The 54,743-nt window shown below is 69.1% G+C and carries 57 protein-coding genes and 2 tRNA genes (1 of these 59 cut by a window edge); 32 read left to right on the plus strand and 27 right to left on the minus strand.

Going from position 1 to position 54,743, the window contains the following annotated elements:
- The first annotated feature begins 78 nt into the window (after positions 1 to 78).
- Together J7357_RS03755 and yccS are read left to right on the plus strand one after the other, a co-directional pair.
- Positions 79 to 756, plus strand: a complete 678-nt coding sequence (locus J7357_RS03755) for a uracil-DNA glycosylase family protein (RefSeq protein ID WP_209244941.1) — start codon at positions 79 to 81, stop codon at positions 754 to 756.
- A gap of 65 nt (positions 757 to 821) precedes the next feature.
- Positions 822 to 3,050 carry a YccS family putative transporter gene (gene yccS, locus J7357_RS03760; protein WP_209244942.1) on the plus strand — a complete coding sequence of 743 codons (2,229 nt, stop codon included), beginning with the start codon at positions 822 to 824 and terminating at the stop codon, positions 3,048 to 3,050.
- On the opposite strand, the gene J7357_RS03765 is transcribed toward yccS, so the two are convergent.
- Complete coding sequence (locus J7357_RS03765; protein ID WP_209244943.1) at positions 2,989 to 4,206, minus strand: MFS transporter; 1,218 nt, start codon at positions 4,204 to 4,206, stop codon at positions 2,989 to 2,991. The two genes, yccS and J7357_RS03765, sit on opposite strands and share 62 nt — an antisense overlap.
- 143 nt (positions 4,207 to 4,349) lie before the next feature.
- On the opposite strand from J7357_RS03765, the gene J7357_RS03770 reads away from it, so the two are divergent.
- The 8 genes from J7357_RS03770 to J7357_RS03800 all read left to right on the plus strand — a co-directional run bounded on the left by J7357_RS03770 (position 4,350) and on the right by J7357_RS03800 (position 11,277).
- Entirely contained in the window at positions 4,350 to 5,276 is a 927-nt protein-coding gene (locus J7357_RS03770; protein ID WP_209244944.1) for a hypothetical protein, read from the plus strand.
- An 88-nt stretch (positions 5,277 to 5,364) separates the two neighbouring features.
- Positions 5,365 to 6,309, plus strand: coding sequence for a LysR family transcriptional regulator (locus J7357_RS03775; RefSeq protein WP_209244945.1), 945 nt, complete (start codon positions 5,365 to 5,367; stop codon positions 6,307 to 6,309).
- 27 nt (positions 6,310 to 6,336) lie between these two features.
- Complete coding sequence (locus J7357_RS03780; protein WP_209244946.1) at positions 6,337 to 8,259, plus strand: MFS transporter; 1,923 nt, start codon at positions 6,337 to 6,339, stop codon at positions 8,257 to 8,259.
- An 83-nt stretch (positions 8,260 to 8,342) separates the two neighbouring features.
- The gene (locus J7357_RS03785; RefSeq protein ID WP_209244947.1) at positions 8,343 to 9,131 is read left to right on the plus strand and encodes a HEAT repeat domain-containing protein; all 789 of its coding nucleotides are present in this window, start codon (positions 8,343 to 8,345) and stop codon (positions 9,129 to 9,131) included.
- On the plus strand, positions 9,131 to 10,084 hold the full coding sequence (locus tag J7357_RS03790; protein ID WP_209244948.1) for a HEAT repeat domain-containing protein: 954 nt from the start codon (positions 9,131 to 9,133) through the stop codon (positions 10,082 to 10,084). The genes J7357_RS03785 and J7357_RS03790 overlap by 1 nt, the downstream gene beginning before the upstream one ends.
- Before the next feature lie 70 nt (positions 10,085 to 10,154).
- Positions 10,155 to 10,277 (plus strand): hypothetical protein, encoded by a 123-nt coding sequence (locus J7357_RS21490; RefSeq protein ID WP_280515323.1) that lies wholly within the window; start codon positions 10,155 to 10,157, stop codon positions 10,275 to 10,277.
- Between the two features lie 224 nt (positions 10,278 to 10,501).
- Positions 10,502 to 10,864: a CD225/dispanin family protein gene (locus tag J7357_RS03795; protein ID WP_244667251.1), complete on the plus strand. Its 363-nt coding sequence runs from the start codon at positions 10,502 to 10,504 to the stop codon at positions 10,862 to 10,864.
- Positions 10,865 to 10,869: 5 nt separating this feature from the next.
- The gene (locus tag J7357_RS03800; protein WP_010341436.1) at positions 10,870 to 11,277 is read left to right on the plus strand and encodes a DUF2752 domain-containing protein; all 408 of its coding nucleotides are present in this window, start codon (positions 10,870 to 10,872) and stop codon (positions 11,275 to 11,277) included.
- 219 nt (positions 11,278 to 11,496) lie between these two features.
- Here the strand turns inward: J7357_RS03800 and J7357_RS03805 are convergent, their stop codons facing one another.
- Genes J7357_RS03805 through J7357_RS03825 form a run of 5 tightly spaced genes read right to left on the minus strand, consistent with a single transcriptional unit; the run spans position 11,497 to position 15,033 of the window.
- Positions 11,497 to 12,393 carry a hypothetical protein gene (locus J7357_RS03805; RefSeq protein ID WP_209244949.1) on the minus strand — a complete coding sequence of 299 codons (897 nt, stop codon included), beginning with the start codon at positions 12,391 to 12,393 and terminating at the stop codon, positions 11,497 to 11,499.
- Positions 12,394 to 12,445: 52 nt separating this feature from the next.
- Positions 12,446 to 13,375, minus strand: a complete 930-nt coding sequence (gene nudC / locus J7357_RS03810) for an NAD(+) diphosphatase (protein ID WP_209244950.1) — start codon at positions 13,373 to 13,375, stop codon at positions 12,446 to 12,448.
- Positions 13,376 to 13,423: 48 nt separating this feature from the next.
- Positions 13,424 to 13,810, minus strand: coding sequence for an iron-sulfur cluster insertion protein ErpA (gene erpA / locus J7357_RS03815; protein ID WP_017908990.1), 387 nt, complete (start codon positions 13,808 to 13,810; stop codon positions 13,424 to 13,426).
- A 31-nt stretch (positions 13,811 to 13,841) separates the two neighbouring features.
- Positions 13,842 to 14,291, minus strand: coding sequence for a polymer-forming cytoskeletal protein (locus J7357_RS03820; RefSeq protein WP_010341431.1), 450 nt, complete (start codon positions 14,289 to 14,291; stop codon positions 13,842 to 13,844).
- 7 nt (positions 14,292 to 14,298) lie between these two features.
- The gene (locus J7357_RS03825) at positions 14,299 to 15,033 is read right to left on the minus strand and encodes a DUF6776 family protein (protein WP_160946137.1); all 735 of its coding nucleotides are present in this window, start codon (positions 15,031 to 15,033) and stop codon (positions 14,299 to 14,301) included.
- Positions 15,034 to 15,225: 192 nt separating this feature from the next.
- Between J7357_RS03825 and J7357_RS03830 the strand changes: the two genes are divergently transcribed.
- From J7357_RS03830 to J7357_RS03840, 3 genes are read left to right on the plus strand one after another with little or no spacing between them, the layout of a single operon-like run.
- On the plus strand, positions 15,226 to 15,852 hold the full coding sequence (locus J7357_RS03830) for a DUF4126 domain-containing protein (protein WP_209244951.1): 627 nt from the start codon (positions 15,226 to 15,228) through the stop codon (positions 15,850 to 15,852).
- A gap of 35 nt (positions 15,853 to 15,887) precedes the next feature.
- Positions 15,888 to 17,822: an EAL domain-containing response regulator gene (locus J7357_RS03835; RefSeq protein ID WP_209244952.1), complete on the plus strand. Its 1,935-nt coding sequence runs from the start codon at positions 15,888 to 15,890 to the stop codon at positions 17,820 to 17,822.
- A 2-nt stretch (positions 17,823 to 17,824) separates the two neighbouring features.
- On the plus strand, positions 17,825 to 20,548 hold the full coding sequence (locus J7357_RS03840; RefSeq protein ID WP_244667252.1) for a hybrid sensor histidine kinase/response regulator: 2,724 nt from the start codon (positions 17,825 to 17,827) through the stop codon (positions 20,546 to 20,548).
- Positions 20,549 to 21,022: 474 nt separating this feature from the next.
- On the opposite strand, the gene bfr is transcribed toward J7357_RS03840, so the two are convergent.
- The 3 genes from bfr to J7357_RS03855 form a co-directional block, all read right to left on the minus strand.
- Complete coding sequence (gene bfr, locus J7357_RS03845) at positions 21,023 to 21,493, minus strand: bacterioferritin (protein ID WP_017910327.1); 471 nt, start codon at positions 21,491 to 21,493, stop codon at positions 21,023 to 21,025.
- 104 nt (positions 21,494 to 21,597) lie between these two features.
- Positions 21,598 to 21,810, minus strand: a complete 213-nt coding sequence (locus tag J7357_RS03850; protein ID WP_209244953.1) for a (2Fe-2S)-binding protein — start codon at positions 21,808 to 21,810, stop codon at positions 21,598 to 21,600.
- 79 nt (positions 21,811 to 21,889) lie between these two features.
- Positions 21,890 to 22,501 carry an RNA pyrophosphohydrolase gene (locus J7357_RS03855; RefSeq protein WP_048489306.1) on the minus strand — a complete coding sequence of 204 codons (612 nt, stop codon included), beginning with the start codon at positions 22,499 to 22,501 and terminating at the stop codon, positions 21,890 to 21,892.
- Between the two features lie 120 nt (positions 22,502 to 22,621).
- Here J7357_RS03855 and J7357_RS03860 point away from each other — a divergent pair.
- Both J7357_RS03860 and J7357_RS03865 read left to right on the plus strand, forming a co-directional pair.
- Positions 22,622 to 22,698, plus strand: a tRNA-Met gene (locus J7357_RS03860).
- 41 nt (positions 22,699 to 22,739) lie between these two features.
- Positions 22,740 to 22,814: transfer RNA gene (locus J7357_RS03865), tRNA-Gln, on the plus strand.
- A gap of 493 nt (positions 22,815 to 23,307) precedes the next feature.
- Here J7357_RS03865 and rpsI read toward each other — a convergent pair.
- A complete protein-coding gene (gene rpsI, locus J7357_RS03870; RefSeq protein ID WP_010341421.1) occupies positions 23,308 to 23,700 on the minus strand; it encodes a 30S ribosomal protein S9 in 393 nt (130 codons plus the stop codon).
- A gap of 2 nt (positions 23,701 to 23,702) precedes the next feature.
- Complete coding sequence (gene rplM / locus J7357_RS03875) at positions 23,703 to 24,131, minus strand: 50S ribosomal protein L13 (RefSeq protein WP_010341420.1); 429 nt, start codon at positions 24,129 to 24,131, stop codon at positions 23,703 to 23,705.
- A 215-nt stretch (positions 24,132 to 24,346) separates the two neighbouring features.
- Here rplM and coq7 point away from each other — a divergent pair, with 215 nt between their 5' ends.
- Together coq7 and J7357_RS03885 are read left to right on the plus strand one after the other, a co-directional pair.
- A complete protein-coding gene (gene coq7, locus J7357_RS03880) occupies positions 24,347 to 24,991 on the plus strand; it encodes a 2-polyprenyl-3-methyl-6-methoxy-1,4-benzoquinone monooxygenase (protein WP_010341419.1) in 645 nt (214 codons plus the stop codon).
- Between the two features lie 183 nt (positions 24,992 to 25,174).
- Entirely contained in the window at positions 25,175 to 25,684 is a 510-nt protein-coding gene (locus J7357_RS03885) for a hypothetical protein (RefSeq protein WP_234006518.1), read from the plus strand.
- A 17-nt stretch (positions 25,685 to 25,701) separates the two neighbouring features.
- Here J7357_RS03885 and sugE read toward each other — a convergent pair whose 3' ends face one another.
- Positions 25,702 to 26,019, minus strand: coding sequence for a quaternary ammonium compound efflux SMR transporter SugE (sugE, locus tag J7357_RS03890; protein ID WP_019799697.1), 318 nt, complete (start codon positions 26,017 to 26,019; stop codon positions 25,702 to 25,704).
- Positions 26,020 to 26,137: 118 nt separating this feature from the next.
- Positions 26,138 to 26,932 carry an adenosylmethionine decarboxylase gene (gene speD, locus J7357_RS03895; RefSeq protein WP_017910332.1) on the minus strand — a complete coding sequence of 265 codons (795 nt, stop codon included), beginning with the start codon at positions 26,930 to 26,932 and terminating at the stop codon, positions 26,138 to 26,140.
- A 144-nt stretch (positions 26,933 to 27,076) separates the two neighbouring features.
- On the opposite strand from speD, the gene crp reads away from it, so the two are divergent.
- The 3 genes from crp (at position 27,077) to J7357_RS03910 (ending at position 29,760) form a co-directional block, all read left to right on the plus strand.
- Positions 27,077 to 27,766 carry a cAMP-activated global transcriptional regulator CRP gene (gene crp / locus J7357_RS03900; RefSeq protein WP_010341415.1) on the plus strand — a complete coding sequence of 230 codons (690 nt, stop codon included), beginning with the start codon at positions 27,077 to 27,079 and terminating at the stop codon, positions 27,764 to 27,766.
- Positions 27,767 to 27,796: 30 nt separating this feature from the next.
- The gene (locus tag J7357_RS03905) at positions 27,797 to 28,552 is read left to right on the plus strand and encodes a sulfite exporter TauE/SafE family protein (protein ID WP_209244954.1); all 756 of its coding nucleotides are present in this window, start codon (positions 27,797 to 27,799) and stop codon (positions 28,550 to 28,552) included.
- Between the two features lie 194 nt (positions 28,553 to 28,746).
- Positions 28,747 to 29,760, plus strand: a complete 1,014-nt coding sequence (locus tag J7357_RS03910; protein WP_244667253.1) for a glycoside hydrolase family 5 protein — start codon at positions 28,747 to 28,749, stop codon at positions 29,758 to 29,760.
- Positions 29,761 to 29,788: 28 nt separating this feature from the next.
- Here J7357_RS03910 and J7357_RS03915 read toward each other — a convergent pair whose 3' ends face one another.
- The 12 genes from J7357_RS03915 to J7357_RS03970 form a co-directional block, all read right to left on the minus strand.
- Entirely contained in the window at positions 29,789 to 30,526 is a 738-nt protein-coding gene (locus J7357_RS03915) for a haloacid dehalogenase-like hydrolase (protein ID WP_209244956.1), read from the minus strand.
- Positions 30,523 to 31,320, minus strand: a complete 798-nt coding sequence (trpC, locus tag J7357_RS03920; protein WP_010341411.1) for an indole-3-glycerol phosphate synthase TrpC — start codon at positions 31,318 to 31,320, stop codon at positions 30,523 to 30,525. The genes J7357_RS03915 and trpC overlap by 4 nt, the downstream gene beginning before the upstream one ends.
- 87 nt (positions 31,321 to 31,407) lie before the next feature.
- A complete protein-coding gene (trpD, locus tag J7357_RS03925; RefSeq protein ID WP_209244957.1) occupies positions 31,408 to 32,445 on the minus strand; it encodes an anthranilate phosphoribosyltransferase in 1,038 nt (345 codons plus the stop codon).
- 48 nt (positions 32,446 to 32,493) lie between these two features.
- Entirely contained in the window at positions 32,494 to 33,132 is a 639-nt protein-coding gene (locus J7357_RS03930) for a flavin reductase family protein (RefSeq protein ID WP_209244958.1), read from the minus strand.
- Positions 33,133 to 33,181: 49 nt separating this feature from the next.
- Positions 33,182 to 33,760, minus strand: coding sequence for an aminodeoxychorismate/anthranilate synthase component II (locus J7357_RS03935; RefSeq protein ID WP_209244959.1), 579 nt, complete (start codon positions 33,758 to 33,760; stop codon positions 33,182 to 33,184).
- Between the two features lie 10 nt (positions 33,761 to 33,770).
- Positions 33,771 to 34,550: an SIMPL domain-containing protein gene (locus tag J7357_RS03940; protein ID WP_244667254.1), complete on the minus strand. Its 780-nt coding sequence runs from the start codon at positions 34,548 to 34,550 to the stop codon at positions 33,771 to 33,773.
- Between the two features lie 21 nt (positions 34,551 to 34,571).
- Positions 34,572 to 35,642 (minus strand): aminotransferase class I/II-fold pyridoxal phosphate-dependent enzyme, encoded by a 1,071-nt coding sequence (locus J7357_RS03945; protein WP_209244960.1) that lies wholly within the window; start codon positions 35,640 to 35,642, stop codon positions 34,572 to 34,574.
- Positions 35,639 to 37,114 carry an anthranilate synthase component I gene (trpE, locus tag J7357_RS03950; protein WP_209244961.1) on the minus strand — a complete coding sequence of 492 codons (1,476 nt, stop codon included), beginning with the start codon at positions 37,112 to 37,114 and terminating at the stop codon, positions 35,639 to 35,641. The genes J7357_RS03945 and trpE overlap by 4 nt, the downstream gene beginning before the upstream one ends.
- Before the next feature lie 469 nt (positions 37,115 to 37,583).
- On the minus strand, positions 37,584 to 38,516 hold the full coding sequence (gene yegS, locus J7357_RS03955; protein ID WP_209244962.1) for a lipid kinase YegS: 933 nt from the start codon (positions 38,514 to 38,516) through the stop codon (positions 37,584 to 37,586).
- A 217-nt stretch (positions 38,517 to 38,733) separates the two neighbouring features.
- Complete coding sequence (locus J7357_RS03960) at positions 38,734 to 39,216, minus strand: GNAT family N-acetyltransferase (protein ID WP_010341399.1); 483 nt, start codon at positions 39,214 to 39,216, stop codon at positions 38,734 to 38,736.
- A gap of 1 nt (position 39,217) precedes the next feature.
- Positions 39,218 to 39,886, minus strand: a complete 669-nt coding sequence (gene rpe, locus J7357_RS03965) for a ribulose-phosphate 3-epimerase (protein ID WP_010341397.1) — start codon at positions 39,884 to 39,886, stop codon at positions 39,218 to 39,220.
- 9 nt (positions 39,887 to 39,895) lie between these two features.
- On the minus strand, positions 39,896 to 40,228 hold the full coding sequence (locus tag J7357_RS03970) for a DnaJ domain-containing protein (RefSeq protein WP_010341396.1): 333 nt from the start codon (positions 40,226 to 40,228) through the stop codon (positions 39,896 to 39,898).
- A gap of 142 nt (positions 40,229 to 40,370) precedes the next feature.
- On the opposite strand from J7357_RS03970, the gene J7357_RS03975 reads away from it, so the two are divergent.
- The 5 genes from J7357_RS03975 (at position 40,371) to J7357_RS03995 (ending at position 45,647) form a co-directional block, all read left to right on the plus strand.
- Positions 40,371 to 41,297, plus strand: a complete 927-nt coding sequence (locus tag J7357_RS03975) for a phosphoribosylaminoimidazolesuccinocarboxamide synthase (protein WP_019801108.1) — start codon at positions 40,371 to 40,373, stop codon at positions 41,295 to 41,297.
- 333 nt (positions 41,298 to 41,630) lie between these two features.
- On the plus strand, positions 41,631 to 42,089 hold the full coding sequence (locus tag J7357_RS03980; RefSeq protein WP_209245022.1) for a hypothetical protein: 459 nt from the start codon (positions 41,631 to 41,633) through the stop codon (positions 42,087 to 42,089).
- A gap of 110 nt (positions 42,090 to 42,199) precedes the next feature.
- The gene (locus tag J7357_RS03985; RefSeq protein WP_244667256.1) at positions 42,200 to 42,886 is read left to right on the plus strand and encodes a hypothetical protein; all 687 of its coding nucleotides are present in this window, start codon (positions 42,200 to 42,202) and stop codon (positions 42,884 to 42,886) included.
- A 50-nt stretch (positions 42,887 to 42,936) separates the two neighbouring features.
- The gene (locus tag J7357_RS03990; protein WP_209244963.1) at positions 42,937 to 44,814 is read left to right on the plus strand and encodes a peptidoglycan-binding protein; all 1,878 of its coding nucleotides are present in this window, start codon (positions 42,937 to 42,939) and stop codon (positions 44,812 to 44,814) included.
- A 350-nt stretch (positions 44,815 to 45,164) separates the two neighbouring features.
- Positions 45,165 to 45,647 (plus strand): Mpo1-like protein, encoded by a 483-nt coding sequence (locus J7357_RS03995; protein WP_010341389.1) that lies wholly within the window; start codon positions 45,165 to 45,167, stop codon positions 45,645 to 45,647.
- A gap of 88 nt (positions 45,648 to 45,735) precedes the next feature.
- Here the strand turns inward: J7357_RS03995 and J7357_RS04000 are convergent, their stop codons facing one another.
- Positions 45,736 to 46,680, minus strand: coding sequence for an NAD-dependent epimerase/dehydratase family protein (locus J7357_RS04000; RefSeq protein ID WP_209244964.1), 945 nt, complete (start codon positions 46,678 to 46,680; stop codon positions 45,736 to 45,738).
- A gap of 424 nt (positions 46,681 to 47,104) precedes the next feature.
- Here J7357_RS04000 and J7357_RS04005 point away from each other — a divergent pair, with 424 nt between their 5' ends.
- Genes J7357_RS04005 through J7357_RS04030 form a run of 6 tightly spaced genes read left to right on the plus strand, consistent with a single transcriptional unit; the run spans position 47,105 to position 53,014 of the window.
- Positions 47,105 to 49,936, plus strand: coding sequence for a monovalent cation/H+ antiporter subunit A (locus J7357_RS04005; RefSeq protein ID WP_209244965.1), 2,832 nt, complete (start codon positions 47,105 to 47,107; stop codon positions 49,934 to 49,936).
- Entirely contained in the window at positions 49,936 to 50,301 is a 366-nt protein-coding gene (locus tag J7357_RS04010) for a Na+/H+ antiporter subunit C (RefSeq protein WP_209244966.1), read from the plus strand. The genes J7357_RS04005 and J7357_RS04010 overlap by 1 nt, the downstream gene beginning before the upstream one ends.
- Positions 50,298 to 51,860 (plus strand): monovalent cation/H+ antiporter subunit D, encoded by a 1,563-nt coding sequence (locus J7357_RS04015; protein WP_209244967.1) that lies wholly within the window; start codon positions 50,298 to 50,300, stop codon positions 51,858 to 51,860. Before J7357_RS04010 ends, J7357_RS04015 begins: the two co-directional genes overlap by 4 nt.
- Position 51,861: 1 nt before the next feature.
- On the plus strand, positions 51,862 to 52,365 hold the full coding sequence (locus tag J7357_RS04020; protein WP_209030206.1) for a Na+/H+ antiporter subunit E: 504 nt from the start codon (positions 51,862 to 51,864) through the stop codon (positions 52,363 to 52,365).
- Positions 52,362 to 52,646: a K+/H+ antiporter subunit F gene (locus J7357_RS04025; protein ID WP_017908201.1), complete on the plus strand. Its 285-nt coding sequence runs from the start codon at positions 52,362 to 52,364 to the stop codon at positions 52,644 to 52,646. Before J7357_RS04020 ends, J7357_RS04025 begins: the two co-directional genes overlap by 4 nt.
- Positions 52,643 to 53,014, plus strand: a complete 372-nt coding sequence (locus J7357_RS04030) for a Na+/H+ antiporter subunit G (protein WP_017908202.1) — start codon at positions 52,643 to 52,645, stop codon at positions 53,012 to 53,014. The genes J7357_RS04025 and J7357_RS04030 overlap by 4 nt, the downstream gene beginning before the upstream one ends.
- 71 nt (positions 53,015 to 53,085) lie before the next feature.
- Here J7357_RS04030 and J7357_RS04035 read toward each other — a convergent pair whose 3' ends face one another.
- Positions 53,086 to 54,036, minus strand: coding sequence for a calcium/sodium antiporter (locus tag J7357_RS04035; RefSeq protein ID WP_209244968.1), 951 nt, complete (start codon positions 54,034 to 54,036; stop codon positions 53,086 to 53,088).
- 208 nt (positions 54,037 to 54,244) lie between these two features.
- Between J7357_RS04035 and J7357_RS04040 the strand changes: the two genes are divergently transcribed.
- A protein-coding gene (locus J7357_RS04040) for a catalase family peroxidase (RefSeq protein WP_209244969.1) crosses the window boundary here: on the plus strand, positions 54,245 to 54,743 show its 5' portion. It continues 599 nt past the right edge of the window; 499 of the gene's 1,098 nt are visible here — the first part of the coding sequence; the start codon lies at positions 54,245 to 54,247; its stop codon lies off the right edge, out of view.

Here is a 54,743-nt window from a genome sequence, read left to right on the forward strand (position 1 = left end):
CCGCTCCTACGAATGGGCCCACGCAATCTCCATCGCCCCTGCGCTAGCTTTGATCCTCTACCGGTTCGCGCACGCCCAATGGCCCTCTCTCCCGCCCTCCGCACCCACTTTCGCGCGCTCGCCGCGCAGACCGACGGCATCGACACCGCGGCCTATGCCGCCTGCGGCAAGGATCCGCTCGATCCCATCATCGGCCTGGGCCGCCGCGATGCGAAGGTGTGCATCCTCGGTCGCGACCCGGGCCGCAGCGAGGTGGAACATGGCGAGCCCTTCGTCGGCAGCGGCGGCCAACTGGTGCGCAAGGCGCTGTACCGGCACCTGCACCACGGCGAGGAGATGCCCGACTTCGCCGCCGGGCTCAAGGCCGGCCGCGTCGCCTTCTGGCTCAACACCGTGCCGTACAAGCCGGTGGGCAACAAGGCCTGGTCGATGACGGTGAAGCGCCGCTTCCACCCGCTGATGCGGCGCCTGCTGCTCGAGCAGTGGCGCGGCGATGCCATCCTCACCCTCGGCCGCGAGGCCTTCCTGTGGTTCGGCATCGACCAGCCGCGCGAGGTGCGCGCGGCGCTGGAGGCATTCTGGGCGCGCGAGGACCGCTTCCAGGCGCAGACCGAGGTGGAGCTGCGCAGCGAGGACGGCCGCCGCACCCGCCGCGTGGCGCTGTACCCGCTGCCGCATCCCTCGCCGCTCAACCAGACCTGGTACAAACGCTTCCCGGCGCTGCTGGACGCCCGCCTGCGGCAACTTGGCGTCTGAGCGCCCGCGTGCAGCGCCCCTCTCGAGAAGAATCGCATACAGCGACGGTGCGCTATCGTGTCGCCGTGCCGACCCCCTCGATCGAAACCCGCCTGAGCCGCCTGTGGGCCCACGAAAAGGCCAGCTACGGGCTGCGCGTGTTCATCGCGCTGGCGGTGGCGATGGGCGTGTGCTGGCATCTGCAGCAACTGGAGGCGGTGCCGGCGATCTTCCTGGGCACCATCGCCAGCGCCATCGCCGAGACCGACGACAACTGGCTGGGCCGGATCAAGTCGGTGCTGCTGTCGCTGCTGTGCTTCGCCGCCGCCGCCGCCGCGGTGGTGCTGCTGTTCCCGTATCCGTGGCCGTTCGCCGCCGGGCTGGCGCTGTCCACCTTCGCCCTGACCCTGCTCGGCGCGCTGGGCGAGCGCTACGCCTCGATCGCCCAGGCCACGGTGGCGCTGGCGATCTACGCGATGATCGGCCTGGACCACGGCAACCAGAACGGCCATGTCGGCGGCGACGCCTGGCATGGCGTGGCGCTGCTGTTGCTCGGCGCCAGTTGGTACGGCGTGCTGTCGGTGCTGTGGACGGTGCTGTTCGCCAACCGGCCGGTACGCGAGCGGCTGTCGCGGCTGTACCTGGAACTGGGCCGCTACCTGCGGTGCAAGGCGGCCCTGTTCGAGCCGGTGCGGCAGAGCGACCTGCACGCGCGGCGGCTGGCGCTGGCCGAGCAGAACGTGCGGGTGGTGGCGGCGCTGAACGCGGCCAAGACCGCGATCATCAGCCGCTTCGGCCGCTCCGGCCGGCCCGGCGTGCAGTCGGGCCTGTATTTCCGCCTGTACTACATGGCGCAGGACTTCCACGAGCGCGCCAGTTCCTCGCACTACCCGTACGAGGCGCTGACCGACGCGTTCTTCCACAGCGACGTGCTGTACCGCTGCCAGCGCCTGCTGGCCCTGCAGGGCAAGGCCTGTGCGGCGCTGGGCGAGGCGATCCGGTTGCGGCAGCCGTTCGACTACGGCGAACAGACCCAGCAGGCCACCACCGACCTGCGCCAGTCGCTGGATTTCCTGCACGCCCGCGCCGATCCGCGGCAGGCGCGCCTGCTCGGCTCGCTGGAACTGCTGGTGACCAATCTGCACAGCATCGAGCGGCGCCTGGCCGAGGCCGCGCAATCGGATACCACCAGCGACACCCTAGATACCCGCCTGCGCGACTCCTCGCCGCACACTCTGCGCGAGATGCTGCGGCGCCTCGGCCAGCAGCTGACGCCCGGATCGGTGCTGTTCCGGCACGGCCTGCGCATGGCCATCGCGCTGGTGGTGGGCTACGTGGTCATGCAGTCGATCCATGCCAGCAACGGCTACTGGATCCTGCTGACCACCGCCTTCGTGTGCCGCCCCAACTACGGCGCCACCCGCCTGCGCCTGGTCCAGCGCATGGCCGGCACCCTGATCGGCCTGGGCGCGGCGTGGGCGTTGATGCAGTTGTTCCCCGGCACCGAACTGCAGTTGCTGTTCGCCCTGCTCGGCACCCTGGTGTTCTTCGTCACCCGCACTGACCGCTACATGCTCGCCACCGCGGCGATCACGGTGATGGCGCTGTTCTGCTTCAACCTGATCGGCGACGGCTTCATGCTGATCTGGCCGCGCCTGCTCGACACCCTGATCGGCTGCGCGATCGCCGCCGCCGCCTCGTTCCTGATCCTGCCGGACTGGCAGGGCCGGCGCCTCCACCAGGTGCTGGCGACGGTGCTGTCCAGCAGCGCGCGCTACCTGGCGCAGGTGCTGGAGCAGTACCGCAGCGGCATGCGCGACGACCTGCCCTACCGCATCGCCCGCCGCGACATGCACAACGCCGACGCCGCGCTGTCGGTGGCGCTGTCGAACATGCTGCGCGAACCCGGCCGCTACCGCCGCAACCTGGATGCCGGCTTCCGCTTCCTGGCCCTGTCCAACACCCTGCTCGGCTACCTGTCGGCGCTGGGCGCGCACCGCGCCGCGCTGGCCGGCGAGACCGATCCGGACATCGCCCGCGCTGGCGACTACCTGCCGCAGGCGCTGGGCGCACTGGCCGACGCACTGGCCGAGCGACAGGCGCTACCGCCCGCCGACGAACCCGCCGAGATCGCACTGGCCGAGGCGCTGGAGCGCGAGGAGGGCATCGACGAGGCCAAGCGCCGGCTGGTGCGCAACCAGCTCGCGCTGACCCTGCGCCTGCTGCCCAAGCTGCGCGCCGCCGCGCAGGCGGTCAGCGCCGCGCCGGTGCCGCCGGCGCCGGCGCCGGCGCTTGCCGCGCCGGCTGCGCGCTGATGCCCATCCACAGCAGCGCCAACACCGCCAGCGCCGCCCCGCCGAGCGCCACGCCACGCCAGCCGGCGTAGGCATAGGCCGCGGTGCCGAGGCTGGACCCGATCGCACCGCCGATGAAGTAGCAGGTGACGTAGGCCGAGGTGATGCGGTTGCGCGCGGCCGGATCCAGTTGGTAGATCACGCTCTGGTTGCCGATGTGCACGCCCTGCACCGCCACGTCCAGCAGCACCACCCCGGCGATCAGCAGCCACAGCGAGTGCGGCGCGCCGAGCAGCAGCAGCCACGACAGCAGCAGCATGACCAGGCCGCCCCAGCCGACCAGATGGCCGGCACCGCGGTCGGACAGCTTGCCGGACAGGTTGGCGGCGAACGCGCCGGCCGCGCCGATCAGCCCGAACAAACCGATGGTCGCGGTGCCGTAGCCGTAGTCCGGGCCGGACAGCAGGAACGCCAGCGTGGTCCAGAACATGCTGAAACCGGCGAACAGCAGCCCGCCCAGCACCGAGCGCGCGCGCAGCACCGGCTCGTCGCGCAGCAGCGCCAGCACCGAGCCGATCAGGTGCGGATAGGACAGCTGCGGATTGCCCGGATGCCGCGGCAGGCCGCGCCACAGCAGGCCCGACACCACCAGGATCAGCGCCGCCGCCACCCAGTACACGGTGTGCCAGCCGCCGATCCCGGCCAGCAGGCCGGAGGCCGTGCGCGCCAGCAAAATGCCCAGCAGCAGCCCGCTCATCACCGTCCCGATCACCCGGCCGCGCTCGTGCGGCGCGGCCAGGGTCGCGGCGAACGGCACCAGGATTTGCGCCGCCACCGAACTCAGGCCGGTGATCAGGGTGCCGAGCAGCAGCAGCGCGAAGCTGTGCGCCATCGCGCTGACCAGCAGGCCGACCGCGCTGAGCGCGTACAGGCCAACGATCAGGCTTCGCCGCTCGAAGCGGTCGCCCAGCGGCACCAGGAACAGCAGGCCGGCCGCGTAGGCCAGCTGCGCGGTGGTGACCACCGCGCCGGCGCGGCGCACGTCGATGGCGAAAGTCTGCGCCAGTACTTCCAGCAATGGCTGCGCGTAATAGTTGCTGGCCACCGCCAGGCCGGTGGCGGTGGCCATCAGCAGCACCAGGCCGCGGCGCATCGGCGGATGCGAGGTCGTTTCCATGGACGGGAACCGGATCGTGGGGAGGGGCGCAGTCTGTGGCGGCGACAGCGATCTTTCAAACGCATTTTTTTCACCACTGCCATCTGGTTTTGAGATAGCGTGGGTGCGGCCCGCGGCACCACAGCTTCCGAGGAACCCGCCCCATGCCCAGCACCGACATCGCCGAGGCACTGCACCGGCACGGCTACGCCGTGGTTCGCGGCTTTCTGGGCGACGGCGACATTCCCGACGGCCTGCTGCGCTTCCTCGAAGGCGCCGAGAAGTTCCACGATGGCGTGATCGGCGATCTGCCGGCGGCGGACATGCGGCGGATCCAGGCGCGCATCGCCGCCACCGTGCCGGCGGTGGCCACGGCCATGGGCCTGGCGATCGCCGCCGACCGCTTCGGCTACTGCGCCATCCGCATCCGCGAAAGCCATGCCGCGCCGAGCCTGCGCCTGCCGTTCGACCAGCACCGCGATCCGAAGACCGCGCCGGGCGGCGCGCTCAACTGGCACCTGGATCACTTCAGCTATTTCCTGCACGCCGACCACCGCAACTACCTGATCTGCTACATGCCGGTGTTCAAGCCCGACGCCGGCCTGGCCAATGTGGCGATCGTCGCCGACGACGTGGTCGCGCGCCTGGATCCGCACCTGCACCGGCGCATCCAGGGGCGTGGCGCGCTGCGCTTCCGCTGCGTGGAGGCCGACACGCTGGACTGGTTCCGGCTGCGCTTTCCGGGCGAGGCCATCGCCATCGGCGACTGGTATGCGATCGAGGACCTGCACGACGCCAGCCCCGGCTGGAAGATCGGCTTCGATCTGGAAGCGCACAAGGTGGTGCCGCAACTCGCCGTCGGCGACCTGCTGATCATGCGCGCCGACGTCATCCACCGCACCCACGACGCCGGCTGCGACCGCATCTCGGTGCGCTGCGACGCCCTGCCCGCACATGCGCCGCGGGTGGACACGCTGCGCGGCCTGCTCGGCATGACCCTGCGCTACCCGTTCATGAGCCGCAAGCGTCGCTACAACATCCGCCTGTGGCTGCGCCAGCAATGGCGAAAGCGGCTGGGGCGCCCGGCATGACGCGCGCGCCTCGACCACGGGCGACGCACGCCTGCGGCAGCCGTGCCGATCGACTGCCACATCGGCGCGGCGCACGCCGGGAACCATCATGCTGACCCTGCGCCAGCTCGAATTCGCCGTCGCCGTGGCCGAGGAAGGCAGCTTCACCGCCGCCGCACGCCGCTGCCACACCGTGCAGTCGGCGCTGAGCCACCAGATCGCCAAGATCGAGCAGGCGCTGGGCGCGCGGCTGTTCGAGCGCGGTGCGCGGCAGGTGCGCGCCACCGCCGCCGGCGAGGTGTTCCTGCACAACGCCCGCGCCACCCTGCGCGCCGCCGAGCGCCTGCACGAGGAAATGGCGCAGACCCTGGGCACGGTGCGCGGCCGCCTGCAGATCGGCCAGATCTCCTCGTTGAACGCGGTGCAGGTGCCGGCGGTGCTGCGCCAGTTCCGCGAGGCGCACAGCGCGGTGGACGTGCACCTGCGCACCGGCATGAGCGATGCGCTGCTGCTGGACCTGGGCGAAGGCCGGCTCGACGTGGCCCTGGTCGGGGTCGGCCCGCACGTGGCGCTGCCGCCGCAGCACCTGCTGCTGCACGAGGAGCCGCTGGCGCTGATCGCCGCGCCCGGCAACCGCTTCGCTGCGCGCCGCGAGGTGTCGCTGCGCGAACTGGAGGACGCACCGATGGCCGGGCTGACCCCCGGCGCCGGCGTGCGCGGCATCATCGACCGCGCCTTCGCCGCCGCCGGCCTGCGCCAGCGCCTGCAGTACGAGGTCACCCACGCCGACTTGCAGCGGCAACTGGTGGCCGAGGACCTGGGCCTGGCGGTGGTGCCGCAGACCATGGCCGCCGGCATGCACGGCGTGGCCACAGTGGCGCTGCGCGAGCGCTTCCGCTTCCTCACCTATGCGGTGTGGCGTCCCGATCCCACTCCGGCCGCACGCGCCTTCATCGCCCTGCTGCACGCGCGGCGCGACGCCAGCCAGGCGGCGGCCGGCAGCGCCGGGGCGGGCCGCCGCGCGCCGCGCCTGCGCGCGCGGCGAACCTGCTAGGCTGCGCGCGTTCGCAAAGGAGCCTGCATGTCCGCCCACAGCCAGTTCGCCCTGCTGCGGCAACGCCGCTTTCTGCCGTTCTTCGTGGTCCAGTCGCTGGGCGCGTTCAACGACAACGTGTACCGGCAGGCGATCATCGGCCTGCTGTTCTACCTGGGCGTGACCCCGGAGCAGCGCACGCTGTACACCAACCTGGCGCCGGCGCTGTTCATCCTGCCGTACTTCCTGTTCTCCTCGCTGGCCGGGCAGATCGCCGAGAAGCTGGAGAAGTCGCGGCTGGTGGTCATCACCACCACGATGGAGATCGGCATCATGTCGCTGGCCGCGGTCGGCTTCCTGACCGAGAACATGGCGGTGCTGCTGGTGGCGCTGTTCTGCACCGGCCTGCAGTCCACCCTGTTCGGCCCGGTGAAGTATTCGATCCTGCCGTCGGTGCTCAAGCCGGAGGAACTGACCGGCGGCAACGGCCTGGTCGAGATGGGCACCTCGATCTCGATCCTGTGCGGCATGATCCTCGGCGGGCTGATCTTCCAGATCGCCGGCAGCCACGGGCCAGTGGCCGCGGCCACCGCGGTGGTGGCGCTGGCGGTCACCGGCAACCTGATGGCGCGCTGCATCCCCAAGGTCGACGCCGGCGCGCCCGAGCTGAAGATCAACTGGAACCCGCTGCCGGAATCGCTGGCGATCATGCGCCTGACCCGGCGCCAGCTGGCGGTGCGCAACGCCGTGCTCGGCGTGTCCTGGTTCTGGTTCGTCGGCACCGTGCTCACCGCGCAGTTGCCGACCTACGCCGAACTCAACCTGGGCGGCGCGCAGGACCTGTACATCTTCGCCCTGGCGCTGTTCTCGATCGGCACCGGCACCGGCTCGCTGCTGTGCGAGAAGCTGTCCGGGCGCACCGTGGAAATCGGCCTGGTGCCGCTGGGCGCGTTCGGCATCAGCGCCTTCATGCTCGACCTGTATTTCGCCCGGCCCGGCGCCGCGCTGCAGACCGGCCTGGGCATCGGCCAGTTCGTCCACCAGGCCGGCAGCGGGCGGATCATGCTCGACCTGGTCGGCATCGGCCTGTGCACCGGCCTGTTCGTGGTGCCGCTGTTCGCGCTGATCCAGAGCCGCACGCCGAAGGCGGAGCTGTCGCGCGTCATCGCCGGGCTCAACATCCAGAACTCGTTGTTCATCGTGCTGGCGGCGATGATCGGCATCGTCCTGCAGATGCAGGAACTGCACCTGTTCGGCATGCGCATCCCGCTGCCCGGGCTGAGCATCCCGCAGGTGTTCCTGGCGCTGGCCATCGCCAACGCGGTGGTGGCGATCTGGATCTTCAGCATCGTCCCCGAATTCCTGATGCGCTTCCTCAGTTGGGTGATGGTGCGCACCCTGTACCGGCTGCGCCTGCACGGCATCGAGCGGCATGTGCCCGAGGAGGGCGCGGCGCTGATCGTGTGCAACCACGTCAGCTACATGGACGCGCTGGTGCTGGCCGCGGCGATCCCGCGACCGGTGCGCTTCGTCATGTACTACCGCATCTTCAACATTCCGGTGATGCGCTGGATCTTCCGCACCGCCAAGGCGATCCCGATCGCCGGCGCGCGCGAGGAGCCCGAGCTGATGCAGCGCGCGTTCGACGCCATCGACGCCGCGCTGGCCGAGGGCGAACTGGTGTGCATCTTCCCCGAGGGCGCGCTGACCAAGGACGGCGAGATCGCCGCGTTCAAGTCCGGCGTGGAGAAGATCCTGGCCCGGCGCGCGGTGCCGGTGGTGCCGATGGCCTTGCGCAACATGTGGACCAGCATGTGGAGCAAGCGCGACTCGCGATTGCGGCGCATGCGCGTGCCGCGGCGCTTTCGCGCGCATGTCGAGGTGATCGCCGACGCACCGGTTCCCGGCGCGCAGGCCAGCGCCGAGAGCCTGGAAGCGCAGGTGCGGCGACTGCGCGGGGGCGATGCATGAGCCACGGAGTTGCATAAGCCAAGAAAAGAAGGGTAGGCTTTTTGGAATGCGCCTGCTTTAGGCGTCGGTTGCAAGGAAGATTGATGACTTTATCTATTGATAGTTTTGCGACCGCAATTGAGACGCATCTGTGTCAGCCAAACGCCAAGCTTGCTGATTGCGCAGATCTTTTCGCAGAAGCAGACCTAGCCCACTGGACACGCCAGCGCCTTACCGATGAACTCGAAAAAGATGGCCGATCAAGCCAGGAAGCTTTCTCGGTAGTTCTCGCACAAGGCTCCTTGTGGCAACTGAAAGTCACGCAACACTCCGTAAATACCAAATTTCTATACACGCAACCTTTTGAAATCCTTATTGCTCCCATAAATGGCCAGCTAGAAATTGACGAATACCAGCTGACGCCAAACCATACCCTTCCTATTGGCGTAGGGACTGGATTTACACGCACATTCCGACACGCCATTGAAGCAGGCAACACTCTATTGTGCGGCACAGATACGATTCATGACATCCAGATCAGCCATCCGATCTTAGTGGCGAAGCTCATCGGCCCAATTCGTGAGTCATTACAATGGATGGTGGATCGACCTTCATTGAAGGTAGTGCAGGCTATTTCCTCAAGCCCAGTACATTCTGAACTGGAGATAATGGCCCGGGCGCTTGGCGCCATGCGGAACGGCGGGACTAATGCACTGGAAAAGTTGGTAGCTCATGACATTCACTTCGTGCGCTGGGCCGCAATCCAGGCGATGGGAAGAATATCTCCAGCCCGCGCCATGGAGTTATTAGAAAAAGCGACAACTGATGAACATCCGCATATTCGCCAAAGTGCCGCGAATTTTCTTTCCCGTACTGTTGGCAGTAAGCACTAATGGCCATCACACCCAAAATTTCTGCACAACCGAACCCAATTTCTCTGGATGATTTCCTAGAAAAAGCGCGCAGAACCATTAATGTACGAGAACCAGAATCGGCCCTGGCGCTGTCGGACGATCTAGCTAGCTTGGCCATGAATGAAACACTTGTGCCTGACGCTATTGAGGCACAGGTCAATGGCTTCCTAAATGGCATTAGGCATGTCAGCTACACACCGCAGTCTATTATCTTGGGCGGCGGGGATGGATTCTACGTTCGTGCCAATATCTGGACTCCACCACGCCTGTGCAGTGCCATTAGGGAGCAAGAAGAACGAATTTTTTCCTACAATCTTGCGCACGACCACAACTTTGCATTCCTCACAGCCGGCTACTTCGGAGCTGGCTATCGCACCGAAATATTCGATTACGACCCTAAACAAGTAGTTGGCTATATCGGCGAGAAGGTAGACATAACCCCATTGGAACAAACCTCCCTCCCCAAGGGCAAGGTCATGTTCTACCGCATGCGGCGCGATATTCATATTCAACATCCTCCCGAAGAATTATCAATATCGTTAAACCTAATGATGATTTCACCTGAAAGCGAGCATACGGAACAGTACTTCTTCGATACAGAGGCGGGAATCATCTCCGGCATTCCAGAAGCGGCTTACGTATATAGGCGCGCATCGTTAGCCACGCTTTTGGGAGAAGTAGGGGATGAAGCATCGCTTCCACTGCTGCATAGCCTCTTAGAAGAGCAGCCAAATCGGCGAATTCGAATATCAGCACTACAGTCCATTTACCGGTTACACGAACGTCTCAATCAAAGTACCACAGTAGCCAGCGGCTTTATTGATGACCAAGACCCTCTTGTGGCAGAAGCTGCTAGACGATTGCGTGATGGTCAGCGACTCGGCGCCGATCTCGACTTAGCTTCGGCTGCTGATTTATATAAGCGAGACTGAGAACAGCCGCCCTCTCGACGGCTGGTGTTTCATTCGATCGAGAGAACCCTAACTTGAGGATGTGAATCGCATGAATAACGAAACACTGCTAGAAATTGACGATCTGCCGGCACTTGTTGCACCAACTGGCGTATCTGATGGCGTGCTCGGTCTGTTCCAGATTCTGCTGCTATGGCCAACTCCCGCCAAGTGAATGATTTTGTTCATGAGAAAGGGGCAATCTTGCCCCTTTCTCATTTTCAAAAATCTCAACCGCGAGAATGACTGCGCCTTCACTCGCCATAGGTGCCGCGTCTGAGCGATGGTCAGTACAGCTGGCTTTGCGATCTCGCGCTCCGACCCGTAATCACGCTGGCTCTTCTAGGCTTTGCGCAGGCACTCGTTTAAACTGGGCCTGAACCGAACCAAGGAAAGAAGATGAGCACCGTCAGCCCCGTCACGCCTCCGCCTCCGCCTCCGCCCGCGCCTGCCTCCGGCATCCCCGGCCCGATCCCCAATCACCTGGCCTGGGCGATCATCTCGACCGTGCTCGGCTTCTGCCTGTGCTGCCCGGCGCTGATCACCGGCATCGTCGCCATCGTGTTCTCCAGCAAGGTCAATGGCCTGCTCAACCAGGGCGACCTGGAGGGAGCGCGCCGCGCCTCCAACACCGCCAAGACCTGGTGCTGGGTGACCAGCGCGCTGGCCGTCATCGGCCTGCTGATCAATGCCGGCATGGTCGCCACCGGCGGCATGCAGAGCTACATGCAGTACATCCAGCAGATGCAGCACGCGAGCTGATCGGCATGCGCGCCTGGCAACAACGGGCGTGCCTGGGCGCCGCCGCCGCGTTCGCGGCCGGCGGCGCCACGCTGCTGTACCGTTTCGATCCCAATGCCGCGAACAACCCGTTCGCGCCGTGCATGTTCCATGCGCTCACCGGCTATTACTGCCCGGGCTGCGGCATGACCCGCGCCCTGCATGCGCTGGTGCACCTGGACCCGGTCGGGGCGTTCGCGATGAATCCCGGCGCGATGCTGGGCCTGGCCCTGCTGCCGGGCCTGATCGCCTGGAAGGCCGGCTGGCGCGCGGCCTGGTTCGCGCCGGTGGTCGGCGTGGTGTCGCGGCCGAACTTCTGGCTGATCGCGCTGCCGGGCTACTGGATCGCACGCAATCTGCCGTGGTTCCCCTTCACCTTGCTGGCGCCGCACTAGCCGGCCTGCCGCATCCGCCTCGTCGTGTCCGGTAGCAGGCTCGCACCTCCCAGCCCAGTTGATGGGCACATCTCATCACGTCGGCACGCGTCCCGTAGGAGCGGCTTCAGCCGCGACAGGCGTTCCCGACAAATCCGACGCGGCTGAAGCCGCTCCTACGCGACAACGTCATGCGTGGCGAAGCAGGTTGTCAGAGGTGCCCCGATGTCGAGAGCGGCCTCAGCTGACCCAGCCGGCGATCACCAGCAGCGCCAGCAGCACCAGCCACAGCAGCAGCACCCGCCAGACCTGGCTCATCGCATCGCGCAGTTCGGGCAGGCGCCGCAGCGCCGGCACCACCATGCCCGCGTCGCTGTAGTCGTGCGCCTCGGCATCGAGTTCGCCGCGCACGCTGGCGCAGGCCACCGGCCCGAGAAAGCCGGTGTCCAACTGCCAGCGCTTGCCGCCGGCGGCGCGCCAGGCGCCGAACACCGCCTCGAAATTGCCGACCAGGGCCAGCGAGAAGGTCATCAGGTGCGCCACCGGCCATTCCAGCGCCGCCAGCAGCAGGCGCGCGCCGGCGGCGGTGGCCGGCGGCAGCCGTGACGCATACGGACCGACCGCGGCCAGCGCCAGCAGCCGGTAGCCCAGCGCGCCGAACGGCCCCAGCAGCAGGAACCAGAACAGCACCGCGAACCAGCGCCGCAGCGCGCTGACCGCCACCGCCTCGACCAACCCGGCCGGATCGGCGCGCAGCGGCCCGCCATCGTCCTGCAACCGCGCCACCGCCAGTTGCCGCGCCGCGGCGTCGTCGGCATCGATGATCGCCTCCACGTCGGTGTCCAGGTCGCGCGGTCCCCAGCTGAAGGCCAGCACCGCGATCCCGAACAGCAGGGTCAGCAGGCCCAGATGCGGCGCGGCCAGCAGCCACTGCAGCAGGCCGACCAGCAGCAGCGGCGGCAGCAGCGCCAGCGCGGTGCCGTAGCGGCCGCGCCAGGCACTGCCCTCGCCGGCATGCGTGTCCAGCCAGCTGAGCCAGTCGCCGAAGGCGTCGAAGCGGCGCAACGAGGCCACCATGCCGGGGGCGACATGGCCCAGCACCAGGGCGACGATCACAGCGACGAGGGTCGTGAACATGCAGGTCCTCCGGGACCGTTCTGAAACGGATGCGCGCAACGCGCCGGCGCGGTCAGGCCGGCGCGCCGTGCCGGTACCAGTCCTCGATCAGCGCGCGGGCGATGGAGATGCGCGGCGGCAGGCGCAGGCCGTGGCCGTCGTCGGCGCTGTCGCCGTGCGCGGCCAGCCGCGCCAGCGCGGCGCCGACCTCCTCGCGCTCGAACCAGCGCGCGTCTTCCAGCTCGCCATCCACCTGCGGCGTGTCCGCTTCTGCCTGCGCGGTAAAACCGAGCATCAGCGCGCCCGGAAACGGCCACGGCTGCGCGCCGAAGTAGCGGCAACTGCCGGGCCGTACCCGCACCTGGGTCTCTTCGGCCACCTCGCGCGCCACCGTCTGCTCCAGCGATTCGCCCGGCTCGACGAAGCCGGCGATCACCGAGTAGCGCCGCGCCGGCCAGCTCGCCTGGCGCCCCAGCAGCAGGCGCCGGCCGTCGCTGACCGCGACGATCACCGCCGGATCCACCCGCGGATAGTGCTCGCTGGCGCACTGCGTGCAGACGCCGAGGAAGCCGCCACGCTGCAAGGCGATGGTGCCGCCGCACACACCGCAGAAGCGCGTCCGCGACTGCCAATGCAGCATCGCGCGGGCGTAGGCGAACAGGCCCCCCTCCAGCGCCGGCCACTCGGCCGCGGCGCGGCGCAGGTCGATGCGCTGCGGTGGCGGCGCCAGCTGCGGCACTGCGTCGGCGGCCAGCGCGAACCAGGCCTGGCCATGGTCCAGGCCGAGGAAGAGCGCGTGCTCGGCCAGCGCGCCCAGTGCAGCACTGCCGACGATCAGCGGGCGCGCGTCGGCATCGGCATGCGCGTGGCCATCGGCGTCCAGCACCAGCACCCGCGCCTGTTCCCAGGCCTGGCGCAATGCCGCTGGATCGTTGCGCACGGCATCGGCACGGTCGATCGCGGGACCGGCGAAGGCGAAGGAGTCGGGCGTCGGATCGGACATGCGCCGCAGGGTGCAGGCAAACCGTGCGTCCCGCAAGCCGCAGCGTGTCTACACGCTGAAGCTGCTGCCGCACCCGCAGGTGGTCTTGGCGTTGGGATTGCGGATCACGAACTGCGCCCCATGCAGGCCCTCGCTGTAGTCCACTTCCGCGCCCATCAGATACTGCAGGCTGAGCGGGTCGACCAGAAGGGTGACCTGGTCGGTCTGCACCGCCAGGTCGTCCTCGGCGCGGTTCTCGTCGAACTCGAACCCGTACTGGAAGCCGGAACAGCCGCCGCCCTGGATGTACACGCGCAGCGCCAGCGCATCGTTGCCTTCCTCGCGGATCAGCTCGCGCACCTTGGCCGCGGCGGCCGCGGTGAAGTTCAACGGCCGATCCAGCGACTGGTAGTCGGGCGTGGGCGCGGCGCCCGGCAGGGAAACGAGAGTGCTCATGGCGCCAGGATGGGGACGGCCGGCGCCCGAATCAAGCCTCGGCGGTCAGCGCGCGCGGCGGCTCGGCGTCGCCGGCGGCCTCGCGATGCGCTTCCGGCGGCGCCAGCGCGGCCAGGCTGCCGGCGTGGATCAGGCGCCCGGTCAGCTGCGCGCCGGCGTTCATCTCCACCACCTGGTAGTGCACGTTGCCCTGCACCCGCGCCTTGGACGCCAGTTCCACGCGCTCGGCGGCATGCACGTCGCCGATCAGTTGGCCGTTGATGATGACCACCGGCGCGCGCACCTCACCCTCGATGCTGCCGTGCTCGGACAGGGTCAGCGTGGCCGGCGCGCCGTCTTCGGCGATGACCTTGCCGAGGATGCGCCCTTCCACGTAGAGCCCGCCGCTGAACACCAGGTCGCCGCGGATCACCACCTGCGCGCCGATCAGCGTGTCGACCACGGTCTGGCCGCTGCTGCGGCTGTTCTTGTTCCCAAACATAGGCTGATTATTCCCCTTTGCCGTTACCGGCCAATGTCCAATCGAAGGTCTGGCTGACCGGCGCCCCCCCGCCGCTCAATACCACCCGCACCCGTTGCGGAGTGAAGCCCTTGGGCAGGATCACGCTGCCATCCAGTTGCTGGAAGTAGCGGAACGAGTAGTCCTGCCCGGGCACACCGGTCTTCTGGTGCAGTTCGTCCCAGCCCACGCTGGTCAGCTTGCCGCCGCGCACGCCTTCCACGGTCAGGCGCAACTGGCCCTGGCTGATCGCGCCGCGGTTGAGGTTCTGGGTCAGCACCACGTTGTAGCGCCAGGTGCCGCCGGCCTCGGCGGAAAACTCCACCGAATGCACGCTCAGGCCCTTGCGCTGGCTGGTCGCACCGACCAGGCGCTCGTAGAACGCCACGTCCGCGCGCAGCCCGGCGATCTCCTCGTCGCGCTCGGCCAGCGAACTCTGCACCTCGTTGTTGGCGGCGCGGCTGATCTGGTCGGAGCGGGCCAGGGTGGCCTGGCGCTGGTTGAGCGTCTCGATCTGCCGCTGCTGCGCCTGGAGATTGCGTTCGGCCTCGCGCAACTGCGCGCTGACCGCACTCAGCCGCGGCGCGGCCTGGCGGCTGGCCAGCCACCAGGTCAGCGCCAGCGACAGCAGCCACAGCCCGGCCAGCAGCAGCCACAGCCCGCGGCCGCGGCGGGGCGCGGCGCCATTGGGCACGATCTGGAAACGGGGAACGGGTCGGTTCATGCGCACTGCCACGCCACCGAGGCGGCGCCGGCGTCGATCCTCGCGGGTCGGCCTGCTGGGCCACCTAGTGTAAGCCACCCTCCTGAGCGGCGCCGGACTGCACCGCATCCCACGCCCCGCCCCGCGGGCTGGCCTTCGCGGCAGGCATGGCCGATAGTGGCCGACACCCGTGCAGTTGCAGGAGCGCCTGCCATGACCGACGCCCATCTCTTCGTAATCGGCATCCTGCTGGCCTGGCTGGCCGGCATCCGGGTGTACCTGACCGTGTTCGGCATCGGCCTGGCCGGCCTGCTCGGCTGGCTGGAGCTGCCGCCGGCGCTGCAGGCGACGCAGTCGTGGTGGGTGCTGGGCACCTCCGGCGCGCTGGCGCTGGCGGAATTCTTCGCCGACAAGATCCCCGGCGTGGACTCGGTCTGGGACCTGCTGCAGACCCTGACCCGGATCCCGGCCGGTGCGTTCCTGGCCGCGGCCACGCTCTCGCCCGACGGCCAACTCGGCGCCGGCGCGCTGGCCACCGGCGCGGGCGTGGCGCTGACCAGCCATGCGCTCAAGGCCGGCACCCGCGCCCTGCTCAACACCTCCCCGGAGCCGGCCAGCAACTGGATCGCCTCGCTGGCCGAGGACTCGGTGGTGATCGCCGCGCTGGCCCTGGCCCTGGCGCACCCGTGGCTGGCGCTGGCGGTGGTGCTGGCGGCGAGCGCACTCGGCGCGCTGCTGGTGTGGTGGTCCTGGCGCCTGCTGTGGCGCGGCATGCGCCGCCTGCTGGCGCCAGCGGCGCCGTCTGCCGCGCCGCAAGGCACGCAGCCTTCGCGAACTTGATCGCATAATTGGACGCGCACCAGGAACCAGACGCGATGCCCGCCAACGACGCTGCTCCGCTTTCCCATCGCGAGGACCCGCGCGCGCGCCATGTCCGCGCCGAGACCCCGCCGCCGCATTACTGGCGCCGCTGGGTCGGCGACGCGGCGCGCGCGGCGCCCAGCGATGTCGCCTCCGATGAGCGCGCGGCCGATCTTGCGCCCGCCGACTCCGCTGCGACCGCCACGCCGCTGGCCGGCACCGACCACGACGACGGCCCGGCCGACGCCAGCGCGGCCGCCTTCGTCGTCGCCGACGCCACCGCCGATTCCACCGCACAGGCGGCGGCCGCGCCGTACCGCGTGCTGATCGTCGAGGACGACCGCGCGCAGGCGCTGTTCGCGCAGAGCGTGCTGCATGGCGCCGGCATGCATGCGCAGGTGCAGATGCAGGCCGAAGGCGTGCAGCAGGCCATCGCCGACTACCGGCCGGACCTGATCCTGATGGACCTGCACATGCCGGGCCTGGACGGCATGCGCCTGACCGCGCTGATCCGCCAGCAGCCGCAGCACCAGTTGCTGCCGATCGTGTTCCTGTCCGGCGACGCGGATCCGGAGCTGGAATACGAAGTGCTCGACAGTGGCGCCGACGACTTCCTGACCAAGCCGATTCGGCCGCGGCACCTGATCGCCGCGGTGTCCAACCGCATCCGCCGCGCCCGCCAGCAGGCCCAGCACGGCCACGCCGAGGCGGCGCCGCTGAACAATCCCGAGACCGGCCTGCCGACCCGCGCCCATGTGCTGCAGTTGCTGGACACGACGCTGCGCGCCCACCGCCCCGGCAGCCTGTACTTCATCGAGATCGCCAGTGCGCTCGGCCTGCGCGAACGCTACGGCTACGCCGCGTTCGAGCGGCTGATGGTGCAGGCCGGGCGCCGCCTGGCCGGCGTCACCGCCCCGCAGCCGCTGGCGCGGCTCAACGACAACAGCTTCCTGCTGCTGGCCGACGACGCCGATGCCGACGCGCAGTTGCAGTGCGCGCAGCGCCTGCGCGACGCGCTGTCCGGCCATGCCTTCCCGCTGCGCGAGGACGAGGCGCTGCACCTGCGCTGCGCGATCGGCTACGCCGACTTCGGCCATGGCTTCGAGGACGCCGGCAGCGCGCTGGAAGCGGTCGAACGCAGCGCACTGCAGGCGCGGCTGCAGCCGCAGGGCATCGCCGCCTACGTGCCGCCGCGCGCGGACGAGGACCTGCAGCGCATCGCCATGCTGGAAGGACAGCTGGAACCGGCCTACCAGCCAATCGTCGCCGTTGCCGGCGGCGACATCGCCCAGTACCAGGTGCTGCTGCGCCTGCGCCAGCGCGACGGCAGCCTGCTCTCGGCCGGCCAGGTGCTGCCGGCCGCCGAAGCCGGCGGCCGCATCGCCGACCTCGACCAGCAGGTGCTCGATCACGCGCTGGGCCTGCTGCACCTGTACCAGCACGCCACGCCGCCGCTGCGCCTGTTCGTCTCGCAGTCCTCGCGCACGCTGGCGCGTACCGCCTTCGCCGAATGGCTGATCGACACCATCGGCCGCCGCGGCGTCACCGGCACCTCGCTGGTGATCGACCTGCGCCTGGACGATGCCTTGGTCCACACCGCCACGCTGCAGCAGTTCTGCGCGCGGCTGATGCCGCTGGGCGTGCAGTTCTGCGTCAGCCAGTTCGAACCGGGCGCGGAGGCCGAGGCGCTGCTCGCGCACCTGCCGCTGGGCTATCTGCGCCTGTCGGCGCGCTTCGCCGGCGCGCATGCCGATCCCGATCTGCGCGACCAGTTGCGCGCCACCATCGATCTGGCGCACCGCGCCGGCCTGCTGATCATCGGCCAGCAGATCGAGCAGGCGCAGGCCGCGGCGGCGATGTGGATGGGCGGGGTCGACTTCATCCAGGGCAACCTGGTGCAATCGGTCGGCGACCAGTTGAACTTCGACTTCCAGAACGCGGTGCTCTAGCCATGTCCGTCCGTCGACGTCGGCCCGTCCCACGGCCGGCGGCCTTCGCCGCGGTGCTCGCCGTCGCCGGCACCCTGCTGGCGCTGCCGCCGCTGGCGCTGCCCTTGCCGGCGCCGTGGCACTGGCTGGCACCGGGCTGCATGGCCGCCGCCGCGGCCCTGGCCACCCTCGCCGGCTGCCGCGCGCGCCAGCAGATCGAACGCCTGGATGCGGCGCTGGCGCGTGCCGCGCTGGCCGAGTCCGAACGCAATGCCCTGCAGCACGACGTACATGCGCGCGAGCGGCTGGAACAGGAACTGCTGCAGGCCAAGCAGGCCGCCGAGGCGGCCACCCGGGCGGCTGAAGCGGCAGTGCTGGCCAAGGGCGAGTTCCTGGCGACGATGAGCCACGAGATCCGCACCCCGCTCAACGGCATCATCCCGATGCTGGAGCTGATCGGGCGCGGCCCGCTCGGCCTGGACCAGCGCGAGATGCTGCGCGCGGCCAGCACCTCCTCGCTGCAACTGCTGCGCATCGTCGACGACATCCTGGATTACTCCAAGCTGGAAGCGAACCGGCTGGAGCTGGAGATCACCACCTTCAACCTGCGCGAGCTGCTCGACGGCGTGCTGGAGCTGATGCAGCGCGCGGCCGAGGCCAAGGGCCTGCGCATGACGCTGCAGCTGGACCCGGCGGTGCGCCTGCCGGTGCGCGGCGATCCGGTGCGCCTGCGCCAGGTGCTGAGCAACCTGCTCGGCAACGCGGTCAAGTTCACCGCGCGCGGCGGCATCGACCTGGGCGTGCGCCGGCTCGGCGAGACCCCGGCGCAGCACCTGCTGCGCTTCGAGGTGCGCGACACCGGCATCGGCATCAGCGCCGATCGCCAGGAGCACCTGTTCCAGGCCTTCACCCAGGCCGATGCTTCCACCACGCGCCTGTACGGCGGCACCGGCCTGGGCCTGACCATCTGCAAGCGCATCGTCGAACTGATGGGCGGGCGCATCGGCGTGACGTCGCGGCAGGGCCAGGGCGCCACGTTCTGGTTCGAGATCCCGTTGCTGAAGGTGATCGGCGACCTGGCGCAGCACCCGGGCGGCCTGCCGCGGCTGCAGGCGTTGCTGGTCGGCGCCGACCAGCGCCTGCAGCAGCGCCTGAGCGTGCTGTTGCCGAACTGGGGCGTGCAGGTCAGCAAGGTCGATTCGACCCAGGAGGCGCTGGAGCGGCTGCGCGGCAACGGCAGCGGCAGCGTCGCGCGTCCGGCCTACGACCTGGTGATCGGCGACCTGGATGGCCTGCGGCAGAGCGCGCGCGCCCTGCAGCGCGCGGTGGCGCGGCTGCCGGCACCGCAGACCACGCGGCTGGTCTGGCTGTACGGCGAGGCCGACATTCCCGAGGAGATCCGCGCGCACGGCGCGCTGCTGTCGCGGCAGGCCCCCGACATCGATCTGCGCAGCATGTTGGCGCTGGCGCCGGCGACGCCGCACCTGGCCAACGAGACGGTTGGCGCCAGCGACGACGACGCGGATACGTTCTACCACGACGCCTTCGCGCAGAACGCCGCGGACAGCCCCACGCCCCCTCCCGCCGCGGGCGCGGCGCGCGCGATCGCCGACGCCCCGCCGCCGCGCAGCGGCTACCGGCTGCTGCTGGTCGAGGACAATCCGGTCAATCTGATGGTGGCGCGGCGACTGTTGGAATCGCTGGGCCATCACGCCGACAGCGTCGAGGACGGCGCTGCCGCGCTGGCGCAGTTGGCGCGGCAGCCGTACGACCTGGTGCTGATGGACTGCCAGATGCCGGTGCTGGACGGCTACGCCGCCACCCGCCAATGGCGCCAGCGCGAGGCCGAGGCGGCGCGCCCGCGCCTGCCGATCGTGGCGATGACCGCCAACGCGATGGCCGGCGACAGGCAGCGCTGTCTCGATGCCGGCATGGACGACTACCTGTCCAAGCCGATCGACCGCGCGCGGCTGGAAACCTGCCTGCAGCGCTGGCTGCCGCTGCAGCCGGCGACCTTGCCGGCCGGCGCGGCGTTCGCGCCGGAGCCGGAGGCAGGCCCGGCAACGGCCGCGGCCATCGCGAGCAGACCGACGGCGGAAGCGCTCGCCAACGCGATGCACGTCGAACCGCAGCAGGCCGGCCACGCCGACATGCCCACGGCGGACGCCGCGGCGGCCACGCCTGCTACGGCATCCAGCGCTACCGCCCCGTCGACCGCGCCGATGCCATCGCCCGATCACGACACGCGCGACGTCCCCCCGGCAGCGCCTGTGCCGGAACAGGACCTGGCGTCGCGCGGCGCCACCGCAGCGTCGACGCCGCCGCCCGCCTCGCCGGAGGCCGACGATCTGGAACTGCCATCGGCGGTACCGGCGCCGGTGCTGGACATCGCGGTGCTGGACGAGCTGCGCGAGGTCATCGGCGGCGCCAGCGTGAGCCAGATCGTCGAGCTGTTCCTGGCCGATGCGCCGCTGCTGATCCAGCGCCTGGAGCAGGCGGCGGCGACGGCGCAGAGCGACGCGCTGCGCGAAGCCGCGCACACGCTGAAATCCTCGGCCGCCAACCTCGGCGCGCTCGCGCTGTCGGCGGCGGCGCTGCGTATCGAGTCGGGCGTGCGCACCGGCACGCTGGAGCGACCGGTGGTCGCAGTCGCCCTGGTGATCGCCGAGTTCGCGCGCGCACGCCTGGCGCTGAGCGGCTACCGCGCCAGCGTGCGCGATGCCGTCGAGGACAGCGCCGCGCCCTGAGGCATCCGGAGATCTGAGGACGCCCCATGCGTTTCGCCGTCCACGCCCTCAGAGGATGACGGCCAGGTGGAGCGAAGCGCACGACCTGACGCATGCAGGTTGCCCGCGTGGCGAACGGCGCTTGTCGCTTTCCGGATCCGCCGCGGCTTCTGATTGCCACGCGTCGCGGCTGAAGCCGCTCCTACGGCACAAGAGCGACGCGGTGATGACATGGGCGTCGCGATGCGCCTTCCCGACCTGTCCCTTCTCGCACAATCGGGGTCTGTGATCGCACATAGCTGAGGCAGCGCAATTCAGCCGCTTGTTCGATTCTGTAGGGGCGGCTTCAACCGCGACGCTTCACTGACACCGCATCGCGGCTGAAGCCGTTCCCGCTCGTGTACGGCGGGGCCCACGCAGTCCCTGCCTGCAGCAGCGAACACGCTCGATCGCGGCGAGGCCCAGGCCGGCGCTGCGCTGTCATGCACCGACGATTCAGTCGTCGAGCTTGGTCAGCAGGTAGTTCGGCTCGCCGATGCGATCGATCAGGTCGAGCTGGGTTTCCAGCCAGTCGATGTGCTCTTCTTCCGACTCCAGGATGTCGGCCAGCAGTTGGCGGCTGACGTAGTCCTGGATAGATTCGGCGTAGGCGATGCCCTCGCGCAGCGTGACCGTGCCGTCCTGCTCCAGCGCCAGGTCGCACTCGAGGATTTCCTTGGGGTTCTCGCCGATGCGCAGCTTGCCCAGCGCCTGGAAGTTGGGGAGCCCCTCGAGGAACAGGATGCGGTCCGCCAGCTTGTCGGCGTGCTTCATCTCGTCGATGGATTCCTTGTACTCGTGCTCGGCCAGTTCCTTCAGGCCCCAGTTCTTCAGCATCTTGGCGTGCAAGAAGTACTGGTTGATCGCGGTCAGCTCGTTGTAGAGGACCTTGTTGAGGAACTCGATGACTTTGCTGTCGCCCTTCATGATGTCGCTCGCGTAGATCCGGAAAGCGCAGACTCTAGCGAATCGCGCCGCGACGTGAAGGAACGCGAATCGTGATCATCCCGCGCCGCAGCGCGGCGATGGACTCAGGCGGCGCGGGCGAGGCCGCCAACAAGCACAGGCAACGGCAGTTCGCGGCTCAGTGCGCGCTCGAGCACATCGCTGGCCATGTCCAGGCAGGAGCCGCAGGTGGCGCCGCAGCCCGTGCGCATGGTCAGTTCGGAAACGCTGCGGCAGCCGGCTTCGGCGGCTTCGCGGATCTGTCGATCGGTGACCCCATTGCAGATGCAGACGTACACGGCGGGCTTGGCGGCGGACGGCGCGGACTGCGCCTGCCGCCATTCAAACCAAAGTGAGAATGGTTGTCAATTCCGCCCGTTAATCGTTATTAATCCGCGCCGCCCAGGGCCCGCCGCGCTTGCGTGGACGCTTGCGCGGCCGGTCGTGGCCGGCGGTATTGCCCGGCAGCCAGGCCTCCTGGGCCAGGGTCGGCATGGCGCGGATGCCGGCGCCGGCGATGGTCTGCGCCAGCGGCGCCAGATGGCGCAGCGCCCGCGCGTAGACGCCGCGCTTGAACAGCACGACATGCTCCACCGGGTACCAGAAATCGACCCAGCGCCAGTGGTCGAACTCCGGCGTCTCGGTCAGTTCCAGGTTCAGCTGGCTCTCGTCGCACTGCATCCGCAGCAGGAACCAGACCTGCTTCTGGCCGATGCAGACCTGGCGCTCGTTGCGGCGGATGGCCCGGCTGGGCAGGCGATAGCGCAGCCAACCGGGGGTGGCGCCGAGCACTTCCACATGCTCGGGCAACAGCCCGGTTTCTTCGCGCAACTCGCGGTACATGGCCTCCACCGGGGTCTCGTCGGTGTTCATGCCGCCTTGCGGGAACTGCCAGCCGTCCCGGCGCACACGGCGTGCCCAGAACACCTGACCATCCGGCCGCATCAGCACGATGCCTACGTTCGGTCGATAGCCGTCCGGATCGATCACGATGCGGACTCCTGAAAAATCTACTGGCTCCGACTCTGCCATGGCTGCGGCCGGGCCACAAGCAGCGCAGAAACCCGTTGACAGCCGCCCGCTTCTCCATAAGAATTGGCGGTTCACCAGGGCTATGTAGCTCAGCCGGTTAGAGCACAGCACTCATAATGCTGGGGTCGGTGGTTCGAGTCCACCCATAGCCACCATGGTGTGTACGCCCAAGGCGTGCGATACTTGCAGTCCACATTGCCCCGTCGCCAAGCGGTAAGGCACCTGACTCTGACTCAGGCATTCGGTGGTTCGAATCCATCCGGGGCAGCCAAACAAAAAAAGAAGGCCGATCGAAAGATCGGCCTTCTTTTTTGTTTGGCGCGGGGTTTGCGCAGGCGCTTCGCGCCTACGCCCCACATCTTGCTGCGCAAGATGTGGGCCCCAGCCCTTCCGCTTCCACATCCCCGCGCCTGTCGGCGCGCCCCCTTGGACTCCAAGGGGGCTACTCCACCAGATGGAATTCGATCCACCGAAGCGGGCGCTGACGAAACGAACTCATTCACCCCATGCCGACGAGACACACGCGGCCCTGGCTCTGCAGACCTGTAGCTCTGCAGACATGAATCTTTTGCGGCGACGCCGAGTCCCCAAGCCAGACGGAGACGGGCAATCGCCCGAATACTGTTCGCGCCAAACCCGCGGCGGCACACACATGCTGCCAGCCAACACAAACCACGGACCCAGAACGACAAAAGCCCGGCCGAAGCCGGGCTTTTGCTTGGTCCCAGCGGGTTCCCGAGGGAACCCACGCCAGGCGCGATGGATCAGCGCTTGGAGAACTGGGTGGCGCGACGGGCCTTGTGCAGACCGACCTTCTTACGCTCGACTTCGCGGGCGTCGCGGGTCATGAAGCCGGCCTTGCGCAGCTCGGTCTTCAGGGTTTCGTCGTACTCGACCAGCGCACGGGCGATGCCCAGACGGATCGCACCGGCCTGGCCGGTGGTGCCGCCGCCGGTGGCGGTGACCAGGATGTCGAAGCTTTCGGTGTTCTTGGTCAGCTCCAGCGGCTGGCGCACGATCATGCGCGCGGTCTCGCGGCCGAAGAACTCGTCCAGCGGACGGCCGTTGACGGAGATGTTGCCGGTGCCCTTGCGCAGGAACACGCGGGCGGTGGAGGACTTGCGGCGGCCAGTGCCGTAGTTTTGCGAAATCGCCATGATTAGATATCCAGAACCTGCGGCTGCTGAGCGGCGTGCGGATGCTCCGCACCGGAATAGACCTTGAGCTTGCGGTACATCGCGCGGCCCAGCGGGCCCTTGGGCAGCATGCCCTTGACCGCGATCTCGATCACGCGCTCCGGGTGGCGCTCCAGCGCCTGCTCCAGGCTCTCGGTCTTCAGGTTGCCGATGTAGCCGGTGAAGCGGTGATACTTCTTGTCCTTGAGCTTGTTGCCGGTGACGACGATCTTCTCGGCGTTGATCACCACCAGGTAATCGCCGGTATCGACGTGCGGGGTGTAGACCGGCTTGTGCTTGCCGCGCAGGCGGCGGGCCAGTTCGGTGGAAAGCCGGCCCAGCGTTTTGCCGGCGGCGTCGACGAGATACCAGTCGCGCTGGACGGTCTCGGACTTAGCAGTGAAGGTGCTCATGATCAGACTCGGTTGGTCGGGCGGATTCCTGCAGCGAACGGCCGGAACTTTGCCACGCGTTGTGAATTGCAAAAACGCAAGAGGCGAAATTCTACGCGGCCCGGCCGCCCCGCGCAAGTCCACCCATGACCGGCGCAGATCGGGCGGGCGGCGCGCTTGGCAGTGCGTCGGCCGGGGGCGAAAATCGGGATCCCCACCGCTTCCGGGCTTCCCCCATGACGACCAGCCGCCAGCATTCCCCGCTCGATCGCGCCCTGGTCGAGGCCCAGCGCGCGCTGGAGACCGTGTTCGGAGACCCGCCGGCGCAGCGCCCCTACCCGGCCGCGGCCACCGCCGATGTGGTGCTGGCGCCGGACGAGCGCCGCCATGCCGCGGGCCTGATGCGCATCAACCACGTCGGCGAGGTCTGCGCCCAGGGCCTGTATTTCGGCCAGGCCGCGGTCGCGCGCGATCCGGCCACCCGTGCGCACCTGCTGGAGGCGGCGCAGGAAGAGACCGACCACCTGGCCTGGTGCGCGGCGCGGCTGCGCGAACTGGACAGCCGCCCCAGCCTGTTCAATCCGCTGTGGTACGCCGGCAGCTACGCGATCGGCACCCTGGCCGGACTGCGTGGCGACGGCTGGAACCTGGGCTTCGTGGTCGAGACCGAGCGCCAGGTCGAGGCGCACCTGGACGAACACCTGCAGACCCTGCCGCCGGCCGACCTGCGCAGCCGCGACGTGCTGAAAGTGATGAAGGCCGACGAGGCCCGCCACGCCGAGCATGCCGAACAGGCCGGCGCACGGCGCCTGCCGCCGCCGATCCCCACGGTGATGGCCGCCGCCTCGCGGCTGATGAAGGCCGTCGCCTATCGGCTGTAGCCGCCCGCCGGTCGGGCCGGCGATGGGCCGACTGGCATTGCCGGCCCGATGGGGGTAAAGTGAACGAACGCTGACTGATTCCACGTCGGCGCACGCCGTTCCGGCCGCAGCACCGCCATGTGCCGCAGCCACCGATGTACCCGTGCCGAGCCGCGCCCGCGTGCGCTCCGCCTGCCGACTGCCATGCCCGCATCCACGCTCCACCTGCCATCGCCACGCACCCGCTGGTTGTCGCGCCTGCTGTTCGCGACCCTGTTCGCGATCGGCGGCGGCACCTTGTTGCACCACCTGCTTGGCGATTACCGCCAGGCCAGCGCGATCCTGCGCGACCATTCGGTGGCGACCGTGCCGGTGATCGCCGATGGCGCCTTCGGCGTGCAGACCGAGCCGCTGGTGCGCTACCGCTTCCACTATGTGTTCGAGAGCAGGGGCCGGCTGCACAGTGGCGCCTTCGAGGCCAGCGGCGCCGAGGCCGCGCCGCTGCTGCTGGACGGCGCCACCGTCGAGATCGCCTACGCCAACGCCGACCCCGCGCGCTTCGGGCGGCTGGACCAGTTGCAGCATGCCGGCAACCTCGGCAGCGTGTTCACCCGCGCGATGATCGCGCTGTCGATCGCCGCCCTGCTGGCGGTGGTGGCGCACCGGCTGCTGATCGGCCGGGTGCTGACCCGACGCCGCATCGCCGCCGCCTGAGTTCCTGCGCGCACTGCTCAGTGCGCGACCAGCTTCAGGCCGATCACCCCGGCCACGATCAGGCCGATGCAGGCCAGCCGCGCCGGCGAGGCGCTGTCGCCGAACAGGACCACGCCGAGCACGGCCGTGCCCAGCGCACCGATGCCGGTCCAGATCGCATAGGCGGTGCCCAGCGGGATGTGCTTGAGCGCCTGGGTCAGCAGCCACAGGCTGAGGCCGGCACCGGCCATGGTCCCCAGGGACGGCCACAGCCGGGTGAAGCCTTCGCTGTACTTGAGGCCGAGGGCGAAGCCGATCTCGAACAGGCCGGCCAGCAACAGGTAGATCCAGGGCATTGTCTTTCTCCGTAGACAAATGAAAACGAAAACGGCCCGATGTCTGCACATCGGGCCGCCGTCGGCAGGGGTCGCAGCGCAGGCTGCGGGCGGGTCGTCCCGCCGGTGTGGAGGCTGCTTACTCGGACAGATTGCGCCCGTGGAACAGCTCCTCGATCTCGCGCTTGAGCAGCGCCTCGATGCGCATGCGCTCCTTGAACGAGAGGTTCTTGGCCTTCTCCTCGAACAGGTACTGGTCCAGGTCGAAGTCCTTCAGGTGCATCTTGGTGTGGAAGATGTTCTCCTGATAGACGTTGACGTCGAACATCTCGTAGCGCGACTTGACGTTCTTGGCCAGGAAGTTCTGGATCGAGTTGATCTTGTGGTCGATGTAGTGCTTCTTGCCCTTCACGTCGCGGGTGAAGCCGCGCACGCGGTAATCCATGATCACGATGTCCGATTCCAGGCTCTCGATCAGGTAATTAAGGGCCTTCAGCGGCGAAATGACGCCGCAGGTGGCGACGTCGATGTCGGCGCGGAACGTGGCGATACCGTGCTGCGGATGGGTTTCCGGGTAGGTATGGACGGTGATGTGGCTCTTGTCCATGTGCGCGACCACGGCATCGGAAATGATCTCCTTGCCGGCGGCCTTCTTGTCGATGACCGGCTCTTCGGAGATCAGGATCGTCACCGAGGCGCCCTGCGGATCGTAGTCCTGGCGCGCGATGTTGAGGATGTTGGCGCCGATGATCTCGGCCACATCGGTGAGGATCTGGGTCAGGCGGTCGGCGTCGTACTGCTCGTCGATGTACTCGATGTAGCGCTGGCGCTCCTCTTCGGAGATCGCGTAGCAGACGTCGTAGATGTTGAAGCTCAACGCCTTGGTGAGGTTGTTGAAACCTTGCAGCCTCAGGCGAGGCAACGGCTTGACCACGGCGTGGATCCTCTGGAAGTGGGTGGGGAAAGACACTCAATTATGAGCCAAATGGCTCCGCTGCGAAACGTGGCGTCCGTCTCTTGTTTGCCGCCGCGAACGCGTCCCGTTAAGCTTCGGGAATTACGCCGTAGCGAAGCCGCCATGAGCCCCGGAAACACATCCACTGCAGCACCTGTGCGCATCGCTCCAAGTCCTCTGACGTTGGACACCGCCACCATCGACCGCTTCCTGGCCCACAGCCACCGTCGCCGCTATCCGGCGCGGACGGATGTGTTCAGGCCTGGCGACCCGGCCGGCACCCTCTACTACGTCGTCAGCGGCTCGGTCAGCATCATCGCCGAGGAAGATGACGACCGCGAGTTGGTGCTGGGCTATTTCGGCAGCGGCGAGTTCGTCGGCGAGATGGGCCTGTTCATCGAGTCCGACCAGCGCGAGGTGATCCTGCGCACCCGCACGCCCTGCGAACTGGCCGAGATCAGCTACGAGCGCCTGCACCAGCTGTTCCTGGGCTCGCTGTCGTCCGATGCGCCGCGGGTGCTGTACGCGATCGGCGTGCAGCTGTCCAAGCGCCTGCTGGACACCTCGCGCAAGGCCAGCCGCCTGGCGTTCCTGGACGTCACCGACCGCATCGTGCGCACCCTGCACGACCTGGCCCAGGAGCCGGAGGCGATGAGCCATCCGCAGGGCATGCAGTTGCGCGTGTCGCGGCAGGAATTGGCGCGGCTGGTCGGCTGCTCGCGCGAGATGGCCGGCCGGGTGCTGAAGAAGCTGCAGGTCGACGGCATCCTGCATGCCCGCGGCAAGACCGTGGTGCTGTACGGCGCGCGCTGACCGCCATGGGGCGATAGGCCCGGCACGAGGGTGCTGAGCGAGACCTTCTACTGGTTCGTGCTGGTCGGCCTGGCCGCCCAGCTGGTGGACGGCGCGCTGGGCATGGCCTTCGGCCTGGTCTCGTCCTCGGTCCTGCTGAGCCTGGGCCTGCCGCCGGCGGTGGTCAGCGCCAGCGTGCACAGCGCCGAGGTGTTCACCACCGGCGCCTCGGGCCTGTCGCACCTGGCCCTGGGCAATGTCGACAAGCGGCTGTTCCTGCGCCTGGCGTTGCCGGGCATGGTCGGCGGCATCGCCGGCGCCTACGTGCTGACGCAACTGCCGGGCGAGCTGATCCGCCCCTTCGTCTATCTGTACCTGCTCGCCCTGGCGGTGCTGATCCTGCTGCGCGCGGCCGGCCGTGCGCTGCCGCGCCGCGAGGTGCGGCGGGTGCCGCTGCTGGGTTTCGTCGCCGGCCTGCTGGACGCCAGCGGCGGTGGCGGATGGGGCCCGGTGGCGACCTCGACCCTGCTCGCCCACGGCGGCCAGGCCCGCACCACCATCGGCACGGTCAACGCCGCCGAGTTCCTGGTGACGCTGTCGATCTCGCTGACCTTCCTGCTGACCATGGGCGTGCAGCACCTGGACATCGTGCTCGGCCTGCTGGTCGGCGGCATGCTCGCCGCGCCGCTGGCGGCGTTGCTGGTCAAGCGGGTGCGCGAGCGCTGGGTGCTGGTGGCGGTGGGCCTGCTGGTGCTGGGCATCAGCCTGTATCAGGTGGGTGGGGCGCTGTATCGCTGGGTGGGCTGACGCCCGGGATTTGGGAGTCGGGATTGGGGATTCGCAAAGGCGGTCTCCGCGGCGCCTGAAGCTGTTGCGCTGGTGACCCGATCTGCGGTCAGGCCGCGTTCGCTTTTGCCGGGGCGCGCCGCGCGATGATCGCGGCCGGGACGCCGCCGCCGATGGCCGCGCGTCTCGCCACTCCCCTGCCCCGCGAGACCGCCATGCGTGCCATCCCATCGCTCCTGGCCTTGTTGTGTCTGGCGCTGCCTGCGCCGCGCGCACGGGCCGACGACGCCTTCGCCCGGCTCGGGCGCGGGGTCAACATCCTCGGCTACGACCCGCTGTGGAACGACCCGGCGAAGGCGCGCTTCCGCCCGCCGCTGTACCGCACGATCCGCGACGGCGGCTTCCGCACGGTGCGGGTCAACCTGCAGGCATTCGCGCACATGGACGCGGACAACCGGCTCGACCCTACATGGCTGAAGACGCTGGACACGGTGGTCGACCAGGCCACCGCTGCGGGCCTGAACGTGATCCTGGACGAACACGACTTCCACCCCTGCGCCGCCGACGCGGCGGTGTGCCGGACCAGGCTGCTGGCGTTCTGGAGCCAGATCGCCCCGCGCTACCGCCACGCGCCGCCGTCGGTGCTGTTCGAGATCCTCAACGAGCCCAACGGCCAGATGACCAGCGCGGCGTGGAACGATCTGCTGCGCGATGCGCTGCAGATCATCCGCCGCGACAACCCGACCCGCACGGTGGTGGTGGGTCCGGCCAGCAGCAATTCCTTCACCGCGCTCGACAGCCTACGCCTGCCCGACGACGATGCGCACCTGCTGGTCACCGTGCACTACTACAACCCGTTCCGCTTCACCCATCAGGGCGCGCCGTGGGCTCCGGCGGACATCCGCGACCACACCGGCGTGAGCTGGGGCAGTGCGGCCGACCGGACCAAGCTGTACGGCGAATTCGACCGCATCGCGGCCTGGGCCAAGGCGCACCATCGGCAGGTGCTGCTGGGCGAGTTCGGTGCCTACGAGCAGGCGCCGCCGGCCGATCGCCTGGCCTGGACGGTGGCGGTGGTCAACGCCGCCGAGAAACGCCATTTCGCCTGGGCGTACTGGGAATTCGAGGGCAGCTTCGGCGCCTACGACATCGATCGCGGCCAGTGGGTCGCGCCGCTGCACCACGCCTTGGTGGGCAGCGACAGCGCTTACCGCGGGGCCGGCGGCTGATCGCCGGCCTTCCCCACCACGGCGCGCCCTAGCGGGAACCGCCAGCGTCGCCGGCGCGGTCGCGGCAGCCCCAGTTGAGGATCGGCGTGCCGGACGGCAACAGCCGGCGGAACACCGCCACCGCGCCGTGCTTGGGATTGACCACCACCGGCGCGGCCGCGGCCTGCAGCAGCGGCAGATCGGCGGTGCTGTCGGAATAGGCCATGGCGATCTCGCCGTAGCCCAGTTCGCGCAGCATGCGCATCTTTTCCTCATTGTGGCAGTGACGCGTGGCGGTGACCGCGCCCAGGCGCGGGCCGATCAGACTGCCGACCACCGGCACGTCCTGGTGCGCGACGAAGCCGAGAATGGCGCGCGCCAGTTCCGGCGGCGCGCCGGTGGCGACCACCACGCGATCGCCGGCGGCACGGTGCCGGGCGAACACCTCCAGCGCCTGCGGCAGCAGCCGCTGGCGGATCTGCGCCTGATGCTGCAGCACGTACTGGTCGATGATGCGGTTGAACTCGCGGGCGCGGCGCAGGCCGAAGCTGGCGATCCAGACGTAGCCGGAGATGCCGGTGCGGCGGGTCGGCAGCATCGCCACCAGCGGCCCCAGCAACGGCGTGGCCAGCACCGCGGCGGCCAGGCGCAGCGGATTGCGCTTGATCAGCCAGGCGAACAGATGGCTGCCGGAGTCGCCGTCGTACAGGGTGTGGTCGAAATCGAACACCACCAGCGGCGCGTCGACGCGCGGCAGCGGGTACGGACTCGGTGCCTGCCCGCTCATGCCGCGAAGAACAGCTGGCGCAGCGCCTCGCCCGGCTCCTCGGCGCGCATGAACGCCTCGCCGACCAGGAAAGCGTGCACGCCGGCGCCGCGCATCAGCGCCACGTCGTCCGGGCCGAGGATGCCGCTTTCGGTGACCAGCAGGCGGTCGCGCGGCACCGCGTTCTGCATCGACAGGGTGGTCTGCAGCGACACCTCGAAGGTGCGCAGGTTGCGGTTGTTGATGCCGATCAGCGGCGCCGGCACCTGCAGCGCGCGCTCCAGTTCGTCGATGTCGTGCACTTCCACCAGCACGTCCATGCCCAGTTGCAGCGCCAGCGACGACAGCTCGGCCAGTTGCAGGTCGTCCAGTGCGGCCACGATCAGCAGGATGCAGTCGGCGCCGAGCGTGCGCGCCTCGTACACCTGGTACGGATCGATGGTGAAGTCCTTGCGCAGCACCGGCAGGGTGCAGGCATCGCGCGCCTGCTGCAGATAGCGGTCGTGGCCCTGGAAGAAATCCTCGTCGGTCAGCACCGACAGGCAGGCCGCGCCGCCGAACTCGTAGCTGACCGCGATGTCGGCCGGGTGGAAGTCCGGGCGGATCACGCCCTTGGACGGGCTGGCCTTCTTGACCTCGGCGATCACCGCCGGGTCGCCGTTGGCGATGGCCGCCTGCAGCGCGCGGGCGAAGCCGCGGGTGGGCGGCATGGCCTCGGCCCGGGCGACCAGCTCGGCCAGCGGCACGCGCGCGCTGCGCTCGGCGATCTCGTCGGCCTTGCGCGCGAGGATGGTGCGGAGAATGTCGCTGCTCATGCGGTGGGAATCCTGGGGGATGGCCGGATTATCGGCGATGCAGGGTGTCGGGGGTGAGAACCGGGATCGGGCGCTGGCGAAGGCGGTTCAGTCCAGCCCGGCCAAGCCGCGGGTGCAGGCCACGTAGGCCTCCAGCTTGGCCCGCGCGCGGCCGTCGGCGATGGCCGCACGCGCCAGGGCGATGCCGGCACCGATGTCGGCGGCCAGGCCGGCCACGTACAGCGCCGCGCCGGCGTTGAAGGCGACGATGTCCAGCGCCGGGCCGGGCACGTTGTCGAGCACCGCGCGCAGCATCGCCATCGATTCGGCAGCGTCGGCGACCTTGAGGTTGCGGCTGGCCGACATGGCGATGCCGAAGTCCTCCGGGTGCACTTCGTACTCGCGGACCTGGCCGTCGCGCAGTTCGCCGACCAGGGTGCCGGCGCCGAGCGAGAGCTCGTCCATGTCGTCGCGGCCCCACACCACCAGCGCGCGCTCGGCGCCCAGTTCCTGCAGCACGCGTGCCTGGATGCCGACCAGGTCGGGGTGGAACACGCCCATCAGGATGTTCGGCGCGCCGGCCGGATTGGTCAGCGGACCGAGGATGTTGAAGATGGTGCGCACGCCCATCTCGCGCCGCACCGGCGCCACGACCTTCATCGCCGGATGGTGCACGGGCGCGAACATGAAGCCGATGCCGGTGGCCGCCAGTGCCTGCGCCACCTGCTCGGGCTGCAGTTCGATCGCCGCGCCCAGCGCCTCCAGCGCGTCGGCGCTGCCGGACTTGGAGGAGACGCTGCGGTTGCCGTGCTTGGCGACCTTGGCGCCGGCTGCGGCGGCGACGAACATTGCGCAGGTGGAGATGTTGAACGTGTGCGAGCCGTCGCCGCCGGTGCCGACGATGTCGACCATGTGGGTGCGGTCGGCGACCGGCACGGTGCGTGAGAACTCGCGCATCACCAGCGCCGCGCCGGCGATCTCGCCGACCGTTTCCTTCTTGACCCGCAAGCCGGTGAGGATGGCCGCGGTCATCATCGGCGAGACCTCCCCGCGCATGATCTGCCGCATCAGCGCGACCATCTCGTCGTGGAAGATCTCGCGGTGCTCGATGGTGCGTTGCAGGGCTTGCTGGGGGGTGATGGTCATGGCGAAGACGGTCTGCGGTTAGGCGAATGAGGAAGGCGGCGGCGCGGGTCAGCGCGCCTGCGTCGGCCGCGGCATGCGCAGGCGCCCTTGCGCCAGCACCTCGAAGTAGTCGGCCGGGCCGCCGGCGCGCAGCAGGGTGGCGACCGCGGCCGGGTCGTAGATGCCGTCCTGCAGGGCGTGCTCGGCGATGTGCACGCCGACCACCTCGCCCAGCACCAGCCAGGTCTGGATCGGCTCGCCGCGTGCGCTCTGCAGCGGCAGCAACTGGCTGAGCCGGCATTCGAAGCTGACCGGGCTGGCGGCCACCCGCGGCGCCGCGATCAGGCGCGAGGGCGCGGCGGTCAGGCCGGCCAGGGCAAACTCGTCCACCTCCGGCGCCACCGCGGCGGAACTGGCGTTCATCGCCTCGGCCAGCGGCCGCGTGGCCAGGTTCCAGGTGAACTCGCCCGTGGCCTCGATGTTACGCACGCTGTCCTTCCAGCCGATGCTGGCGAAGCCGACGATCGGCGGGACGTAGTTGAAGGCGTTGAAGAAGCTGTAGGGCGCCAGGTTGGCGATGCCGTCGGCGCCGCGCGAACCGATCCAGCCGATCGGCCGCGGCCCGACGATGGCGTTGAACGGATCGTGCGGCAAGCCGTGGCCGTTGGCCGGTTCGTAGAAATGGAAGGCGTCGGTGCGCTCGTGCATCGGCAGGGTCCGGCAGTGACGGAAGGCGGGCGACGCCGGCGCGGCGCGCTCAGCGCTCCAGGAAGTTCTTCAGCAAGGCGTGGCCATGCTCGGTGAGGATGGACTCGGGATGGAACTGCACGCCCTCGACCGGGAACTGGCGATGGCGCAGGCCCATGATCTCCTCCACCGTGCCGTCGTCGTATTCGGTCCAGGCCGTCACTTCCAGGCAGTCCGGCAGCGTGGTCTTCTCCACCACCAGCGAGTGGTAGCGGGTGGCCTCGTAGCGGTCCGGCAGGCCGGCGAACACGCCGCGGCCTTCGTGGCGGATGCGCGAGGTCTTGCCGTGCATGATGGTGCCGGCACGCACGACCTGCCCGCCGTAGACCTGGCCGATGCTCTGGTGGCCCAGGCACACGCCCAGGATCGGTGTGCGCTGGCCCAGCCGCTCGATCAGTTGCAGCGACACCCCCGCCTCGTTCGGCGTGCACGGCCCCGGCGAGATGACGATGCGCTCGGGCGCCAGGCGCTCGATCTCGTCCACGCTGAGCGCATCGTTGCGCACCACCTTGACCTCGGCGCCGAGCGCCTGCAGGTACTGCACGAGGTTGTAGGTAAAGCTGTCGTAGTTATCCAGCATCAGCAGCATGGCGAAGGACTCATTGCGCGATCAGGAAGACCGCATAGACGTTTTCGGAAAGGGTGAGGCTGCCGGCTTCGAGGGATTCGGCCAGTGGCGCCGCGGCCGCGCGGTTGCCCGTCACTTGGATGGCGTCCAGGCTGTATCCGTAGCCGTCACCAACTTGGCTTCGCCCTCCTTGCCAGGTGCCTGCCTGGATTCCGTAGGCGAAGTTGGGGGCGACCGTGGAAATCGTGTACAGCCCGCCCAGCGACACTCCATAGGCGCGTGCCAATTCTTGCGCCGAGACACGCGTCTGTTCGACGGCCTGGCGCTTGAGTTCGGCGCGCACCTCCGCGTCCTTGCTATAGGCAGGAGTGATCGCTGAGACCTGCAGCGACTGGCTGGTCTTCAACCCGGCCAGGAACTGGCGTACATCGTCGAGTGTGGAAAAGTCTGCGGACAAGGTGCGCTGCACCTTGGTTCCCTTGAACACCTCGCGCTCGTTCTCGTAGCGGCGCTCCGGCGCAATCGACAAGGTGGACGCGTGCACGCTGTTGCTCAGGGCGTGATGCTTTTTGAACGCAGACAGGACGCTCGTCGCATCCTCCTGTACCCGCGAACGCGCCGCTTCCGGCGCGAAATCGACGGCTTCCAACGTCAACTTGATATTGAACCGATCAGGAATCACCTCCCGTTCGGCCGCGCCCTTCACCAACAGATGCGGCTGCGATGGCAGGCTGTTGACCTGCGCGCTGGCGACGGCCGGCAAGGCCAGCACCGCGGCAATGGCCCAGGCAACAAGCGTACGGATTTTCATCTTCCTCTCCTTGGCGGAATGTCAGCCGGCCGCACGCTGCGTGCCGGAGTGGAGCAGCGCGGCGAAATCCGCGATCAACGTATCGACTGCCGTGTCCTGCGTCGCCCATGAGGTGACGAAGCGGATCACCCAGCGGCCGTCGCCCAGCACCTGCCAGCGCTCGAAGTCGTAGCGCTGTGCCAGCGTCTCGACGTCCGCGGCGGGCAGGGTCACGAACAGCTGGTTGGTCGGCGAGTCCGAGGCGAACTGCGCGCCAGCGGCGGCCAGCCCGTCGCGCAGCCGCACGGCCATGCGATTGGCGTGCGCGGCCAGTTCGTAGAACAGGCCATCCTCGAACAGCGCGGCGAACTGCGTGCCCAGCACCATACCCTTGGCCAGCAGCGCGCCGCGTTGCTTGAGCAGATAGCGGAAATCCGCTTTCAACACCGGGTTGAGGATCACCAGCGCCTCACCGAGCAGCGCGCCATTCTTGGTGCCGCCGATGTAGAACGCATCGGTGAGCGCGGCGATGTCGGCCATGCGCAGATCGTTGCCCTCGGCGGTGAGCGCGCTGCCGATGCGCGCGCCGTCCAGGAACAGCAGCAGGCCGTGTGCGTCGCAGAATGCGCGCAAGGCCTGCAGCTCGTGCCTGCGGTACAGCGTGCCGACCTCGGTGGTGTTGGACACGTAGACCAGCCGCGGCTGCACCAGGTGCTCGTTGCCGTGCTCGGCCAGCAACGGCGCGATCCGCTCCGGCGTGAGCCGGCCGTCGGCCGCGTCCACGGTGAGCACCTTGTGCCCGGTGGCCTCGATCGCGCCGGTCTCGTGGGTGGCGATGTGGCCGCAGGCCGCGGCGATCACCGCCTGGTGCGGGCGCAGGAACGCGGCGATGGCGGTGAGGTTGGTCTGGGTGCCGCCGACCAGCAGGTGCACGTCGGCCTCGGCGCAGCCGATCTCGGCACGGATCAGCTGCGCGGCACGTGCGCTGTGCCGGTCCAGGCCATAGCCGGCGTTCTGCTCGGCGCTGGCCGCAGCCAGCGCGGCGAGCAGGCGCGGATGCGCACCTTCGCTGTAGTCGTTGCGGAAGCCGATCCGCGGCGCGGCGGCGCTCACAGCCCCTTCGCCGCTTCGGCGACCGCGCGGAACAGCGCGCGGCCCTTGTTCATCGTCTCGTCCCATTCGGTCTGCGGATCGGAGTCGTAGACGATGCCGGCGCCGGCCTGCACGTGCAGGCGGCCGTGCTTGATCACCGCGGTGCGGATGGCGATGGCGGTATCGGCGTCGCCGTGCCAGCCGAGGTAGCCGATGCTGCCGGCGTAGACGTTGCGCTTGATCGGCTCCAGCTCGCGAATGACTTCCAGCGCGCGGATCTTCGGCGCGCCGCTGACGGTGCCGGCGGGGAAGGTGGCGCGCAGCACGTCGGCATAGCTGAGGCCGGGCAGCAGGGTGCCGGTGACTTCGCTGACGATGTGCATGACATGGCTGTAGCGTTCGATCACGAAGCGCTCGCCGACGGCGACGCTGCCGGCCTGCGAAACCCGGCCGGCGTCGTTGCGGCCCAGGTCGATCAGCATGAGGTGCTCGGCGCGTTCCTTCGGATCGGCGAGCAGTTCCGCCTCCAGCGCCTGGTCCTCTTCCGGAGTCTTGCCGCGCGGCCGGGTGCCGGCGATCGGGCGCACGGTGACCTGGCCATTCTCCAGCCGCACCAGGATCTCCGGCGAGGAGCCGACCACCTGGGTGTCGCCGACATCGAGGAAATACATGTATGGCGACGGGTTCAGCGCGCGCAGCGCGCGGTACACGTCCACCGGGCGCGCGGTGAACGGCACGCTCAGGCGCTGGCTCAGCACCACCTGGAAGATGTCGCCGGCGCGGATGTAGTCCTTGGATTTCTCCACCGCGGCGATGAAGCCCTCGCGGGTGAAGCCGGAGACGAAGTCGCTCTCGTCCAGCACGTCGCGCGCCAGCGGCGCGGGGTAGCCGGCGCCGGGCTGGCGCAGCGTGGTGGTGAGCGCATCCAGGCGCGCCTGCGCGCGCTCCCAGGCGTCGGCCTCGGCCGGGTTGGCGTGCACGATCAGGTACAGGCGGCCCTTGAGGTTGTCGAAGACCGCCACTTCCTCGGACAGCATCAGCAGGATGTCCGGGGTGTCCAGCTCGTCGCGGGCGACGGCGCCGGCCAGGCGCGGCTCGATGTAGCCGATGCACTCGAAGCCGAACCAGCCGACCAGACCGCCGGTGAAACCGGGCACGCCCGCCAGCTTGGGCACCACATGCTGCGCGCGCAGCGCCTCGACCTCGGCGAAGGGATCGGCGACCTCGCGGCGCTCGATCAGCTCGCCATGGTCGCGCACGTCCAGGGTGTGCCCGCGGAAGGTGTACACGCGGCGCACCGGCAGGCCGATGATCGAGTAGCGCCCGAAGCGTTCGCCGCCTTCGACCGATTCGAACAGATAGGTGTGCGGGGCGTCGGCGAGCTTGAGATAGACCGACAGCGGCGTGTCCAGGTCGGACAGCACTTCGCGGACGACGGGGATGCGGGTGTGACCTTCAGCGGCGTAGCGCTGGAACTGCTCGCGGGTAATCAAGACGGCTTTCCTTCCGGGACTCGGTGACAGGGCGGACGACGGCTGCAGGCCACCATCGCCACGCACGGCGAGCGGAAGTGAAGGAACGCGGGGTCGTCAGACTGGACACGGCGGCTACTTTACCGCAACTGCGGCGACTGGCAACGGTTGCAGACGCGACCGATCGAGTGCGGTGCGGAGGTGGTCGGTGAGGGCGTCGCGTCGGGACTGAAGTCCCTCCCACAGGGGCGCACTCGCCTTGGTGCGCTGTGCGGCGTCTGAGGTGCGCGATCTTGTCATCGCAAGCGCGTCCACGACCGAAACGATCTTCGCCACGCCGTAGGTCGTAGGAGCGGCTTCAGCCGCGACGGGCGTTACCGGGAATGCCTGTCGCGGCTGATCCCACAACAGGGGACAAGAGCCGCTCCTACAAGAGCAGCACGCGAGCAGCACGAAAGGAGATGGGTGGCAGGCGCTGCGACCTCTGGCGTCAGCGCGCCTGCAGCAGCGGCGAGTCCGGCGGCAGATGCATGCGCAGGCGCCCGGGCACGCAGTCGATGCGGAAGTGGCGCGAAGTTTCCGGTTCGCCGTCCAGGTTCAGGGTCAACGGCTGCGCCGCCTCGATCCGCAGCCACGGCAGGCGCGCGCGCACCGCCACCCGCTCCAGCGCGGCCTGTTTGCCGGACGTGACCAGGGTGCCCAGGGTCGCGGCGACCTCGCCGGTCAGCTCCGGCACCAGGGTCAGGTCGAGCAGGCCGTCGTCGAGCAGCGCTTCCGGGCACAGCACCTGGCCACCGCCGGCTTGGCGGCCGTTGCCCAGGCCGAGCGCGATGAAATCGCCTTCCCAGGCAAAGTCCGGCCCTTCGAAGCGGGCCCGGATCGGATCGATCCGGCCCAGCCGGCTCATGCCGGTGACCAGGTAGGCCAGCCCGCCCAGCATCTTTTTCAGGCCTTCGTCGGTCTCCACCGTGACCTGGGTGCCGAAGCCGCCGCTGGCGACATTGGCGCACCAGTGCGGGCCGTGCTCGGCCTCGATGCGCAGCAGGTCGATCGGCTGCGCCGTGGTGCGGGCGATCAGCTCCAGCGCCTCCAGCGGCGGCAGCGGGAGACCAGTGGCCGTGGCGAAATCGTTGGCCGTGCCCAGCGCCACCAGGCCCAGGGCCGGCAACGCTGCGGCCGGCTCCTGGCGATGCGCCAGCGCGCTGGCGACCTCGCTGAGGGTGCCGTCGCCACCGGCGGCGACGATGCAGGCGGCGCCATCGGCCACCGCCTCGGCCACGTAGCGCTCGGCATCGCCCTGCTCCCAGGTGACCCGCACCTGCAGCGCCACGCCGCGCGCGCGCATGGCCATGACCGCCTCGCGCAATGCCTCGTCGCCGGCCGACTTGCCGTTGAGGATCAGACGCCAATGCGCTGCAGCCATGCGAACCATCCCGGGGTGAGGCGCTCAGGCTAACGGGCGCGGCATGCGCGATGCGTGAATCCAGGCGGGCGCGTTGTCATACGCACGTCACCGAGCGTCCGGAACATGGAAGGCCATAGCAAGGAAGACGGATGGAGGCAGGATCAGCCTCCGATTTATCTCCCAGGGGCCGCACCGGCGACGGTGCGGTTCTTTTCTTTTGGCCGTCCGGCACCGCTCAGCCGGCGGCGAACCGGGCCAGCGCCTCGCCCTGCAGCCGGTACACGGTCCACTCGTCCTGCGCGCGAGCGCCGACCGCTTCGTAGAAGTCGATCGCCGGCTGGTTCCAGTCCAGCACCGACCATTCGAAGCGGCCGCAGCCCTCGGCCACCGCCTGCCGCGCCAGATGCTGCAGCAGCGCCTTGCCGGCGCCGACGCCGCGGTGCGCCGGGTCCACGTACAGGTCTTCCAGGTACAGGCCGTTGCGGCCGAGCCAGGTGGAGTAGTTGTAGAAGTACACCGCGTAGCCGATCGGCTGGCCGTCGGCCTCGCAGATCAGCGCCTGCGCGCGGGCGTCGGCGCCGAACAGGGTCGCGCGCAGGCCGGCCTCGTCGGTCTGCACCGCGTCCTCGGCGCGCTCGTAGCGGGCCAGGTCGCGGATCAGGCGCAGGATCAGCGCCGCATCGTCGGCCACCGCCGGGCGGATGTGCAGCACCGCCATCTCAGCGCCCCGCCACCGCGGCGCGCATCTGTTTGATCACCTCGGCGTAGTCCGGCGCATTGAAGATGGCCGAGCCGGCGACGAAGGTGTCGGCGCCGGCGGCGGCGATCGCGGCGATGTTGTCCGGCTTGACCCCGCCGTCGATCTCCAGCCGGATCGGCTTGCCGCTGGCGTCGATGCGGGCGCGGATCGCGCGCAGCTTGTCCAGCGCCGAGGGAATGAAGGCCTGGCCGCCGAAACCCGGGTTGACCGACATCACCAGCACCAGGTCCAGGTCGTCCAGCACCCAGTCGAGGATGTCCACCGGCGTGGCCGGATTGAGCACCAGGCCGGCCTTGCAGCCGTGCGACTTGATCAGCTGGATGCTGCGGTGCACGTGGCGGCTGGCCTCGGGGTGGAAGCTGATGATGCTGGCGCCGGCCTCGGCGAAATCCGGGATCAGCCGGTCCACCGGCTCCACCATCAGGTGCACGTCGATCGGCGCGGTGACGCCATGCTTGCGCAGCGCCTGGCAGACCATCGGGCCGATGGTCAGGTTCGGCACGTAATGGTTGTCCATCACGTCGAAGTGGATCCAGTCTGCGCCGGCGCGCAGCACGGCATCCACTTCCTCGCCGAGGCGGGCGAAATCGGCGGACAGGATGGACGGGGAGATGATGCAGTCGGACATGGCGGGATCTCAGCGCTTGCGCAGGGTGCGGATACGGTCGTAGGCGGTGTTGAGCTGGCTGGCCTTCTTCTCGGCGCGGGCGCGCAACTCGGGGCTGGCGCTGGCGACCTTGTCGGGGTGGTACTGGGACATCAGCCGGCGATAGGCCAGTTCGATCTCGGCGTCGGTGGCGTCGCGGGTCAGGCCCAGCTCGCGGTAGGGATCCTCGCGCTGGGACAGCTTGAACCAGTCGGCGTCGAAGGCATGCCCGATCAGCAGCCCGATCAGGGCGCCCAGCACCGGCGTGGGCCGCAGCAGCAGGGCCCCGGCGATGGCGCCGAGCAGTTTTCCGTACCAGGGCATGGGGCGAGGGCGGGCGCGGCGTCAGGGCCGGCTATTTTACGGCACAGCGGGGCATTCCGGCCGTACACTACGCGGCCCGCCGTCCGCCGCGGGCCCGCCGGGTCCCGGGACGGTCGCCATTGCGAAGTCCGTAGGAGTGCCTGTGTCCACCACGCTGTTGCAATCCGATCTGCCTGGCCTGCCCTTGCGCCACCGCGGCAAAGTCCGCGACGTGTTCGACATCCCCCGCGAGCGCCTGCCGGCCGATGCGCCGCCCGGCGACTACCTGCTGATGGTCGCCACCGACCGCCTGTCGGCCTTCGACGTGGTGCTGCCGGACCCGATTCCCGGCAAGGGCGAGATGCTGTGCCAGGTCTCCAACTTCTGGTTCAAGAAGACCGAGCACCTGATGCCGAACCACCTCACCGGCATCGACGTGGCCGCGGTGCTGCCCGAGGGCGTGGATACCGCGCTGTACGCCAGGCGCGCCGTGGTGACCCGCAAGCTCAAGCCGGTGCCGGTGGAAGCCATCGCCCGCGGCTACCTGATCGGCAGCGGCTGGAAGGACTACCAGCGCACCGGCAAGGTCAGCGGCATCGAGCTGCCCGACGGCCTGCGCCAGGCCGAGAAGCTGGCCGAACCGATCTTCACCCCGTCGACCAAGGCCGCCGTCGGCGACCACGACGAGAACATCGACTTCGACGCCATGGTCAAGACCGTGGGCGCGGAACTGGCCGAGCGCGTGCGCGACGCCACCCTGCGTATCTACCGCTTCGCCGCCGACTTCGCCGCCGAACGCGGCATCCTGCTGGCCGACACCAAGTTCGAGTTCGGCACCGACGCCGACGGCCGCCTGTACATCATGGACGAAATGCTGACCCCGGACTCCTCGCGCTACTGGCCGGCCGACCAGTACGAGGTCGGGACCAGCCCGCCGAGCTACGACAAGCAGTTCGTGCGCGACTACCTGGAGACGCTGGACTGGGGCAAGACCGCGCCCGGCCCGCGCCTGCCGCAGGACGTGATCGACCGCACCCGCGCCAAGTACGCCGAGGCGCTGCAGCGGTTGGCGGGGATTTCGGTCGACTGAGTGGGGTCGTGCGCCGGGATGCGCCGGCGCGTGAGGGTGGTCGCGGAAGGCGGCCGCCTTGCGGCCAGTGAGGTAATCGCTTCCGCTTCACGAGCAGATGGGCATGGACGTTCCTCGCGAACGGGCTGTGATCCGTCGCGATGTGCTGGTGTTCGATAGCGGGTTGCTCGGGCTACTTTCCGCTCTGGCATTGTGAGCTGTAGCGATGGCGGCAACACCCCGCCTCGGCTTCACGACATGATGATCCTGGTGAACTAAACTCACCCGCCCGAAGGGCGATTGCCCGCCCGACCCGATCAGGAAGATCCGTTGGCCACCGCACGCCCCATTCTGATGTCCCTGGCATTGGCCGCGGCCCTGGTCGCGTGCAAGGCGCAACCAGCTGGCTCCACGGCCGCAGCGGCGACGGCCTCCCCCGCGCAGGCCGCGCCCGCCGCAGACGCCCCGCGTTGCCAGGACGCCGATTTCGATGCCTTCCTCAAGCGCTTCAGCGCCGACATCGCGGTCCAGGAAAAGGCCACCGCGAATCCGTTGACGATGATCCACATCGACCCGGACGCGCAGCCGGAACCGGCGCCGGTGACCCGCAACGTGCCGCTGGCCGAGGTCGAATGGCCGGTGATCCCGAACCTGGATGCGGCCCGCAAGGGCGGACGCGAGGTCGTGGTGACGCAGAACGCCGAGGGCCGGCAGGTCATGGTGCGCACTCCCGATACCGGCGACCAGCAGGTCTACCAGTTCGCGCAGAAGCCGTGCTGGACGCTGGTTCGCGTGGACGATCAAGTACTTTAACTGCCGCTTTCCAACAGGTCCGCGCAAGTCCCACTCAGCCTCAACCTCCTTCACTATGCTGTATCTCGCCCACGTTACATTTCCGCAACCTGCTCGCATGTGAGGTAAAGATGCGCTCGTCCCGTCCTTTCCGCCACTCCGGCAACCGCGTTGTGTGGCCCGCTGTTTCGGTGATGCTGCTCGCGCTGAGCGCATGCAGCAACGGCCAGTCTGCCGCCCCTGCCGCTGTGTCCGCGAGCGACCCTGCGCCGGCCAAGCAAGCGGCTCCCGCCACGCCCCCAACTGTAGAAGCCACGTCAAGCGATGCAGTACAGCAACTGGTGCAGTCCAGCGGTGTGCAGTGCGAAGACAGCAAGACGGTACGCAACTGTACGGCCGGCAATCTCGACGCGGGCGACTACTACGACGTCGAATTGACGGCAGACTGTGGCGAGCATGGATTCTTCGCGGGCGTTGCAGACACCAAGGGCGCGCCAGCACTGAATGTCGTACCAACGACGGGAAGCCATGCCACACCGCGGGCCACCCTCTCGCAAGGCCAGCTCGTCTGCGTCCAGGGCATCGCCCGCGCCGGCCAAAACCCAATGTACTACTACGTCGTCGCTATTCCTGCGGAAAGCGTAGCGAAGTGCAAGGGCAATGCACTATGCAAGCAGTATGGGGACCGTCCAATCAAGTGGACCTCCCCCGCAAACGGCGCCGCCTGCCATGCCGCTGCGCCGGGCCACTATGCAGGTAACTGCGCGCAAGGCTGGGTCAGCGCCAGCGCGCTGGACGTGTTTTCAGACGGAATGTAGCAACTGCTTCCACAAGCCTCGCGCTTGTCCAATCGCAAGGAGAGCAATGTATGTCGGACCCCAAAATCACTCGACTCGTCAGCAGCGTCGGCACCACGCGCACGGTAGAGATGGACGATGGAAGTACCGTCAGCCGATCAGGCGGATCGGTGTCGTGGCGCAACAACAATCCCGGCAACCTCAAGTTCGAGTTCGCTGGCAGTGCGGACAAAACAGTCAACAACCCGCGTACGCGCGAAGAGGCGTTGCAGTCGGCACAGGACCGTTATCGTGGTGTCGTTGGTCTCGACCAGTGGGGTAATGCGGTTTTCGAAAGCTACGAAGCAGGTCGCGCCGCCAAGATCCAGCTGCTGGAGCGACGCTTCGGCAACGACACGGTCGAACAGATGCTGCCGCGCTACTCGAAGGCCGATTACAGCGGCACCACGCACCATCGCGAACAGGCCGCCACCATTTTCGCGGAGGGCGACCGCCAAGGCGTGGACCTGCGTAGTAAAACGGTTGCGCAGATGAGCGAGCGCGAGCGCGAAGCGCTGGCCGACGGCATCAGGCGCTTTGAGGGTTGGCGAGCGGGCGAGGTCAAGGTCGAAACACCCGCTCAGACCACGGCACAGACCTTGGCGCAACCGACGTCCCCAGCTACGCCCGCTGCATCGAGTCCTGCCCCCGCGACATCCGATAGACCTAGCGCGGCGGTCTACAACGAGGCGTACCAGCACTTCTTCAACGAGGGCCGACGCTACGAGTACGGTCGTCCGGACCACCCCAGGCCGGGGCGCGACAGCAGCCGTCTTGAGCGCGATGGTGATGGCGACGGTCGCCTTGGCGTGGATTGTTCCGCCTTCGTATGGCGCGGTCTCAAGAACGCCGGCTACGACGTGCCGGGCGAGAATGCCGCAGGATTTACCACCGCCAAGCTCTTCAATGGCTCACAGCTCACGCCTTATGCGCGTGAGCATTTCGATGTCACCTCGGCAGCGGAGGCACGCAAACCCAATGGCTCGTTGCACCAGGGCGATCTGCTGCTGTTTTCGTCGCCAAACGGGCAACACATCGGCATCTTCAAGGGATACGACAAGGCAGGAAACATTCAGTTCATCGGCTCGCAGGGCAGTACCGGGCCTGCCGAGGTCACGATTCGCCCAGGTGGCTACTGGGATGGAGGCAGCACCCGCATCGTGGGCGCGCTAACCCCGAAGCCGGAATTCCAGGTTCGCGCTCCACTGCATGGCAATGGCGAAGTTCCTGCGCGGCAGGCATCCGCCACACCCGCAGAAGCACACGGCGCCAAGAGTGCGGCCATGGCCGACGGCCTGCTCAAGCAGGGCGAACGCGGCAATGAAGTCGAAGCGCTGCAGCGTCAGCTCAACCGTATCGGCGTGCGCGATGCGCAAGGCACGGCGTTGGCCGAGGACGGACGCTTCGGCGAGCATACCCGCGAGGCGGTTCTTGCCTTCCAGAAACAACGCGGCCTCACCCAGGACGGCATCGTCGGCCGCGACACCCGTGCCGGGCTGGCGGCTGCCGAGCAGGCGCAGGCCAAGCCGGTGAAAGGTCCGCAGCTGGGCGAGCCGGGGCATCCGGATACGCCGCTGTACGACAAGATGCGCACGGAGGCCGATCGCGGTGCGGAGAAGGCCAACCCGCCGCACGCCAAACTGTCGAACGAGGCGGTGGCCAACCTGACCCTGCAGGCCAAGCAGGCCGGGATCGACAGTCCCGACAAGCTGAAGGAGGTCAATGTGGCCAACGACAAGGCCTTCGTCGCCGGGACCACGCCGGGCTTCCGTGCGGTAGTGGACCTGCAGCAGGCTGCACCGCCGCTGGAGCAGACCAGCGCACAGCTGGCCCGCCAGTCCGCGCAGCAGCAGGAAACGGTGCAGCGCGAGCAGCAGCAGGAGGCGAACAGGAGCATGGCGCGCGCCTGAGTCGCAAGGCCGTGGCGGGGCGATCGTGCCGACAGCGCGATCGCCCCTGGTTGGCGACGCCGCCGCTTGCGTGCGGCGATTGGTCACGTGGTGTCTGACGCATTCCAGACGCCGGTCGTCGAAACGCAAAAAGCGTCTGTCATGCCTTGCATCCGGCTCGATCCAGCCGTCTGCAAGTTGCACCTGTAGGAGCGGCTTCAGCCGCGATGGGGCGTCTGCGGTGAGGCGCGTCGCGGCTGAAGCCGCTCCTACGGGATGCTTCCCGAAGGTTTAGAAGCCCGACACGCCGCGTGGTGTCTCCGCATCGCGCCAGCGATGGCGCTATGCTGAGCCGGTTCCTGGGAGGGAAGATGGATACCACCGCCTACGCGCGCCCGATCGACCGTTATTTCGCCAGCTATTCCGACGATCACCGCAATGCCGCCAACCAGCGCATCCACGTGGTCGCGGTGCCGGCGATCCTGTGGTCGGTGGTGGCCCTGCTGTGGTGCATCCCGGTCGGCGGCACCTTGTTCCAGAGCGGGCTGTGGGCGGCGTTGGGCATGTTCGCGGCGTGGATGTACTACAACCGCCTGTCGCGCCCGCTGGGCTACGGCATGCTGGCGGCGTTCTTCTTCTGCGGCTGCCTGTGCCGGCTGCTGGAGGCGCACCTGGGCCTGCAGGGGCTGTTGTGGCTGGCGATCGGCGTGTTCGTGGTGGCCTGGATCGCGCAGTTCATCGGCCACGCGCTGGAAGGGCACCGGCCGAGTTTCCTCACCGACCTGACCTATCTGCTGATCGGCCCGGCCTGGGTGCTGGCCAAGCTGTACCGGCGCATGCACTGGCGCTACTGAGCGCGGCTGAGAACGCGCCTTCTTTCCGCACACCTCGCGGTCGCTGCGCGCGGCCCGCAGCAGGCTTGGCCGTGCGCGCAACACCGCATCAGCTCGGCTTCGCCGTCTCCGCGGTCTCCGCGGTCTCCAGGCCCAACATCGCCGCATCCGGGGCGAAGGCGCGCGGCGCGTAGCCGAAATCCTGCCGCGCCGGTTGCAGGTCGAACGCCAGGTCCTCGCGCATGCGCTGCAGCGCGGCGCGGTTCATGCCGTGCAGGCGGCCGCAGGCATGGGCCAGCGCCAGCGCCGACGCGAACAGTGCGTGCGGCAGGGTCAGCAGCCGCGCCGGCGGCCGCAGCGCGGCCAGGACCCGCCGCACCATCTCGCGGTAGCTGAGCGTCTCGCCACCCCCGAGGGCGTAGCTGCGTCCGTGCGTGGCCGGATGCGCCAGCACCGCCAGCGCCGCGTCGGCCAGGTCCTGCACGTGCACCGGCTGGCGCAGGCCAATGGCGCTGCGCGGCAGCACGAACCAGCCGGTGCGCCGCGCCAGCGCCGCGATCGCGCTGAGGGTGCGGTCGCGGCCGGCGCCGTAGACCAGGGTGGGCCGCAACACCGTCGCCGCCGCGCCGCGCTCGGCGGCGACCGCGAACACGATCGCTTCGGCCTCGCGCAGGCGCCGGGCGACGTCGCGTTCGGCGGCATCCAGCGAGTCGCGCTTGACCTCCAGGCTGGTGGAGCCGAAGGCGACCACGCGCGCGGCGGCGACCGGCGCGCGCCGGTACCAGTCGGCGAAGGCGTCCAACGGCCCGCAACTGAACACCACCTCCGCCGCCACCGGCGGCGCCTGCAGCGCGCTCAGTTCGCCGGCATGCCAGTGCAGGCCGGGCTGCGGCGCGCGCGCCAGGCGCGAGTAGGCATGCACGTCCCAGCCGTCGGCCAGCAAGCGGTGCAACAGGCGCTCGCCGATCTGGCCACTGCCGCCGAACACCAGCGCGATGCGCGGCGACGCCACGGACGGAGGGGACGCGGATGCAGCGGCAAGCGAATCGGTCATCGGCACAGGATAGTGCGTGCGCCGACGTTTGCGGCCGGAGCCGCGTAGGATCGTTGCACCCCACGGCATGCCGAGGGCTGGTGGCGCTTGGCAGGCGATGGGCGGCACAGGCCTGCACAGTGGAGGCGATCGCCACACTCACCGGCGAACTCGCCCGCGCCTCGCGCACCCCGTCCGCATCAAGGTCGCACGCGCCGCTGCTGCCGAACGCGTCCACACGAGGCGCAGCCCGCACCGCATACCAGGCCGATACCGCGCAGCGCCGATGTCCGGCATCGTCCAGTCCAAGCATGCTCGCAAGCGCCTCACCCGCCCGCGGCTACGCTGTCGGCATGACCGTGCACGCCTTCCGTTCCCGCGCCGGCCACCGCCGTGATGCGCCTGTTACACTCGGGCTCCTGCTCGCGAATCTCGTATTCCCTGCATGATCCCCGCCCTCGACATCCTGCTGGCCCTGCCGTTTCTGATGGCGGCGGCCGTGGTGGCCCTGCGCCACCGCTCGCGCGCCACCCTGGCCTGGGCCGCGGCGCTGGCGCCGTTGGCGGGCCTGGCGGTCCTCGGTGCACTGACGCCTACCGTGCTGGAGGGCGGCATCGTCCGCGCCGACCACACCTGGCTGCCGCAGATCGGCCTGCAGTTCTCGCTGCGCCTGGACGGGCTGGCCTGGATGTTCGCCGGCCTAGTGCTGGCGATCGGTGCGCTGGTGGTGATGTACGCGCACTACTACCTCAGCGCGCGCGAGAACGCGGCGCGCTTCTACGCCTGCCTGCTGCTGTTCATGGGCGCGATGCTGGGCATGGTCATCGCCGGCAACCTGTTGCTGCTGATGGTGTTCTGGGAACTGACCAGCATCAGCTCGTTCCTGCTGATCGGCTTCTGGTCGCACCGGCAGGACGCGCGCGACGGCGCGCGCATGGCGCTGGTGATCACCGGCGGCGGCGGCCTGGCATTGCTGGGCGGCGTGCTGCTGCTCGGGCGCATCGTCGGCAGCTACCAGCTCGACGCGGTGCTCGCCGCTGGCGATGTCATCCGCGCCAGCGCGCTGTATCCGTGGGCGCTGGGGCTGATCCTGCTCGGCATCTTCACCAAGAGCGCGCAGTTCCCGTTCCACTTCTGGCTGCCGCACGCGATGGCCGCGCCCACCCCGGTGTCGGCGTACCTGCACTCGGCGACGATGGTGAAGGCCGGCGTATTCCTGCTGGCGCGGCTGCATCCGGCGCTGGCCGGCAGCGACCTGTTCTTCTACACGGTCAGCGGCATCGGTGCGGTCACGCTGGTCACCGGCGCCTGGTTCGCGATCTTCCAGCACGACCTGAAGGGCCTGCTGGCGTATTCGACGATCTCGCACCTGGGCCTGATCACCATGCTGTTCGGGCTGTCCACGCCGATGGCGGTGGTGGCCGGCGTGTTCCACATCCTCAACCACGCGGTGTTCAAGGCCTCGCTGTTCATGGCCGCCGGCATCATCGACCACGAGACCCACACCCGCGACATGCGCCGGCTCGGCAACCTGCGCCGCTGGATGCCGATCACCAGCGCGCTGGCGATCACCGCCTCGCTGTCGATGGCCGGCATCCCGCTGCTCAACGGTTTCCTGTCCAAGGAGATGTTCTTCGCCGAAGCGCTGGGCGCCGATGGCCCGGCGGCGATGCGGGTGTTCACCGCGACTTCGGCGTTGCTGGCCGGCGTGTTCGGCGTGGCCTACAGCCTGCGCTTCGTCTACGAGACTTTCTTCGGCCGCGGCCCGCGCGACCTGGACACGATGCCGCACGAACCGCCGCGCTGGATGAAGATTCCGGTGGAGATCCTGGTGCTGGTGTGCGTGGCGGTCGGCATCGTGCCGGCGCTGACCGTGGCGCCGGTGCTGCGCGCCGCCGCCGGCGCGATCCTCGGCGACGCCCTGCCCGACTACAGCCTGGCGGTGTGGCATGGCTGGAACGCACCGCTGGCGATGAGCATCGCCGGCGTGGTCGGCGGCGTGGCACTGTATTTCGGCCTGCGTCGGCTGACCGCGCTGTACACCGAAGTGCGCCGCTCGCTGGGCAAGCGCGTGTTCCACTGGCACGTGCAGACCCTGTTCGGCCTGGCCGCGCGCTTCACCCGCGTACTCGCCAACGGCCGCCTGCAACGCAGCCTGCGCTGGCTGGTGCTGGCCGCGGTGGTGGTGGTGGCCGCACCACTGCTGCGGGCGCCGCCGCTGTGGCAGCAGTGGCCGGCGCCGCAGGGCATGCCGTTGCTGGGTTGGGGGCTGTGGCTGCTGATCCTCAGTTGCGCGCTGTCCACGCTGTTCCTGTACCGGCAGCGGCTGCTGGCGGTGCTGGTGCTGGGCGGCAGCGGCCTGGGCGTGAGCCTGGTGTTCGTGTTCCTGTCGGCGCCGGACCTGGCGCTGACCCAGTTGCTGGTGGAGATGGTGACCCTGGTGCTGATGCTGCTGGGCATGAACTACCTGCCCAAGGCCTCGCCGCCCGAGCCGCGGCGCTGGCGCCGCTGGCGCGATGCGGCCCTGGCGATCGTCGCCGGCGGCGGCATGGCGCTGCTGGCGTATTCGGTGATGACCCGGCCGGCGACGACCATGGCCGGCGAGCTGCTGCAGCGCGCGCTGCCCGAAGCCTACGGCCGCAACGTGGTCAACGTGATCCTGGTGGACTTCCGCGGCTTCGATACCTTCGGCGAGATCACCGTGTTCGGCATCGCCGCGCTGGTGGTGCACGCGCTGCTGCGGCGCGCGCGGATGGCGCCGGAGAAGGTGATGCCGGGTCCGCCGATCAAGCTGCCGGTGCCGGCCGATCTGGCGCAGCTGATGTTCCCGCTGACCCTGACCGTGTCGATCTTCCTGTTCCTGCGCGGCCACAACGCGCCCGGCGGCGGCTTCATCGCCGGGCTGGTGCTGGCGGTGCCGCTGCTGATGCAGTACGTGATCCAGGGCGCGGCCTCGGTGGAGTCGCGCTTCGGCTTCGACTACATCCGCTGCATCGGCCTGGGCCTGCTGCTGGCCACGTTCGGCGGCATGGCCTCGATGCTGTTCGGCGTGCCGTTCCTCACCAGTGGCCACCTGGATCTGCAGTTGCCGCTGATCGGCAGCGTCCCGCTGGCCAGTGCGCTGGTCTTCGATACCGGCGTATACCTGGTGGTGTTCGGCGGGACCATGCTGACCTTGTCGATGATGGGCACGATCAAGCCCTCGCGCACCCGCGATTCGCAGCGCGGGCAGATCGATCCGGCGCGCCGCTCGGCCATCACCGGGGAGATGCACTGATGGAACTGGCACTGGCGAGCGCGATCGGGGTGCTGACCGCGGTGGGCGTGTACCTGCTGCTGCGCGCGCGCAGCTTCGACGTGATCCTGGGCATGACCGTGCTGTCCTATGCCACCAACCTGCTGATCTTCGCCGGCGGCCGACTGGTGCAGGGCAAGGCGCCGGTGCTGCGCGACGGCATCGCCCCGACCCTGGCCGAGCACGCCGATCCGCTGCCGCAGGCGCTGGTGCTGACCGCGATCGTGATCGCCTTCGCGATGACTGCGGTCAGCATCGTGCTGGCGATGCGCAGCCGCGGCGACAACCACAGCGACCACGTCGATGCGCGCCCGGACCCGGGCGACGGCGAAGGCGGGGCGCCATGACCCATCTGCTGATCCTGCCGATCCTGATCCCCTTGCTCGGCGCGGCGCTGTCGCTGTTCGCCGAGCACCGCCGCTACGGCCGCAAGATCCGCCGTGCGGTCGCCTGGACCGCGATGACGGCGCTGGCTGCGGCGGTGCTGGCGTTGTGCGTGCAGGTGAGCGACGGCCAGGTCCACGCCTACCTGCTCGGCGACTGGCCGTCGCGGCTGGGCATCGTGCTGGTGGCCGACCGCCTGTCGGCGTGGATGCTGGCGACCACCACCCTGCTCGCCGGCGCCTGCCTGCTGCACGCCTGCGCCGGCTGGGACCGGCGCGCGCCGCATTTCCATGCGTTGTTCCAGTTCCAGCTGGTCGGCCTCAACGGCGCGTTCCTGACCGGCGACGTGTTCAACCTGTTCGTGTTCTTCGAGGTGATGCTGATCGCCTCCTACGGCCTGCTGCTCAGCGGCGGGCGCGGCCTGCGCCTGCGCGTGGGCTTCCACTACGTGGTGTTCAACGTCACTTCCTCCACCGTGTTCCTGATCGCGCTGGGCCTGCTGTACGCGCTGCTCGGTTCGCTGAACATGGCCGAGCTGTCGCAGCGCGTGGCGCAGGCGCCGCCGCAGAACGTGGCGCTGATCAAGGCCGCGTTCGGCCTGTTGCTGCTGGTGTTCTGCGCCAAGGCCGCGCTGCTGCCGCTGTACCTGTGGCTGCCGGAAACCTATGCGCGCGCGCCGGCGGCGGTGGCGGCGCTGTTCGTGATCATGACCAAGGTCGGCCTGTATGCGGTGCTGCGGGTGAGCACGCTGATCCTCGGCAGCCAGGCGCAGGCGCTGGACGGCTACGGCCGCGACTGGCTGCTGTGGCTGGGCCTGGCGACGCTGCTGCTGGCCGCGCTGGGGGTGCTGGCGGCGGTGCGCCTGCGGGTGCTGATCGGCTACCTGGTGATCGTGTCGGCGGCGACGCTGTTCGTGGCCTTCGCGCTCGACGCACCCGGCACGCTCGGCGCCGGGCTGTATTACCTGGCGCACAGCAGCTTCGTCGCCGCGGCGCTGTTCATGATCGCCGACCTGATCCGGCGCCGCCGCGGCGGCGCCAGCGATCGCAAGGAAATCATCGCGCCGTTGCCGGGCAAGACCGTGCCCGGCGTGCTGTTCCTGATCGCGGCGATCTCGGTGGCCGGGCTGCCGCCGCTGTCCGGCTTCCTGGCCAAGGTGGCGATCCTCAGCGCGACGCCGGCCGGGCTGACCGCACCGGTGTGGGCCGCGGTGCTGCTGAGCAGCCTGATGGTGATCATGGGCCTGACCCGCGGCGGCGTGCGCCTGTTCTGGCGCGTGCCCGGCGATCAGGACACGGCCGAGGACGGCACCGTGGAGTTGCCGCGCCCGGCGCCGCGCAAGGCGCCGGCGCGGCCGCTGGAAACCGCCGCCACCGTGCTGCTGCTCGGCTACGGCGTGGCGATGACCGTGGCCGCCGGGCCGTTGCTGCGCTACAGCGAGGCCGCCGCCGCGCAACTGCTGCGCCCGGCCGACTACACCACCCAGCTGCGCGGCACCGCGCCGGTCCTGCGGGAGCCCTGACATGTCCGCCCGTCCCTGGTCGCGCCGCCTGTTCCCGTCCTGGCCGTTGAGCGTGACCGTCACCGCGTTCTGGCTGCTGATGAGCGACAGCTTCAGTCTCGGCCAGGTGCTGCTGGGCGCGGTGCTGGGCGTGGCGGTGCCGCTGTTCGCCGCGCGCCTGGACCGCGAGTTCGCGCGCATCGGCTCGCTGCGCCCGGTGCCGAAGATGCTGTGCGTGGCGGCATGGGACATCGTGCGCTCCAACGTGGTGGTGGCGCTGCAGGTGCTGGGTCCGGAGACACGCATCCACCCCGGCTTCATCTGGGTGCCGCTGGACATCGCCAACATCCACGGAATCGCCGCGCTGACCAGCATGATCACCCTGACCCCGGGCACGGTGTCGGCGGCGCTATCGGACGACCGCAAGTACCTGCTGGTGCACGTGCTGCACCTGGACGATGCCGAGACCGTGATCCGGCAGATCAAGACGCGCTACGAGGCGCCGTTGATGGAGATCTTCCCATGACCAGCCACATGTTCATCGAGACCACGATCGTCGTGTGCATGCACGTGGTGGCGCTGGCGATGCTGCTGGCGCTGTGGCGGCTGCTGCGCGGGCCGACCGTGCCCGACCGCATCCTGGCGCTGGACACGCTGTCGGTGACCGCGATCGCCGAACTGATGCTGTTCGGCATGTACCTGGATTCGCCGGTGTACTTCGAGGCGGCGCTGATCATCGCCATGCTCGGCTTCGGCAGCACCGTGGTGCTGAGCAAGTTCGTGCTGCGCCGGGACATCGTCGAATGATCGGCGTGCTGCAGGTGGGGCTGTCGCTGCTGCTGATCGTCGGCTGCTTCTTCATCCTGGTCGGCGCGCTGGGCCTGGTGAAGCTGTCGGACTTCTTCAAGCGCCTGCACGCGCCGACCAAGGCCAGCACCCTGGGCGTGGGCTGCGTGCTGCTGGCCTCGGTCGGCTACCACCTGTTCCTGGGCCAGGATCCGCAGCCGCGCGAACTGCTGATCACCGCGTTCCTGTTCATCACCGCGCCGATCAGCGCGCACATGATGGCCAAGGCCGCGCTGTCGCTGATGCTGGAACAGCGCCCGCAGGTGCCGGGCAGCGACCACGCCGAGCAGGAAGGGCTGCCGCCGCCGGAGCAGCCGGAGGAGCGCTGAGCGCGCGGGTCTGCGTAGGAGCGGCTTTTCCGATTCCCGATTCCCGATTCCCGATTCCCCACTCTCGGCACTCAAGCCACCAACGCCAGCTCCAGCCCCACCCACGCCAGGAACGCCACCAGCAGCACCGCCCCCTCGCCGCGGCTCAGGCGCATGTCGCCGCGCAGCATCGGGTACAGCACCACCGCCAGCGCGATCGCCGCCGGCAGTTCCAGGCGCACGAACGAGGCCGGCAACGGCAGCGGCCGCAGCGCCGCCATGCCGCCGACCACCACCAGCAGGTTGAACAGGCTCGAGCCCAGCACGTGGCCGACCACCATGTCGCCCTGGCCACGGCGCGCGGCGGCCACCGCGGCGGCCGCTTCCGGCAGCGCGGTGCCGATCGCCACCGGCAGCAGGCCGACCAGCAACGGCGACAGGCCCCAGGCCGCGCCCAGCCGCGGGGCGTGCTCCACCACCAGGTTGGCGCCGGCATTCAACAGCACGAGGGCGATCAGCAGGCGCAGCAGGTTCAGCACCAGCCCGGTGCGGGTCACCGCGTAGCCGGACACGCCGAGCTGGCGTGCGGCCGGCTCGTGCCGCGCGCGCAGCAGCAGGAAGGCGACCACGCCGACGAAAGCAAGCAGCAGCGCCACGCCCTCGGCACGCGAGACCGCGCCATCCAGTCCGAAACCGATCAGCGCCAGCGTCGCCAGGGTCAGCAGGATCAACAGCGGCGGCAGCAGGCGCGTGCGCAGCAGCAGCGGCGCCGCCAGCGCGGCAAGGCCGAGGGTCAGGCCGAGATTGGCCAGGTTGCTGCCGACCGCGTTGCCCAGCGCCAGGTCCTGCGCACCGGCGGCGTAGGCGCGCGCGTTGACCGCCAGTTCCGGCAGCGAGGTACCGAAGGCCACCAGCAGCAAGCCGGCCACGAACGGCGAGGCACCAAAGCGCTGTGCCAGGCCGGAGGCCGCCTTCACGATCGAGTCCCCGCCCAGCGCCAGGAACGCCAGCCCCAACACGACCAAGCCGATCGTACCCGCCATCGCCGACTCCCAACCCTCAAGAAGCGGCGATTCTATGCGCAGCGCCGATGATGCCGCCGTGGTCGCGTCCGCCAGGGCCGCAGGCTGCGGCGACGGGCCGCGTGCAGGCCGCCATCACTGCACCGCGTTCATGCCCGACCGTGTCTGCTAGCGCCTGCAACGCGCCCGACCGCGTTCCTCCCCTCGCCGCCGCCACAGGAGCCGCCCCATGTCCCGTCCCGATCCCACGCCGCCGCGCCGGCGGCCCTGGCTGGCGCTGGCCGGCATCGCCGCGATCGCCGCCGTACTCGCCGCCGCCTTCGCCTGGAGCGCCGGCTGGCTGGGCGGCCCGCAGCGATTGACCGCGCAGCGCATGACCGACGCCATCGAAGCCGGCGGCCCGCCGCATCCTGGCTTCCGCCGCGCGCACAGCAAGGGCGTGTGCGTCAGCGGGCATTTCGAAGGCAACGGCCAGGGCAGCGCGCTGTCCTCAGCGCGCGTCTTCGCGCAGGCCTCGGTGCCGGTGCTGGGCCGGCTGTCGATCGGCGGCGGCGACCCGCACGGTGCCGACGGCACCGCCCGCGTGCGCAGCATGGCGCTGCAGTTGCGCAGCGACGACGGCCAGGAATGGCGCACGGCGATGAACAGCTTCCCGTTCTTCGTGGTCGCCAGCCCCGAGGGCTTCATGGCGCAGACCCTGGCCGCGCGCCCCGATCCGGCCACCGGCA

The organism is Xanthomonas sp. D-109 (genome assembly GCF_017746095.1).
GTDB lineage: Bacteria > Pseudomonadota > Gammaproteobacteria > Xanthomonadales > Xanthomonadaceae > Xanthomonas_A > Xanthomonas_A sacchari.

Bases quoted from the DNA above. Each gene is read 5' to 3' on its own strand.
- J7357_RS03755 (WP_209244941.1), top strand. From the start codon at position 79: ATGGCCCTCTCTCCCGCCCTCCGCACCCACTTTCGCGCGCTCGCCGCG.
- J7357_RS03765 (WP_209244943.1), bottom strand. From the start codon at position 4,206: ATGGAAACGACCTCGCATCCGCCGATGCGCCGCGGCCTGGTGCTGCTG.
- J7357_RS03770 (WP_209244944.1), top strand. From the start codon at position 4,350: ATGCCCAGCACCGACATCGCCGAGGCACTGCACCGGCACGGCTACGCC.
- J7357_RS03775 (WP_209244945.1), top strand. From the start codon at position 5,365: ATGCTGACCCTGCGCCAGCTCGAATTCGCCGTCGCCGTGGCCGAGGAA.
- J7357_RS03780 (WP_209244946.1), top strand. From the start codon at position 6,337: ATGTCCGCCCACAGCCAGTTCGCCCTGCTGCGGCAACGCCGCTTTCTG.
- J7357_RS03785 (WP_209244947.1), top strand. From the start codon at position 8,343: ATGACTTTATCTATTGATAGTTTTGCGACCGCAATTGAGACGCATCTG.
- J7357_RS03790 (WP_209244948.1), top strand. From the start codon at position 9,131: ATGGCCATCACACCCAAAATTTCTGCACAACCGAACCCAATTTCTCTG.
- J7357_RS21490 (WP_280515323.1), top strand. From the start codon at position 10,155: ATGAATAACGAAACACTGCTAGAAATTGACGATCTGCCGGCACTTGTT.
- J7357_RS03795 (WP_244667251.1), top strand. From the start codon at position 10,502: ATGAGCACCGTCAGCCCCGTCACGCCTCCGCCTCCGCCTCCGCCCGCG.
- J7357_RS03800 (WP_010341436.1), top strand. From the start codon at position 10,870: ATGCGCGCCTGGCAACAACGGGCGTGCCTGGGCGCCGCCGCCGCGTTC.
- J7357_RS03805 (WP_209244949.1), bottom strand. From the start codon at position 12,393: ATGTTCACGACCCTCGTCGCTGTGATCGTCGCCCTGGTGCTGGGCCAT.
- nudC (WP_209244950.1), bottom strand. From the start codon at position 13,375: ATGTCCGATCCGACGCCCGACTCCTTCGCCTTCGCCGGTCCCGCGATC.
- erpA (WP_017908990.1), bottom strand. From the start codon at position 13,810: ATGAGCACTCTCGTTTCCCTGCCGGGCGCCGCGCCCACGCCCGACTAC.
- J7357_RS03820 (WP_010341431.1), bottom strand. From the start codon at position 14,291: ATGTTTGGGAACAAGAACAGCCGCAGCAGCGGCCAGACCGTGGTCGAC.
- J7357_RS03825 (WP_160946137.1), bottom strand. From the start codon at position 15,033: ATGAACCGACCCGTTCCCCGTTTCCAGATCGTGCCCAATGGCGCCGCG.
- J7357_RS03830 (WP_209244951.1), top strand. From the start codon at position 15,226: ATGACCGACGCCCATCTCTTCGTAATCGGCATCCTGCTGGCCTGGCTG.
- J7357_RS03835 (WP_209244952.1), top strand. From the start codon at position 15,888: ATGCCCGCCAACGACGCTGCTCCGCTTTCCCATCGCGAGGACCCGCGC.
- J7357_RS03840 (WP_244667252.1), top strand. From the start codon at position 17,825: ATGTCCGTCCGTCGACGTCGGCCCGTCCCACGGCCGGCGGCCTTCGCC.
- bfr (WP_017910327.1), bottom strand. From the start codon at position 21,493: ATGAAGGGCGACAGCAAAGTCATCGAGTTCCTCAACAAGGTCCTCTAC.
- rpsI (WP_010341421.1), bottom strand. From the start codon at position 23,700: ATGGCGATTTCGCAAAACTACGGCACTGGCCGCCGCAAGTCCTCCACC.
- rplM (WP_010341420.1), bottom strand. From the start codon at position 24,131: ATGAGCACCTTCACTGCTAAGTCCGAGACCGTCCAGCGCGACTGGTAT.
- coq7 (WP_010341419.1), top strand. From the start codon at position 24,347: ATGACGACCAGCCGCCAGCATTCCCCGCTCGATCGCGCCCTGGTCGAG.
- J7357_RS03885 (WP_234006518.1), top strand. From the start codon at position 25,175: ATGCCCGCATCCACGCTCCACCTGCCATCGCCACGCACCCGCTGGTTG.
- sugE (WP_019799697.1), bottom strand. From the start codon at position 26,019: ATGCCCTGGATCTACCTGTTGCTGGCCGGCCTGTTCGAGATCGGCTTC.
- crp (WP_010341415.1), top strand. From the start codon at position 27,077: ATGAGCCCCGGAAACACATCCACTGCAGCACCTGTGCGCATCGCTCCA.
- J7357_RS03910 (WP_244667253.1), top strand. From the start codon at position 28,747: ATGCGTGCCATCCCATCGCTCCTGGCCTTGTTGTGTCTGGCGCTGCCT.
- J7357_RS03915 (WP_209244956.1), bottom strand. From the start codon at position 30,526: ATGAGCGGGCAGGCACCGAGTCCGTACCCGCTGCCGCGCGTCGACGCG.
- trpC (WP_010341411.1), bottom strand. From the start codon at position 31,320: ATGAGCAGCGACATTCTCCGCACCATCCTCGCGCGCAAGGCCGACGAG.
- trpD (WP_209244957.1), bottom strand. From the start codon at position 32,445: ATGACCATCACCCCCCAGCAAGCCCTGCAACGCACCATCGAGCACCGC.
- J7357_RS03930 (WP_209244958.1), bottom strand. From the start codon at position 33,132: ATGCACGAGCGCACCGACGCCTTCCATTTCTACGAACCGGCCAACGGC.
- J7357_RS03935 (WP_209244959.1), bottom strand. From the start codon at position 33,760: ATGCTGCTGATGCTGGATAACTACGACAGCTTTACCTACAACCTCGTG.
- J7357_RS03940 (WP_244667254.1), bottom strand. From the start codon at position 34,550: ATGAAAATCCGTACGCTTGTTGCCTGGGCCATTGCCGCGGTGCTGGCC.
- yegS (WP_209244962.1), bottom strand. From the start codon at position 38,516: ATGGCTGCAGCGCATTGGCGTCTGATCCTCAACGGCAAGTCGGCCGGC.
- J7357_RS03960 (WP_010341399.1), bottom strand. From the start codon at position 39,216: ATGGCGGTGCTGCACATCCGCCCGGCGGTGGCCGACGATGCGGCGCTG.
- rpe (WP_010341397.1), bottom strand. From the start codon at position 39,886: ATGTCCGACTGCATCATCTCCCCGTCCATCCTGTCCGCCGATTTCGCC.
- J7357_RS03970 (WP_010341396.1), bottom strand. From the start codon at position 40,228: ATGCCCTGGTACGGAAAACTGCTCGGCGCCATCGCCGGGGCCCTGCTG.
- J7357_RS03980 (WP_209245022.1), top strand. From the start codon at position 41,631: ATGTCCCTGGCATTGGCCGCGGCCCTGGTCGCGTGCAAGGCGCAACCA.
- J7357_RS03985 (WP_244667256.1), top strand. From the start codon at position 42,200: ATGCGCTCGTCCCGTCCTTTCCGCCACTCCGGCAACCGCGTTGTGTGG.
- J7357_RS03990 (WP_209244963.1), top strand. From the start codon at position 42,937: ATGTCGGACCCCAAAATCACTCGACTCGTCAGCAGCGTCGGCACCACG.
- J7357_RS03995 (WP_010341389.1), top strand. From the start codon at position 45,165: ATGGATACCACCGCCTACGCGCGCCCGATCGACCGTTATTTCGCCAGC.
- J7357_RS04000 (WP_209244964.1), bottom strand. From the start codon at position 46,680: ATGACCGATTCGCTTGCCGCTGCATCCGCGTCCCCTCCGTCCGTGGCG.
- J7357_RS04005 (WP_209244965.1), top strand. From the start codon at position 47,105: ATGATCCCCGCCCTCGACATCCTGCTGGCCCTGCCGTTTCTGATGGCG.
- J7357_RS04010 (WP_209244966.1), top strand. From the start codon at position 49,936: ATGGAACTGGCACTGGCGAGCGCGATCGGGGTGCTGACCGCGGTGGGC.
- J7357_RS04015 (WP_209244967.1), top strand. From the start codon at position 50,298: ATGACCCATCTGCTGATCCTGCCGATCCTGATCCCCTTGCTCGGCGCG.
- J7357_RS04020 (WP_209030206.1), top strand. From the start codon at position 51,862: ATGTCCGCCCGTCCCTGGTCGCGCCGCCTGTTCCCGTCCTGGCCGTTG.
- J7357_RS04025 (WP_017908201.1), top strand. From the start codon at position 52,362: ATGACCAGCCACATGTTCATCGAGACCACGATCGTCGTGTGCATGCAC.
- J7357_RS04030 (WP_017908202.1), top strand. From the start codon at position 52,643: ATGATCGGCGTGCTGCAGGTGGGGCTGTCGCTGCTGCTGATCGTCGGC.
- J7357_RS04035 (WP_209244968.1), bottom strand. From the start codon at position 54,036: ATGGCGGGTACGATCGGCTTGGTCGTGTTGGGGCTGGCGTTCCTGGCG.